This window comes from Streptomyces sp. NPDC051322, assembly GCF_040689485.1.
Classification (GTDB): domain Bacteria; phylum Actinomycetota; class Actinomycetes; order Streptomycetales; family Streptomycetaceae; genus Streptomyces.
In genome coordinates this window covers 358,520-415,186 of the sequence record NZ_JBFBAK010000001.1, presented here as the reverse complement: position 1 = coordinate 415,186, position 56,667 = coordinate 358,520, and the positions used below count along the sequence as shown (strand labels likewise).

51 protein-coding genes and 1 pseudogene (2 of these 52 only partly in view) are annotated in these 56,667 nt (G+C 70.4%); 18 read left to right on the top strand and 34 right to left on the bottom strand.

The window, feature by feature from the left end:
* Window positions 1-429 carry the 3' portion of a hypothetical protein gene (locus tag AB0436_RS01920; protein ID WP_366465674.1) on the top strand. 21 nt of this gene lie to the left of the window's left edge, so only the last 429 of its 450 coding nucleotides appear in the window; its start codon lies off the left edge, out of view; its stop codon occupies window positions 427-429.
* Between the two features lie 38 nt (window positions 430-467).
* Here the strand turns inward: AB0436_RS01920 and AB0436_RS01915 are convergent, their stop codons facing one another.
* On the bottom strand, window positions 468-1,958 hold the full coding sequence (locus AB0436_RS01915) for a DUF1996 domain-containing protein (RefSeq protein WP_366465672.1): 1,491 nt from the start codon (window positions 1,956-1,958) through the stop codon (window positions 468-470).
* Between the two features lie 90 nt (window positions 1,959-2,048).
* A complete protein-coding gene (locus tag AB0436_RS01910; protein WP_366465671.1) occupies window positions 2,049-2,873 on the bottom strand; it encodes a helix-turn-helix domain-containing protein in 825 nt (274 codons plus the stop codon).
* Between the two features lie 251 nt (window positions 2,874-3,124).
* Here AB0436_RS01910 and AB0436_RS01905 point away from each other — a divergent pair, with 251 nt between their 5' ends.
* Window positions 3,125-5,161 carry a putative Ig domain-containing protein gene (locus AB0436_RS01905; protein WP_366465670.1) on the top strand — a complete coding sequence of 679 codons (2,037 nt, stop codon included), beginning with the start codon at window positions 3,125-3,127 and terminating at the stop codon, window positions 5,159-5,161.
* Between the two features lie 90 nt (window positions 5,162-5,251).
* On the opposite strand, the gene AB0436_RS01900 is transcribed toward AB0436_RS01905, so the two are convergent.
* From AB0436_RS01900 to AB0436_RS01890, 3 genes are all read right to left on the bottom strand, one after another.
* Complete coding sequence (locus AB0436_RS01900; protein ID WP_366465669.1) at window positions 5,252-5,899, bottom strand: response regulator transcription factor; 648 nt, start codon at window positions 5,897-5,899, stop codon at window positions 5,252-5,254.
* Entirely contained in the window at window positions 5,863-7,155 is a 1,293-nt protein-coding gene (locus AB0436_RS01895; protein ID WP_366465668.1) for a histidine kinase, read from the bottom strand. The genes AB0436_RS01900 and AB0436_RS01895 overlap by 37 nt, the downstream gene beginning before the upstream one ends.
* 127 nt (window positions 7,156-7,282) lie before the next feature.
* Entirely contained in the window at window positions 7,283-7,813 is a 531-nt protein-coding gene (locus AB0436_RS01890) for a winged helix-turn-helix domain-containing protein (protein ID WP_366465667.1), read from the bottom strand.
* 303 nt (window positions 7,814-8,116) lie between these two features.
* Between AB0436_RS01890 and AB0436_RS01885 the strand changes: the two are divergent.
* A pseudogene (locus AB0436_RS01885) lies at window positions 8,117-9,041 on the top strand (Gfo/Idh/MocA family oxidoreductase).
* A gap of 42 nt (window positions 9,042-9,083) precedes the next feature.
* On the opposite strand, the gene AB0436_RS01880 reads toward AB0436_RS01885, so the two are convergent.
* Window positions 9,084-9,443: an arsenate reductase family protein gene (locus AB0436_RS01880; RefSeq protein ID WP_366465666.1), complete on the bottom strand. Its 360-nt coding sequence runs from the start codon at window positions 9,441-9,443 to the stop codon at window positions 9,084-9,086.
* A 120-nt stretch (window positions 9,444-9,563) separates the two neighbouring features.
* Here AB0436_RS01880 and AB0436_RS01875 point away from each other — a divergent pair, with 120 nt between their 5' ends.
* The gene (locus AB0436_RS01875) at window positions 9,564-9,821 is read left to right on the top strand and encodes a hypothetical protein (RefSeq protein ID WP_366465665.1); all 258 of its coding nucleotides are present in this window, start codon (window positions 9,564-9,566) and stop codon (window positions 9,819-9,821) included.
* 34 nt (window positions 9,822-9,855) lie between these two features.
* Here AB0436_RS01875 and AB0436_RS01870 read toward each other — a convergent pair whose 3' ends face one another.
* The 6 genes from AB0436_RS01870 to glnA form a co-directional block, all read right to left on the bottom strand.
* Window positions 9,856-10,698, bottom strand: coding sequence for a YhjD/YihY/BrkB family envelope integrity protein (locus tag AB0436_RS01870; RefSeq protein ID WP_366465664.1), 843 nt, complete (start codon window positions 10,696-10,698; stop codon window positions 9,856-9,858).
* A 70-nt stretch (window positions 10,699-10,768) separates the two neighbouring features.
* Window positions 10,769-11,584: a putative protein N(5)-glutamine methyltransferase gene (locus AB0436_RS01865; protein WP_366465663.1), complete on the bottom strand. Its 816-nt coding sequence runs from the start codon at window positions 11,582-11,584 to the stop codon at window positions 10,769-10,771.
* A gap of 190 nt (window positions 11,585-11,774) precedes the next feature.
* Entirely contained in the window at window positions 11,775-12,641 is an 867-nt protein-coding gene (locus AB0436_RS01860; protein WP_366465662.1) for a DNA-formamidopyrimidine glycosylase family protein, read from the bottom strand.
* A gap of 28 nt (window positions 12,642-12,669) precedes the next feature.
* Window positions 12,670-13,038 (bottom strand): nuclear transport factor 2 family protein, encoded by a 369-nt coding sequence (locus tag AB0436_RS01855; RefSeq protein ID WP_366465660.1) that lies wholly within the window; start codon window positions 13,036-13,038, stop codon window positions 12,670-12,672.
* A gap of 177 nt (window positions 13,039-13,215) precedes the next feature.
* On the bottom strand, window positions 13,216-14,136 hold the full coding sequence (locus tag AB0436_RS01850; RefSeq protein WP_366465659.1) for a glycosyl hydrolase family 18 protein: 921 nt from the start codon (window positions 14,134-14,136) through the stop codon (window positions 13,216-13,218).
* A gap of 194 nt (window positions 14,137-14,330) precedes the next feature.
* Window positions 14,331-15,740, bottom strand: coding sequence for a type I glutamate--ammonia ligase (glnA, locus tag AB0436_RS01845; protein WP_366465658.1), 1,410 nt, complete (start codon window positions 15,738-15,740; stop codon window positions 14,331-14,333).
* Between the two features lie 217 nt (window positions 15,741-15,957).
* Between glnA and AB0436_RS01840 the strand changes: the two genes are divergently transcribed.
* Entirely contained in the window at window positions 15,958-16,425 is a 468-nt protein-coding gene (locus AB0436_RS01840) for an RDD family protein (protein ID WP_365857719.1), read from the top strand.
* A gap of 76 nt (window positions 16,426-16,501) precedes the next feature.
* Here AB0436_RS01840 and AB0436_RS01835 read toward each other — a convergent pair whose 3' ends face one another.
* From AB0436_RS01835 to lipB, 4 genes are all read right to left on the bottom strand, one after another.
* Entirely contained in the window at window positions 16,502-17,191 is a 690-nt protein-coding gene (locus tag AB0436_RS01835; protein ID WP_366465657.1) for a DUF4191 domain-containing protein, read from the bottom strand.
* Between the two features lie 19 nt (window positions 17,192-17,210).
* Window positions 17,211-17,417, bottom strand: a complete 207-nt coding sequence (locus AB0436_RS01830; protein WP_365857715.1) for a hypothetical protein — start codon at window positions 17,415-17,417, stop codon at window positions 17,211-17,213.
* Window positions 17,418-17,694: 277 nt separating this feature from the next.
* Window positions 17,695-18,648 (bottom strand): lipoyl synthase, encoded by a 954-nt coding sequence (gene lipA, locus AB0436_RS01825; RefSeq protein WP_365857713.1) that lies wholly within the window; start codon window positions 18,646-18,648, stop codon window positions 17,695-17,697.
* A gap of 120 nt (window positions 18,649-18,768) precedes the next feature.
* Complete coding sequence (gene lipB, locus AB0436_RS01820; RefSeq protein WP_366465656.1) at window positions 18,769-19,602, bottom strand: lipoyl(octanoyl) transferase LipB; 834 nt, start codon at window positions 19,600-19,602, stop codon at window positions 18,769-18,771.
* Window positions 19,603-19,824: 222 nt separating this feature from the next.
* Here lipB and AB0436_RS01815 point away from each other — a divergent pair, with 222 nt between their 5' ends.
* Complete coding sequence (locus AB0436_RS01815; protein ID WP_366465655.1) at window positions 19,825-21,297, top strand: regulator; 1,473 nt, start codon at window positions 19,825-19,827, stop codon at window positions 21,295-21,297.
* Between the two features lie 54 nt (window positions 21,298-21,351).
* Here the strand turns inward: AB0436_RS01815 and AB0436_RS01810 are convergent, their stop codons facing one another.
* The gene (locus AB0436_RS01810; protein ID WP_366465654.1) at window positions 21,352-22,680 is read right to left on the bottom strand and encodes an NAD(P)/FAD-dependent oxidoreductase; all 1,329 of its coding nucleotides are present in this window, start codon (window positions 22,678-22,680) and stop codon (window positions 21,352-21,354) included.
* A gap of 245 nt (window positions 22,681-22,925) precedes the next feature.
* Window positions 22,926-23,825 carry a TIGR01777 family oxidoreductase gene (locus AB0436_RS01805; RefSeq protein WP_366465653.1) on the bottom strand — a complete coding sequence of 300 codons (900 nt, stop codon included), beginning with the start codon at window positions 23,823-23,825 and terminating at the stop codon, window positions 22,926-22,928.
* 57 nt (window positions 23,826-23,882) lie between these two features.
* Here AB0436_RS01805 and AB0436_RS01800 point away from each other — a divergent pair, with 57 nt between their 5' ends.
* The gene (locus AB0436_RS01800; RefSeq protein ID WP_366465652.1) at window positions 23,883-24,380 is read left to right on the top strand and encodes a GNAT family N-acetyltransferase; all 498 of its coding nucleotides are present in this window, start codon (window positions 23,883-23,885) and stop codon (window positions 24,378-24,380) included.
* A 21-nt stretch (window positions 24,381-24,401) separates the two neighbouring features.
* On the opposite strand, the gene AB0436_RS01795 is transcribed toward AB0436_RS01800, so the two are convergent.
* Complete coding sequence (locus AB0436_RS01795) at window positions 24,402-24,920, bottom strand: DUF4240 domain-containing protein (protein ID WP_366465651.1); 519 nt, start codon at window positions 24,918-24,920, stop codon at window positions 24,402-24,404.
* Between the two features lie 167 nt (window positions 24,921-25,087).
* Here AB0436_RS01795 and AB0436_RS01790 point away from each other — a divergent pair, with 167 nt between their 5' ends.
* Window positions 25,088-26,011 (top strand): SDR family oxidoreductase, encoded by a 924-nt coding sequence (locus tag AB0436_RS01790; protein ID WP_366465650.1) that lies wholly within the window; start codon window positions 25,088-25,090, stop codon window positions 26,009-26,011.
* Between the two features lie 88 nt (window positions 26,012-26,099).
* On the opposite strand, the gene AB0436_RS01785 is transcribed toward AB0436_RS01790, so the two are convergent.
* The 9 genes from AB0436_RS01785 to AB0436_RS01745 form a co-directional block, all read right to left on the bottom strand.
* Complete coding sequence (locus AB0436_RS01785) at window positions 26,100-27,101, bottom strand: WYL domain-containing protein (RefSeq protein WP_366465649.1); 1,002 nt, start codon at window positions 27,099-27,101, stop codon at window positions 26,100-26,102.
* 84 nt (window positions 27,102-27,185) lie between these two features.
* Entirely contained in the window at window positions 27,186-29,852 is a 2,667-nt protein-coding gene (gene aceE / locus AB0436_RS01780) for a pyruvate dehydrogenase (acetyl-transferring), homodimeric type (protein WP_366465648.1), read from the bottom strand.
* Between the two features lie 206 nt (window positions 29,853-30,058).
* Entirely contained in the window at window positions 30,059-30,682 is a 624-nt protein-coding gene (locus AB0436_RS01775; RefSeq protein WP_366465647.1) for a GntR family transcriptional regulator, read from the bottom strand.
* A gap of 123 nt (window positions 30,683-30,805) precedes the next feature.
* Complete coding sequence (gene sucB, locus AB0436_RS01770) at window positions 30,806-32,611, bottom strand: 2-oxoglutarate dehydrogenase, E2 component, dihydrolipoamide succinyltransferase (RefSeq protein WP_366465646.1); 1,806 nt, start codon at window positions 32,609-32,611, stop codon at window positions 30,806-30,808.
* A gap of 54 nt (window positions 32,612-32,665) precedes the next feature.
* Entirely contained in the window at window positions 32,666-34,054 is a 1,389-nt protein-coding gene (lpdA, locus tag AB0436_RS01765; RefSeq protein WP_366465645.1) for a dihydrolipoyl dehydrogenase, read from the bottom strand.
* 345 nt (window positions 34,055-34,399) lie between these two features.
* Window positions 34,400-35,911 (bottom strand): leucyl aminopeptidase, encoded by a 1,512-nt coding sequence (locus AB0436_RS01760; RefSeq protein ID WP_366465644.1) that lies wholly within the window; start codon window positions 35,909-35,911, stop codon window positions 34,400-34,402.
* A gap of 138 nt (window positions 35,912-36,049) precedes the next feature.
* A complete protein-coding gene (locus AB0436_RS01755; protein WP_366465643.1) occupies window positions 36,050-36,814 on the bottom strand; it encodes an adenosylcobinamide-GDP ribazoletransferase in 765 nt (254 codons plus the stop codon).
* Between the two features lie 60 nt (window positions 36,815-36,874).
* Entirely contained in the window at window positions 36,875-37,987 is a 1,113-nt protein-coding gene (cobT, locus tag AB0436_RS01750) for a nicotinate-nucleotide--dimethylbenzimidazole phosphoribosyltransferase (RefSeq protein WP_366466118.1), read from the bottom strand.
* A gap of 80 nt (window positions 37,988-38,067) precedes the next feature.
* On the bottom strand, window positions 38,068-39,270 hold the full coding sequence (locus AB0436_RS01745) for a bifunctional adenosylcobinamide kinase/adenosylcobinamide-phosphate guanylyltransferase (protein ID WP_366465642.1): 1,203 nt from the start codon (window positions 39,268-39,270) through the stop codon (window positions 38,068-38,070).
* Window positions 39,271-39,366: 96 nt separating this feature from the next.
* Between AB0436_RS01745 and AB0436_RS01740 the strand changes: the two genes are divergently transcribed.
* The gene (locus AB0436_RS01740) at window positions 39,367-39,585 is read left to right on the top strand and encodes a hypothetical protein (protein ID WP_366465641.1); all 219 of its coding nucleotides are present in this window, start codon (window positions 39,367-39,369) and stop codon (window positions 39,583-39,585) included.
* A gap of 73 nt (window positions 39,586-39,658) precedes the next feature.
* On the opposite strand, the gene AB0436_RS01735 is transcribed toward AB0436_RS01740, so the two are convergent.
* Both AB0436_RS01735 and AB0436_RS01730 read right to left on the bottom strand, forming a co-directional pair.
* Window positions 39,659-40,411 carry a methyltransferase domain-containing protein gene (locus tag AB0436_RS01735; protein ID WP_366466117.1) on the bottom strand — a complete coding sequence of 251 codons (753 nt, stop codon included), beginning with the start codon at window positions 40,409-40,411 and terminating at the stop codon, window positions 39,659-39,661.
* A gap of 59 nt (window positions 40,412-40,470) precedes the next feature.
* The gene (locus AB0436_RS01730) at window positions 40,471-41,067 is read right to left on the bottom strand and encodes a DUF3043 domain-containing protein (RefSeq protein WP_366465640.1); all 597 of its coding nucleotides are present in this window, start codon (window positions 41,065-41,067) and stop codon (window positions 40,471-40,473) included.
* A gap of 243 nt (window positions 41,068-41,310) precedes the next feature.
* On the opposite strand from AB0436_RS01730, the gene AB0436_RS01725 reads away from it, so the two are divergent.
* The 5 genes from AB0436_RS01725 (at window position 41,311) to AB0436_RS01705 (ending at window position 47,858) form a co-directional block, all read left to right on the top strand.
* A complete protein-coding gene (locus AB0436_RS01725) occupies window positions 41,311-42,105 on the top strand; it encodes a PspA/IM30 family protein (protein ID WP_366465639.1) in 795 nt (264 codons plus the stop codon).
* Between the two features lie 10 nt (window positions 42,106-42,115).
* A complete protein-coding gene (locus AB0436_RS01720; RefSeq protein WP_366465638.1) occupies window positions 42,116-42,394 on the top strand; it encodes a hypothetical protein in 279 nt (92 codons plus the stop codon).
* A 114-nt stretch (window positions 42,395-42,508) separates the two neighbouring features.
* Window positions 42,509-43,852 (top strand): histidine kinase, encoded by a 1,344-nt coding sequence (locus tag AB0436_RS01715; RefSeq protein ID WP_366465637.1) that lies wholly within the window; start codon window positions 42,509-42,511, stop codon window positions 43,850-43,852.
* Window positions 43,849-44,532 carry a response regulator transcription factor gene (locus AB0436_RS01710; RefSeq protein WP_366465636.1) on the top strand — a complete coding sequence of 228 codons (684 nt, stop codon included), beginning with the start codon at window positions 43,849-43,851 and terminating at the stop codon, window positions 44,530-44,532. The genes AB0436_RS01715 and AB0436_RS01710 overlap by 4 nt, the downstream gene beginning before the upstream one ends.
* Before the next feature lie 155 nt (window positions 44,533-44,687).
* Window positions 44,688-47,858: an efflux RND transporter permease subunit gene (locus AB0436_RS01705; protein WP_366465635.1), complete on the top strand. Its 3,171-nt coding sequence runs from the start codon at window positions 44,688-44,690 to the stop codon at window positions 47,856-47,858.
* An 85-nt stretch (window positions 47,859-47,943) separates the two neighbouring features.
* On the opposite strand, the gene nadA is transcribed toward AB0436_RS01705, so the two are convergent.
* On the bottom strand, window positions 47,944-49,125 hold the full coding sequence (gene nadA / locus AB0436_RS01700; protein ID WP_366465634.1) for a quinolinate synthase NadA: 1,182 nt from the start codon (window positions 49,123-49,125) through the stop codon (window positions 47,944-47,946).
* Between the two features lie 277 nt (window positions 49,126-49,402).
* Between nadA and AB0436_RS01695 the strand changes: the two genes are divergently transcribed.
* A complete protein-coding gene (locus AB0436_RS01695) occupies window positions 49,403-49,759 on the top strand; it encodes an iron-sulfur cluster assembly accessory protein (RefSeq protein WP_328539202.1) in 357 nt (118 codons plus the stop codon).
* A gap of 78 nt (window positions 49,760-49,837) precedes the next feature.
* On the opposite strand, the gene AB0436_RS01690 is transcribed toward AB0436_RS01695, so the two are convergent.
* Together AB0436_RS01690 and AB0436_RS01685 are read right to left on the bottom strand one after the other, a co-directional pair.
* Complete coding sequence (locus AB0436_RS01690) at window positions 49,838-51,292, bottom strand: hypothetical protein (protein WP_366465633.1); 1,455 nt, start codon at window positions 51,290-51,292, stop codon at window positions 49,838-49,840.
* 104 nt (window positions 51,293-51,396) lie between these two features.
* Window positions 51,397-51,594, bottom strand: coding sequence for a hypothetical protein (locus AB0436_RS01685; protein WP_366465632.1), 198 nt, complete (start codon window positions 51,592-51,594; stop codon window positions 51,397-51,399).
* 131 nt (window positions 51,595-51,725) lie between these two features.
* Here AB0436_RS01685 and AB0436_RS01680 point away from each other — a divergent pair, with 131 nt between their 5' ends.
* A complete protein-coding gene (locus tag AB0436_RS01680; RefSeq protein WP_365857659.1) occupies window positions 51,726-52,700 on the top strand; it encodes a carbohydrate kinase family protein in 975 nt (324 codons plus the stop codon).
* A 15-nt stretch (window positions 52,701-52,715) separates the two neighbouring features.
* On the opposite strand, the gene AB0436_RS01675 is transcribed toward AB0436_RS01680, so the two are convergent.
* Window positions 52,716-54,119 (bottom strand): aminotransferase class V-fold PLP-dependent enzyme, encoded by a 1,404-nt coding sequence (locus AB0436_RS01675; RefSeq protein ID WP_366465631.1) that lies wholly within the window; start codon window positions 54,117-54,119, stop codon window positions 52,716-52,718.
* 351 nt (window positions 54,120-54,470) lie between these two features.
* Here AB0436_RS01675 and coxB point away from each other — a divergent pair, with 351 nt between their 5' ends.
* Together coxB and ctaD are read left to right on the top strand one after the other, a co-directional pair.
* The gene (gene coxB, locus AB0436_RS01670) at window positions 54,471-55,412 is read left to right on the top strand and encodes a cytochrome c oxidase subunit II (RefSeq protein ID WP_366466116.1); all 942 of its coding nucleotides are present in this window, start codon (window positions 54,471-54,473) and stop codon (window positions 55,410-55,412) included.
* A protein-coding gene (gene ctaD / locus AB0436_RS01665) for a cytochrome c oxidase subunit I (protein WP_366465630.1) crosses the window boundary here: on the top strand, window positions 55,409-56,667 show its 5' portion. 481 nt of this gene lie beyond the right edge of the window; the window shows 1,259 of its 1,740 coding nt (coding positions 1-1,259); the start codon lies at window positions 55,409-55,411; its stop codon lies off the right edge, out of view. Before coxB ends, ctaD begins: the two co-directional genes overlap by 4 nt.

The window sequence follows — 56,667 nt, the reverse complement described above, 5'->3', positions numbered from 1 at the left end:
GCGGTCGCCGCCCTGAGCCTGGTGGCCGGCTGCTCGACCGCCCACCCCGCCGCACCCTCCCACGGAGCGCCCGCGGCGCCGAAGACGGCGACCGGCAGCCTGGAACAGCTGGCGGCGAAGGCGCGGTGCACACCGGACATCCAGACGGAAGCCCGCGAGCTGCGCCAGGCCAACTGCGCCACCGGACAGGGACGCTACGTCCTGCTGACCTTCGCCACCGACCGTGGCCAGCGCGAATGGCTCAACTCGGCCGAGGACTACGGCGGTACCTATCTGCTCGGCCGCAGGTGGGTCGCGGTCGGCGACACCGGGGTGGTCGCAGCGCTGCGCGGCCGGCTCGGTGGGACGGTGGAAGCCGGCTCGCAGCACCACCAGGGGAGTAGTGGCAGCGGGGGGAGCGAGGGGCATTCCGGTCATCACACGAGCTGACCGCGCAGGTCCGGGGGCCGTTCTTCAGTCGGCCTTTCTCAGGTGCAGGTGCGCCCGTTGTTGATGCAGGACACCACCCGTCGCATCAGCCGGTCGCTGAAGACGTTGATGAAGTCGCCGTGGTCGGTGATCGGCTTGTGCAGTTGCTCGGGGAACGAGTCGACGGCGAAGCCGGGGCCGGGCGGAACGTCGTACACGAGGCGCTCGACGAGTTGCGGGATGGCCTCGAAGCCGTTCGGACAGGCTCCGTTCTCGTCCGCGAGCGCCGTATGGGTGCGGTGATTGGCGCTGTCGATGTCGCGGCCGTCCCAGCAGTTCGGGAAGTGGAAACTCCGTACCACCTTGCTGCCGGCCGGGCAGATGGGGTACTTGTCGCTGAGCTGGCGGTTCTCGAATCCGGTGCAGGACCAGGAAGCGCCGGCATTGGCGTCGCCATTGGTGAACGCCTTGGCGTCGCCGGTGATGATCCGCAGGAAGCGCGGCATCGCGGTGACCTTGCTGACCGGACTTCCCTGCCAGGTGATGTCGACCTCGGCCGGTGTCTGAATCTTCCCGATATTCTGGTCCTTTCCGCCGCCGTCCTCGTTCACGTCCTTCTCGTCCTGACCGTTCTGCAGCCGGAGGACGGGCCAGTAGTAGGTGGATTTGTCGCCCTGGTTCTTGCAGCTGGTCCGGCCATCGGCCAGTATTTCATCGGTCGAAAAGGCATCGGTGGCCTGATTCCCGACATAATCGTGCGTGTGGTGCGCACCATTGCTCACCCCGGGCGCGACAATGACATTGGCCGGATTGAATTTCCCGTTCTGGTTGCGTCCGCAGTCGGAGGTGAAGACTCCGGTGGAGCCGGAGCTGAGCCGGCGTGGCGTGCGGGTGTTGGGCTGTACGGAGGTGATGTCGACGAAGTCCGACGCCTCGGGACCGTTGCCCTGCTGGGCCTGGCCACCGCCTTGATCGCCGCCCTGGCCGTCACCCTGGTCGCCCTGTCCCTGTCCCTGATAGCCGCCCTGGCCGCCGGCCTGGTCACCGCTCGGCGTCCCGTCGCTGCGCATCGTGCACGGGGCCAGCGATTCGAGGCCCTGCGGTTTCGCGGCGTGGCGGCCGATCGCGATGGCTATCCGGTCGATGGCTGCGAAGCGCTTGTCCTTGAGCGGATTCAGAATGGCGTTCTGTGCGAAGTTCGGATCGCGGGCGATCCGGTCCTTCGAGTCCGCAAGTCTTTTGTACGCCTCGGTGATCCGGCTGTCGATCCCGGCCAGTTCGCGGTCCACCTCCTGCCGTGCCGCATTCGGCACGTCCGGCAGCTGGTTCGACACGTCCGGGCAGACGATGGTGGACATCTGCTGAGCGGCGTTCCGGCTCTGCTGCCCCTGCTGCCCGTATGTCTGTTGCGCGTCGGGGCCCCGGTGGCTCTCTCCGGCCGATGCGTAGACGTTGACCGCGAGGAGACCGCCACCGCCCAGTATCAGCGCGGCCGATGCGACCAGCATACGGTTCGTCAGCGTGGAGCGTTTTCTTGATATGCGTCCCATGGAACTCCTCAGGCTTCGTATCCGGGTATGGGGGTTCCCGGCCGGGGAATTGAAGCGCGACGTTCCATACGGGCGCGGCGGGCGGTCCGTTCAGCTCTCCCGCGCATTCGCGTGCGGCAGTGCGGCGGCCCGATCCCACACCGTCAGGAAAGCGAGGCGCAGACAGGCGGCGAGCGCCGGATGCTCGATGAAGAGCGACGTCGTGGCGCCGGTGCCCGCGACCGGGTCCGGCATGTCGCACAGCACCAGCGAAGCGTCGGCTATCACGAGTTTGATCGGCAGCTCATCGGTGAATCGGGCCACCTCGCCGGCCTCGCCGAAGCGTTTGACGTTCTCCAACATCTCCTCGTCGGCCAGTGCGTCATAGGTGTACACGGCCTGGACGGTGCCCCGGGCGCGGCTGATCCGCCGGGCCGCCTTGAGGCCGGAGACGTTGGCTGCCGGTGTGACGAAGGGCGGCGTGCAGAAGCTGAGCAGTTCGCCGGTCGCCTGGTCCTGGATGTCGGCATAGCGCTCGGCGGTCTGCCGGGGGTCGCGCAACACCTCGATGTAGTCGAGCGGGTCGGTGTGTGCGCGGCCGTCGGACCAGAGCGGCAGCAGAGTCGCGGCCAGTCCGGCGGAGACCCGCTCCAACTGCTCGAGAGACTCCCGCCGACGGTTCATCAGCCTGGCCAGCGCGAGCTCGGGCGCCACGGCGGTGAAGGTGGCCACCCGGCCGCGGTGGGCGACGGCCAGTTGGGCGCGGACCAGGGCATCCAGCACGTCGTAGATCCGCTGCCTGGGTACCTCTGCCTCCCGCGCCACCTGCGCCGCGGTGTACGAATCGCGCCGGACCAGGGCGAGGTAGACGCGCGACTCGTAGCGCGACAGGCCGAGTTCGACGAGGGCGCTGACCGACTCTTCCTCCGACTCCATGGCGGCCACCGTATACGCGCTGCCGGAGCGGGGAGCCGGTCGTGATCCAGCCCATTTCCGGGGCAAGCCTTTACCTCCGGTATGCCGCAAGGCAGTTGTCGGTGTGTGAGCGCGTCGCTACCTTCATCTCTGCCACCACTCAACGGGGTGGCATCCTACGAGGCATCTTGTCATGCACTCACCACACCCCTTGGCAAGGCGCCTCCGATCGCCCCGTCCGGGCGAATCGACCCCCCATGGAGGGCAGTTCCTTGTACTCGAAGAGACCCTTCGGCCTGACAAGGCTGACCGGCAGCGCCGGAACCGTGCTGCTGTCGGCCGCGGCGCTGATAACCGGCGGCCTGATAGCCGTCGCTCCGACCGCAGCCGCCCAGTCCGTCGGTGCCACCACCGCGCACGTCGCCACCACGCAGTCCGGCTCCGCGCAGTCCGGCACCGCCGCCGTCAAACGGCTCTGCGCCGAGCCCAGCAAGCCCGGCCGGATGGCCTGCCTCGCGCTGGCGCGTACGGACGTGAAGCAGCACCTCGGAATCACCGCCAACGTCGCTCCTTCCGGCTACGGGCCCACGGATCTGCACAGCGCCTATGCCCTGCCCTCGAACGCCGGTTCCGGTGCGACTGTGGCGATCGTCGACGCCCAGGACGACCCCAACGCCGAATCCGACCTGGCCACCTACCGCTCCCAGTACGGGCTTACCGCCTGCACCACGGCCAACGGCTGTTTCAAGAAGGTCGACCAGAACGGCGGGACCAACTACCCGACCGCCGACTCCGGTTGGGCCGGTGAGATCTCGCTCGACGTCGACATGGTCAGCGCTGTCTGCCCGCAGTGCCACATACTGCTGGTGGAGGCCGACACCGCCAGCATGGACGACCTCGGCACGGCGGTGAACCGCGCCGTCAGCATGGGTGCCAAGTACGTCTCCAACAGCTACGGCGGCAGCGAGGACTCCACCGACACCAGCTCGGACTCCACCTACTTCAACCACCCCGGCGTGGCCATCACCGTCAGCTCCGGTGACAGCGGCTACGGCGTCGAGTACCCCGCAGCCTCCCAGTACGTGACCTCCGTCGGCGGCACCTCGCTCAGCAGCTCGAGCAACGCCCGCGGCTGGACCGAGTCGGTCTGGGGCTCCAGCTCCGGCGGCGACGGCGCGGGCTCCGGCTGCTCCGCCTACGACCCCAAGCCGTCCTGGCAGCACGACACCGGCTGCTCGAAGCGGACCGTCGCCGACGTGTCCGCGGTGGCCGACCCGGCCACCGGGCTTGCCGTGTACGACAGTTACCAGGCCAGCGGCTGGAACGTGTACGGCGGCACCAGCGCCTCGTCACCGATCATCGCCGGCGTGTACGCCCTCGCGGGCACCCCGTCGGCGAACACCGTGCCCGCCTCCTACCCGTACGCCCACACCTCCGCGCTCAACGACGTCACCTCCGGCGCCAACGGCAGCTGCGGCAGCTACCTCTGCAAGGCAGCATCGGGCTACGACGGCCCGACCGGCCTCGGCACCCCGAACGGCACCGCGGCTTTCACCGGCGGCACCAGCACCGGTAACACCGTGTCCGTCACCAACCCCGGCAACCAGAGCACCAAGGTGAACACCTCGGTCTCCCTGCAGATCAAGGCCACCGACTCGGACACCTCCAAGTCGCTGACCTACAGCGCCACCGGTCTCCCGGCCGGCCTGTCGATCAACGCGTCGACCGGCCTCATCACCGGCACCCCGACGGCGACCGGCACCTCCTCGGTCACCGTCACCGCCAAGGACTCCACCAACGCGTCCGGCAGCACGTCCTTCAGCTGGACCGTCTCCACGTCGGGCGGCGGTGGCTGCACCGCGGCCCAACTGCTCGGCAACGCCGGCTTCGAGACCGGCAGCGCCGCTCCCTGGTCCGCCAGCTCCGGCGTGATCGACAACAGCTCCGGTGAGCCCGCGCACTCCGGCAGCTGGAAGGCCTGGCTGGACGGCTACGGCAGCACCCACACCGACACGGTCTCCCAGTCGGTGAGCGTACCGGCCGGCTGCCACGCCACCCTGAGCTACTACCTGCACATCGACACCGACGAGACAACCGGCTCCACCGCCTACGACACGCTGAAGGTGACGGCCGGTTCGACGACCGTGGCCAGCTACTCCAACCTCAACAAGAACAGCGGCTACGCCCTGAAGTCCATCGACCTCTCCTCGTTCGCCGGGCAGACGGTCACCATCAAGTTCACCGGCGCCGAGGACGTGTCCCTCGGGACGTCTTTCGTCATCGACGACACCGCCCTGAACATCAGCTGAGCCGCACGTCAGCTGATCCGCGCCACCGTACGAACGGGGGGCCCGGAGTCCACGACTCCGGGCCCCCCGCGCCCGTTGCCGGCTGTGGTTTCAGCCCCGGTCCAGATAGGCGAGTACGGCGAGCACCCGACGGTTGTCGTCGTCCGAGACCGGCAGGCTCAGCTTGGCGAAGATGTTCGAGGTGTGCTTGGCCACCGCCCGTTCGGTGACGACGAGTTGGCCCGCGATCGCCGCGTTGGAACGGCCCTGCGCCATCAGCTCCATGACCTCCAGCTCACGCGGCGTCAGACTGGCCACCGGCTTGTCCTGCGCGCGCCGCGACAGCAACTGCTGGATCACCTGCGGGTCCATCGCGGTGCCGCCCGCGGCGACCCGGCGTACCGCGTCGATGAACTGGTCCGCGTCGAACACCCGGTCCTTCAGCAGATAGCCGATACCGCCGGTGCCGTCGGCCAGCAACTCGCGCGCGTACAGCTGCTCCACATGCTGGGAGAGCACCAGTACGGGCAGCCCCGGCCTCGCACGGCGGGCGGCCAGAGCGCACTGCAGACCCTCGTCGGTGTGCGACGGCGGAAGCCGGACGTCGACGACGGCGACGTCCGGTGCCGACTCGGCCAGGGCCCTGGTCAGTTCGGGTCCGGTCTCGACGGCGGCGGCGATCTCGAAGTCGTACGCCTCCAGCATCCGGACCAGGCCGTCCCTCAGGAGGAAGAGGTCTTCGGCGAGGACAACGCGCACGGAATCTCCATCGTCACCATGGTCGGACCGCCGACCGGGCTGCTGACGGCCAGTATGCCGTCGAATGTACCCAGCCGGCGTTCGATTCCGCTCAGGCCGGAGCCGGCACCGACCGCCGCACCGCCGCGCCCGTCGTCGGTGACCGACAACCGCAGGGTGGTGTCCGCGTGGTGGATGTCGACCCAGACGCGCCCCGCGCCGGCGTGCTTCACCGCATTGGTGAGGGACTCGCTGACCGCGAAGTACGCGGCCGACTCGACCGGGGCGTCGACCCGGCCGGCCATCTCCACCGACACCTCGCACGGCACCGGCAGCCGCAGCGCCAGCGCACGCACGGCGTCGCCGAGACCGCGTTCCGCCAGGACCGGCGGATGGATGCCGCGCACCAGGTCCCGCAGTTCGGCCAGTGCCTCCGCCGAGGACTCGCGCGCCATCGACAGCATCTTCCTGGCCTGGGCGGGGTCCTTCTCGATCAGCGCCTCGATGGTGGACAGGTTCATCCCCATCGCGACCAGCCTGGCCTGCGCACCGTCGTGCAGATCCCGCTCGATCCGGCGCAGTTCGGCGGCCGAGGTGTCGACGGCGTCGTGCCGGGTGACGGTGAGCCGGTCGATGCGCTCACCCAACTCGGCCTCCCGGGTGGGAGCCAGCGCAGTCGCGGTGAGCCTGAAATGCACCGAGACCAGGGGGCGGCCGAACCGCAGACCGAGCGCGATCAGGACACAACCGAGCAGCGCCGCGAGTCCTGCCGTGAACGAGCTGGTGACATGCACGAATCCGTACCAGAGGCCTCCCCCGCCGGCCTCGTCGATCGGCCGCCACAGGCCCGTCAGCAGCAGAATGCCGAAGAGCCCGTGCAGAAACAGCCCCGGTGGCACCAGGGCGGTGACGGCGCCGGCCGTCATGTCGACCAGCATCCACCGGATGTCCCGCCAGGTCGCCGGGTCCTTGACCATGATCGTGCAGCGCTCGACCTGACCGGTGACGCCTTTCCGCGCGTCCTTGGGGAAGGGCCGGTACGGCACCGGAACAGGCAGGCCGCCCCACCGTGCCGCGAGCGACCTGCGCTGATTGGCGTGCGCCCGCACCAGCGTCAGTACGGCAGGGGTGCTGAAGACACCGACGCCGATCGGGATCAGCGCGATCGAGACCGCGGTCAGTGTGAAGAGCGTGATCGATCCGATGAGGGAGATCAGCGCCAGCGTCAAGCCCTGCACGGCTGCCAGTGCGCCGTCGCGCGCCTTCGTCACATTCATGGTGGGGGTCCCTCTCGTCCTCGCCGGACGGCTGCCGGTCGCCATCAGTCTCGCCGGAGCCGCCCGCCGGGTCATGGGGGCCGGCACCCCAGTGGAGGGTGTAGCCGGCAACACCACGGGGCGCGTGTCAGGGGGCGTACTTGTACCCGACGCGGCGCACCGTCCGGATGGCGTGCCGGTGTTCGGCGCCCAGCTTGCGGCGCAGCCTGGCGACATGGACATCGACGGTCCTGCCGTCGCCCACATGCCCGTAACCCCACACCGTGGTCACCAACTGGTCGCGGCTGTGCACCCGGTGCGGGTGGGCGACCAGATGCGCGAGCAGCTCGAACTCGAGATACGTCAGGTCGAGCGGCCGCCCGTCCACGGTGGCGGTGCGCTGCGCACTGTCGATCCGCACCGGCTCGCCGGCCGGGGCCTCGGCGGCGGGCGGCGCCACCGGCCCGGCGTCGGCCGGTACCAGTACGAGGTAGCCGATCATCGGCGGCCGGCCGGGCAGGCTGGGCACGGTGTGCTGGGGTGCGGGCAGCCAGGTCGCACCGGGCCGCAGCAGATCGGCGACCTGGACCACCTCGTCGGGGTCCACGGCGCGGAGCCCGTGGCGGTGAAGGGGGAGGGGCGCGGTGGTAGCGGCGGAGAGGGAACGAATGTCAGCCATGAGAGGTCAGCTTTCGCGCGGAGGTCGTCGAGGGACGTACGTCGTGCGCGCCGGCCGAAGACCTGCGGAGAGGTGTTAGAGGGCCGGCGCCTGCGTCGCGCGGCAACACACCCGGTCGAAGTCATGGTGCTGACGGGACGGCCAGAACGGCTCGAGGTCGCAGCGACCCGCCGAGGTGTTCCGATAGCTGTCCACGCCCCCATTGAAGCAGATCCGGCCGGGCAGCAGGAGTGGCTTCTCAGCACGTGGGCAACTCATTCCGGGCGCGGTTTCCGCATGCCATGATGGCGGACACTGGCGACCATGACGAACCCACCCGCGAGTACGCCGTCCGCCGCGCCACTCCGTATCGGGCTGCTCGGCACCGGCCCGTGGGCGCGGGCCACGCACGCCCCTGCGCTCGCCGCCCACCCCGGGGTCGAACTCAGCGGAGTGTGGGGCAGACGCCCGGAGGCGGCGGCCGAATTGGCTGCCGCACACGCCACGACCGCGTACGAGGAGGTGGACGCCCTCTTCTCGGCGAGTGACGCGGTCGCGGTCGCCCTGCCACCGGACATTCAGGCCCCGCTCGCGGCCCGGGCGGCCGCCGCGGGATGCCACCTGCTGCTCGACAAGCCGGTCGCCACGACGGTCGACGGCGCTCGCGCGGTCGTCGAAGCGGCCGAGCGGTCCGGTGTCGCCTCGGTGATGTTCTGCACCCTGCGCTTCGCCCCCGACGTGGCCGACTGGATCAGCGAACAGGCCGCGGTGCGGGGCTGGTTCGTCGGGCGTGCGCAATGGCTCGGGGCGCTTTTCTCGACCGGCGCGGACAGCCCGTACGCCGCTTCCCCGTGGCGCAAGGACAAGGGCAGCCTCTGGGATGTCGGTCCGCACGCGCTCTCCGTACTGCTGCCGGTGCTCGGTGACGCCGCCGAAGTGACGGCAGCCGGTGGCCCCCGGCGACACCGTCCACCTCGTGCTGCGGCACGCATCCGGCGCCTCCAGCTCCGTCACGCTCAGTCTGAGCGCGCCGGTCGAGGCCGCAGGCGTCCAGCTGGAGTTGCGCGGCGACCAGGGCGTGGCGACTCTGCCGCCGGGCGGCGGTGGCTCCCTGGTTCCCTTCGCGGCGGCGGTGGATGCCCTGCTCGACGCGGTACGGACCGGGGTGCCGCACCCCTGCGACGCACGGTTCGGGCTGCGGCTCACCGAAATCCTGGCGGCGGCGGAGGGGCAGTTGCACCGCAACTGACGGGTACGGGTCGCGGCGGCCCGGCCATGGCCGCAGGGGGGATCAGCGCCCGATCGCCTCCCGTACGGCTTCCTCCGAGCGGCCCACCACGGCCGTGCCGTCGTCCGCCGTGATGATCGGCCGCTGGATCAACATCGGGTGGCCGGCCAGCGCCTCGATCCACCGGCCGCGCGCCGCGTCGTCGCGCGGCCAGTCCGTCAGCCCGAGTTCCTTCGCCTCCGCCTCCTGTGTCCGGGTGATGTCCCAGGGTTCGAGCCCGAGCCTGCCGAGCACCGCCCGGATCTCGTCCTCACTCGGGACGTCCTCCAGGTAGCGGCGGACGGTGTACGAGGCGCCTTCGGCGTCCAGCAGGTCCACCGCGCTGCGGCACTTGGAACACGCGGGATTGATCCAGATCTCCATGGGTACCAAGGTACGCCAGAGGTCTGCCGGATCCCCTCTGGCCAGGGGCTTTTGTCAGTGCCGGGCAGTAAAATAGGGGTAGTTCGTGAGGGTCCCACCACCAGCGCCTGGAGGTCGCCGATGGCCGTCGCCACGTTCCCGACGGAGCCCCTTCTCAAGAAGCCACTGCCCGCAGGAAAGCCACGCGACTGGTACGTCTCGCACAACCGCAGGCTGAAGGCGATGCGGCTGGCGATCGCCCTGCTCGACTCGGGTGTCTACCAGCCGACGCAGGCACCGAACCGGAAGATACGCACCACTGCGGCCCGTATCGGAATCCACCCGCCGTCCGACGCGACCTGCCGGATGGTCCGCTTCCTGATCCGCTACGGGCGCTGACCGCCGGACACCGGTGCAGCCCCGCCTCGTATCCCTACCGTTCTGCTCGCCCGGTGGTTGCCCGCATCCGCAGCCACCGGGCGACCGGTTCCTCCCGTGCCAGGACATAGCCCAGCGCGATGCCCACCGTGACGCAGGTGAACAGGGCGATCAGCCAGGAGAAGGTCGTGAACACCGCGCCCAGCGGGCCGAATCGATCGACACTCCGCTGCAGCGTGCGCGGTACATAGAGCCGCGAGCCCCAGGTCAGCCCCACCACCGCCACCGCGGTGAGCGCCGCACCCGGCAGCAGGGGCAGCCAGGGCACCCGGCCGCCCAGCAGCAGCCACTGGGTCCACCACCACAGCAACAGGCTGACCACCAGGGACAGCGGCACACCGACCCACGGTCCGGCGACCGGACCGGTATGCAGCGCACCCTGGGCGAGCAGCGCGACCAGCCACACCACCAGCCACACCACCCAGCGCCAGGCGATCAACCGCAGCCCGGCGGCCGGTACATGCCAGGAACGCTCGCAGACCCGCTGCAACGCCCGGCTGCACGCGGTCGCCGAGAGCACCGTCACCAGGGCCCCCACGATCCCCGAGGCGTCCTTCGTGTGCCCGTCATCGGCGCTCAGCACCCGCTGCACCTCGTCGAGCGAGTTGCCGCTGAGCCCCATCACCGCATGCAGCGAGCTGACGAGTTGGTCGCGGACGTACTGCGGTGCGAAGGCGCCGATGACGAAGAGCACCGGAACCGCGGAGAGAAATGCCTGGGCGGCCAGCCGGGTCGCCGAGTCGAAGATGTTGACCGCCGCGAGCTGGCCGACCACCCGGCCGACCAACGGAGTCCGGCGGTGGAAAGCCCGCACAGCGGAGGTGAATGGCTCAGGCATGCCGTCCACCCTGCTGTCCGCTCCGCGGATCGACCGCGCGGACGCGCGCGGCATTGGGCTGATCCGCCCCTCAACCGGCCGGAACCGCGGGCCTGGTGCCGATGACCACCGTGGCGTACCACTCCTCGGACCTGGCGACCCGGGGGACCAGGCCGGCGGCTGCCACGGTGGCGACGGCCGTCCCGGTCTGGCGCTCGCTCGTTTCGAACAGCAGGTGTCCGCCCGGTGCCAGCCATCGCGGCGCCGCCGTGGTCACCCGCCGCACGATGTCGAGGCCGTCCGCACCACCGTCGAGCGCCACCCGCGCCTCGTGCACTCGGGCCTCGGCGGGCAGCAGGCCGATCTCCTCGGTGGGTACGTAGGGCGCGTTGGCCAGCAGGATGTCGATACGGCCGCGCAGGGCGGCCGGCAGTGGGTCGTAGAGGTCGCCCTCGTACACCCGGCCGCCCACGGTGCCGACGTTGCGGCGGGCGCACCGCACGGCGGCCGGGTCGACATCGGCGGCGTGCAACTCCGCCGTCTCGCCCAGGGCGTGGACGAGGGCGGTGCCCAGCGCACCGGAGCCGCAGCACAGGTCGGCCACCACCGCCCGGGGCGGGGCGAGAGCGGCGGCCTGTTCGACGAGGTACTCGGTGCGGCGGCGCGGTACGAAGACCCCGGGGTCCACGGCGATCCGCAGCCCGCGGAACTCCGCCCAGCCCAGGACGTGTTCCAGCGGCAGGCCGAGCACCCGCCGGTCGACCATGGCGGCGAGCTCGGCCGTGTCGCCTGCCGCGGCGAGCAACAACTCGGCCTCGTCCTCGGCGTATACGCAGCCGGCGGCGCGCAGCCTGGTGATGACCGCGGAGCGGGAAAGGGAGGGTACGGGTGAAGGTGAGACCGACATGTGAGCCTTTCGGGATGCCTTGCGGGGCTCCCTCGCTCACCTGGGTCGGACGGACCGTACGGCAGTGAGGGGGAGCACCCGACCTGATGCAGCGGTGATGGGTCTCACCTCCTCGGTAGCGTCCACGGGAGTGGGGTCTGCTTTTCGGACGTCGCCACAGTACAGCAGCCGGCACCGCCCGTCCGGTCCGCTATTTCAGCAGGCGCGACATCCGCCGGTCCGCGAGGGGCTTCCCGCCGGTCTGGCAGGTGGGGCAGTACTGCAGCGCCGAATCGCTGAAGGACACCTCACGGATCGTGTCGCCGCAGACCGGACACGGCTCGCCCTTGCGCCCGTGCACCCGCAGCCCGCTCTTCTTCTCCGCCTTGAGGTTCCGCGCCGGCAGCCCGCGAGCGCGTTCCACGGCTTCGGTGAGCGTCGTACCGATCACCAGGTGGAGCCGGACGATCTCCTCCTCGGAGAGGTTGGCGGCCGGCTTGAACGGTGACATCCGGGCCGCGTGCAGGATCTCGTCCGAGTACGCGTTGCCGATGCCGGCGATCACCGACTGGTCGCGGAGGATGCCCTTGATCTGGCGGCGTTCACCGGCCAGCAGTTCGGTGAAGGCGGCCAGGGTGAAGGACTCGGAGAGCGGATCGGGCCCGAGCCGTGCCACACCGGGCACGTCCCGGGGGTCCCGCACGACGTACACCGCCAGGTGCTTCTGGGTGCCCGCCTCGGTCACGTCGAAGCCCGCGCCTGCCGGCCCGGAGAGCCGGACCCGCAGCGCGAGCGGCCCCTTGCCGGGCCGTGGCGGCACGTCAGGCAGCTTGTCGCTCCAGCGCACCCAGCCCGCCCGGGCGAGGTGCATGACCAGGTGCAGTTCGCCGGCCCGCAGATCGAGGAACTTGCCGTGCCGGGTCACCGCGTCGAACGTCCGGCCTTCCAGCGCGGTGACGGGCGGGTCGTACGTCTTCAGCGCGTGCACCGCGACCGGGTACACCCGGGCGACCTCCCGGCCGACCACCTGATCGGCCAGGAACCCGGTGAGCGACTCGACCTCCGGCAGTTCCGGCATACCGCCAGTGTGCCTCGGAGCGGTCGTCTCAGGCGGCAGGGACGCGGTCCAGGAAGCCGTGCACCGTACGGATGCGGCCGTCGTCGGCCAGGGCGATCACATCGAAGCCGGCGACCGGCGCGGAGCCGTCGGCCGCCGAGACCAGCTCCCAGCCGAAGCGTGCGACGCCGTGGTGGCCGTCGAGCGTACCGGTCTGCCGGAAGGCGAAGCCGGGGAACTGCTCCTTGGCCGCGGCGATCACGGCCGCGATCCCCTCGTGCCCGGAGACATCGGCCAGCGGGTCGGTGTAGCTCCCGTCCTCGCTCCAGGCGGCGGCCACCGCCTTGGCGATGTCCTCGGAGCCCTCGGCGTTCCAAGCGGTGAAGTAACGGGCGACAGCGGTCTCGTGCACGGACATGAGGAATCAGCCTCCTGCGAGGTCGTACGGGCCGGTGGGACCGGAACCCGGAGGAGGTAGGCCCCCGGGTTCCGGATGACTTCAGCCTGCCGTGCGCCCGCGAACGGGTCGATTACGCCGGAGGTAATGGCCCGCCTGCCCCGCCCCCCGATCCGGCGCCGGACCGCCTGGTCCGGTTCAGCCGGCCATCGCCGCCGACATGGTGGCGGCCCACTCCCAGGGCGCCGCCGTGCCGCCCGGGTCCGAATTGAAGTACTCCCACCCGGCGACCCCTCCGAAGTCCGGGTACTCGTCCGAGAGACCGGCGACGGTCGACTTCAGCGTGTCCATCGGGACGTAACCGCTGCCGCAGTTGGCCGCGTTGGTGAGGGTCCCGGCCACCACCTTCGACGGTGGGACGACGCCGTGGTCGATGATGCCCTCATAGCCGCCGGTGTCCTGCAGTGAGCCCCAGCCGCAGTAGAACTGGGCGTTGAACCAGCTGATGGCATCCGCCCGGTCGCGGTAGAGGGCGTCGTAGCCGAAGCCGGACAGATTGCCCCCGCCGTTCAGTGCGGTGGCGACCGGGGCCAGGGTCACCAGGAATCCGGCACCGAAGTCGCTGTGCAGCTGGTCGATGACCCTCTCCACACCGGGGAGCGACATCTGTTCCTCGACGTCGAGGTCGATGCCGTCGAGGTGGTGGGTGGAGATCACGTTCTTCAGCTTCGGGTAGTAGGTGCCGAAGTCGGTGTCGAGCCGCTGGAAGCTGCCGACCGCGGCTCCGCCGACCATGCCCAGGACCCGTACGCCCTGGTCCTGCATGGCGCTCAGGTCGCTCCACATCTGATCGAACTCCGGGTCGTCCGGGGAGGTGTCGTTGAGCGTCACGCTGCCGTCGTCGTTGAGATGGAGGGCACCGGCGATCACATCGGTGACCCCGGTGGCGTGGTCCGTCAGGGCGCGCGGTGAGACATAGCGGCCGTTGTCGAACTGGGTCTGGTAGTAGACGACGACTCGTTTGCCCGTCGCGGCACTGGCCGGTGCGGCGGCAGCCAGCGGCATGGCGAGTCCGACGGCCGAGAGGGTCAGGGCGGTGAGCAGCTTTCGCAGGCGCACGGTGAGCTCCATGTCTGTGGGGGGGACATGGACATGAAAGCGCTCTCGAGCGGGGTCCCACAAGGCGTCCCCACCGACGCCGAACGGAAAAGCGGCGGGCCGCCGGCCGGGCTCCCCGGCGGGGGAGCACACGACCGACGGCCCGTGAGGCGGCCCGGGGGAGCGGATGACCGCTCCCCCGGGCCGGGGATCGCTTACAGGTCGAAGTACAGCTCGAACTCGTGCGGGTGCGGCCGCAGCTGGATCGGGGCGATCTCCTGGGTGCGCTTGAAGTCGACCCAGGTCTCGATCAGGTCGGCGGTGAAGACCCCGCCGGCCTGCAGGTACTCGTTGTCCGACTCGAGCGCGTCGAGCACGGCCGGAAGCGAGGTCGGCACCTGCTGGACGTTGGCGTGCTCCTCGGGAGCCAGCTCGTAGAGGTCCTTGTCGATCGGCTCCGGCGGCTCGATCTTGTTCTTGACGCCGTCCAGGCCCGCCATCAGCAGCGCCGAGAAGGCGAGGTACGGGTTGGAGGACGGGTCGGGGGCGCGGAACTCGACGCGCTTGGCCTTCGGGTTGGAGCCGGTGATCGGGATGCGCATCGCGGCGGAGCGGTTGCGCTGCGAGTACACCATGTTGACCGGCGCCTCGAAGCCCGGGACCAGGCGGTGGTACGAGTTCACCGTCGGGTTGGTGAAGGCGAGCAGCGACGGGGCGTGCTTCAGGATGCCGCCGATGTAGTAGCGGGCCATGTCCGAGAGGCCCGCGTAGCCCTGCTCGTCGTAGAACAGCGGGTCGCCGTCGGCCCACAGGGACTGGTGGACGTGCATGCCGGAGCCGTTGTCACCGAAGATCGGCTTCGGCATGAAGGTCGCGGTCTTGTTGTTGCGCCACGCGACGTTCTTCACGATGTACTTGAAGAGCATCAGGTCGTCGGCCGCGGCGAGCAGCGTGTTGAACTTGTAGTTGATCTCGGCCTGGCCGGCCGTGCCGACCTCGTGGTGCTGGCGCTCGACCTGCAGGCCGTTCTTGTCCAGCTCCATGGAGATCTCGGCACGCAGGTCGGCGAAGTGGTCCACCGGCGGGGTCGGGAAGTAGCCGCCCTTGTAGCGGACCTTGTAGCCGCGGTTGTCCTCGAGCGCACCGGTGTTCCAGGCGCCGGCCTCGGAGTCGATGTGGTAGAAGCTCTCGTTCGCCGACGTCTGGAAGCGGACGTTGTCGAAGACGTAGAACTCGGCCTCGGGGCCGAAGTACGCGGTGTCCGCGAACCCGGTGGAGGAGAGGTAGGCCTCGGCCTTCTTCGCCACGTTGCGCGGGTCACGGCTGTACTGCTCGCCGGTGATCGGGTCGTGGATGAAGAAGTTGATGTTGACGGTCTTGTCGCGGCGGAAGGGATCGACACGGGCGGTCGACAGGTCCGCGCGGAGCGCCATGTCGGACTCGTGGATGGCCTGGAAGCCGCGGATCGACGAGCCGTCGAACGCGAGCTCCTCGGCCGGGTCGAAGACCGCCGCCGGGATGGTGAAGTGCTGCATCACACCGGGCAGGTCACAGAACCGGACATCGATGAACTTGACGTCTTCGTCGGCGATGAACTTCTTCACGTCGTCGGCGTTCTGGAACATCCAACTCCTCCTACTCCCGACCCGGGAGGGGCGGGGTTGCAGCTCATGGTGAGGCCAGTGCGGTGGCGGCGGTGGCACTCGCTGGACCCGACCATAGGGACACCGGATTTCTCAAGCATGACCCATTTGTTTCGTAGAAGTTAACCGGGCCGGGTGTCCGCAGGTCATCGAGACCCCGACCGCAGGGGTAGGAATCCGCTCGCAGTACCGTGGACGGGTGGACAACAGGCAAGCAGTCGGATCGTGGCTTTCCGGGCCGGGCGAGGCCGCCAAGGAGATGGGTGCCGACTTCGGTCACCGGGGCAAGCGGCTCGGTCTGCCGGAGACAGGACCCGGTGCGATCGCACCGCTGGGCCGCCGTTTCGGGGCCGTTTTCATCGACTGGGCACTCTGCATGCTTATCGCATACGGACTCATCGCGCACGGCGACCAGCAGTCCGCCGGGAACTGGGCGCTGCTGGTCTTCTTCGTGCTGAGCGTGCTCACCGTCTCCACCATCGGCTGCACACCGGGCAAGCGGCTGCTGCGCCTGCGGGTCGTCGCCGAGGACGGCGGGCGCCTCGGAGCGGCCCGCGTCGTTGTACGCAGTCTGCTGCTCTGCGTGGCCATCCCGGCGCTCATCTGGGACCGCGACGGACGCGGTCTGCACGACCGTCTCGCCCGCGCCGTGCAGGTGCGGATCTGAGACCGCGGCAAGAACGCGGAAGGCGGCCGGAACCTCTCCGAGGTTCCGGCCGCCTTCCGCGTTACGCGTGTTATCGCTATCGCTGCTTCTGGCCCCTGGTGCCACGCCCGGGCATGGGACCCTTCGGCAGGGGCATGTTCGACATCAGATCGCCCATCGCGCGCAGCCGGTCGTTGGCCGCTGTGACCTGGGCGCCGGTCAGTACGCGCGGCAGCTTCAGCAGCGTGGTGCGCACCTTCTTCAGCGGCACCTGGCCCTCGCCGTCGCCCACGATGATGTCGTGCACCGGTGCGTCCACCACGATGCGCGCCATCTTCTTCTTCTCGGCGGCCAGCAGGGACTTCACCCGGTTCGGGTTGCCCTCCGCGACCAGCACCACACCGGCCTTGCCGACCGCGCGGTGCACGACGTCCTGGCTGCGGTTCATCGCGACCGCCGGGGTCGTGGTCCAGCCGCGGCCCACGTTGTCCAGCACGGCGGCCGCCGCACCCGGCTTTCCTTCCATCTGCCCGAAGGCCGCGCGCTCGGCGCGGCGGCCGAAGACGATCGCCATCGCGAGGAAGGCCAGCAGGAAACCCAGGATGCCCAGGTAGATGGGATGGCCGATCACAAAGCCGACGCCGAGAATGACGCCGAAGACGACGATTCCCAGACCGCCGACGACAAGACCCACCTTGGGATCGGCCTTGCGGGTCATCTTGTAGGTCAGAGCGATCTGCTTCAGCCGCCCGGAATTCTCAGTGTCTGCGTTTGCCTGCCTCGCCATGGACAGAAGTTTACGCGGACTAGGAGGTGCGGGTGGCCACGGCCTCCAGTACGTGCTGTGCCTCGACCCGGTCCTTGGCCCGGCGGCGGTCCTCGAGCACCGACGTCCAGGCGTTGCGGCGAGCGGTGCGCTGGCCGTTGCTCAGCAGCAGCGATTCGACGGCACGCAGCGCACCGGCGACGGACGGAAGGGCATTGGCTCGTACGGTCTGGGGCGCGGCCTGCATGATGGGCTTCCCTCGGGACAGCGGCGATGACGCCGGCGGACAGTGCGGCGGACGGAACAAACGGGAGCGCGCGGGAGTGACGCACCCAGCGGAGCGGTGCGTAACCCCAGGGTCACTGATTGGTGTTACCAAGGCATGTCGAGCCGGTCAAACGGACATGAAGCTTCGGCGTGGCCCCGGAAACGCCTGACGCGGCCCGTACCCACCCCTGACCTGCAGGGATCGTACGAGCCGCGTGATTAGGCCATTACTCCACAGTAGCTGCTTGTGCGCAGATTCACACGGCGGCAGCGCCGCGCCGGTCCATCGCCTGCTGGAAGAGACGGCCCGCACGGTACGAGGACCGGACGAGCGGCCCCGACATGACGCCGGAGTAGCCGATCTCCTCGGCCTCCTCCTTCAGCTCCACGAACTCGGCGGGCTTCACCCAGCGCTCGACGGGGTGATGGCGCGGCGAGGGGCGCAGATACTGCGTGATGGTGATCAGCTCGCAGCCCGCGTCATACAGGTCCTGCAGCGCCTGGCTGATCTCCTCGCGCTCCTCGCCCATGCCCAGGATGAGGTTCGACTTGGTGACCAGACCGGCCTCGCGGGCCTGCGTGATGACGTCCAGCGAGCGCTCGTAGCGGAAGCCGGGACGGATCCGCTTGAAGATCCGCGGCACCGTCTCGACGTTGTGCGCGAGGACCTCGGGGCGGGACGAGAAGACCTCGGCCAGCTGCTCGGGGACCGCGTTGAAGTCGGGGATGAGCAGCTCGACCTTGGTGCGGCCGGCGGCCCGCTCGGCCGTCATCGCGTGGATCCGGCGCACCGTCTCCGCGTACAGCCAGGCGCCGCCGTCCTCCAGGTCGTCGCGTGCGACGCCGGTGATGGTGGCGTAGTTCAGGTCCATCGTGACGACGGACTCGCCGACCCGGCGGGGTTCGTCACGGTCCAGCTCGGCCGGCTTGCCGGTGTCGATCTGGCAGAAGTCGCAGCGCCGGGTGCACTGGTCGCCACCGATGAGGAAGGTCGCCTCGCGGTCCTCCCAGCATTCGTAGATGTTGGGACAGCCCGCCTCCTGGCAGACCGTGTGCAGACCCTCGGACTTCACCAGGGCCTGCATCTTGGTGTACTCGGGGCCCATCTTCGCCCGGGTCTTGATCCACTCGGGCTTGCGCTCGATGGGGGTCTGGCTGTTCCGGACCTCCAGACGCAACATCTTGCGCCCGTCGGGTGCGACAGCGGACACGTCCGGCTCCCTACAGCTTCGATTCTTCGGCGAACACCAGGGTACGCCCGTTGTTTGTATGGCCTACCTCCGGCCAACCTGCGACCGCGGAGGTGCATTCCCGGCCGGTACGGCGGCGGCTCAGGCCGAGGCCTGCTCGACGGCCTGACCGACCGGACGGTCGCCACCGGCCGTGACCGTGCGCGGGGCGAGCGCCGCGTTCTCCAGCACGTCCCGCAGATGCTTCTCCACGACCGGCAGTGCCTCGGCGACCGTGACCTCACGGCCCAGTTCGTACGAGAGCGAAGTCACCCCCGCGTCCCGGATACCGCAGGGCACGATCCGGTCGAACCAGGTGGTGTCCGGGTTGCAGTTGAGGGCGAAGCCGTGCATGGTCACACCCTTCGCGACCCGGATGCCCATGGCGGCGATCTTCCGGTCCTCGCGGCGCTGTCCGGCATTGGACGGCGCGTACTCGGGCCCGTTCATCCGCGGGTCGAACTCCTCGTCCTGCAGCCGGGGGTCGAGATCGAGCGAGAGCCCGCCGATCGACGGACGCTGCTCCACCGGGTCGCCGAGCACCCAGACGCCCGCCCGGCCCTCGACCCTGCTGGTCGCGACACCGAACTCGGCGCAGACCCGGATCAGGGCCTCCTCGAGACGGCGCAGGTGGGCGATGACGTCCACCGGACGCGGCAGCTTCTGGATCGGGTAGCCGATCAGCTGGCCGTACCCGTGCCAGGTGATCTTGCCGCCCCGGTCCACGTCGACCACCGGGGTGCCGTCCAGCGGGCGCTCGTTGTCGGCGGTGCGCCTGCCCGCCGTGTAGACGGGCGGGTGCTCGAGCAGCAGCACGGTGTCCGGCGTCTCGTCGGCGAAGCGTGCGGCGTGCACCTCGCGCTGCTTCTGCCAGGCCTCCCGGTACTCGACGGCTTCCTCGCCGAAGCCCAGTCGGACAAACCGCAGCTCACTCACGGCAGCTCCTCATCGCGTACGGACACCCCACCCTTCGGGTGACACCCCTCAGCCACTGTACGACCGCGTCGAACGGCAGCCTCGCGCGGGCAGAAACGGAACCTCCTCACCCGAACGGATGAATCCGGGGCGTAGCAGGCGGTAACGGCGGCGCAGCCCGCTAAATTCACGCCGTTCCAAGAGGGCTGCTCCCGGCCCGGAAGGCAGGAGACCGCACAGCTGATGACGGAACGATCCCCGCAGCGCACACCCAACCGCCGGCTCGCCGCGCTCATCGCAGAAGCCGGTTTCTCCCATGCGGGCCTGGCCAGAAGGGTGGACCAGCTCGGCCTCGAGCACGGGCTCGATCTGCGCTACGACAAGACCTCGGTGACCCGCTGGCTACGCGGCCAGCAGCCGCGCGGCACTACCCCCGCCCTGATCGCCGAGGTGTTCACTCGGCGACTCGGCCGCCGGCTCGCGGCACAGGACCTCGGCCTCGACGCCTGCGCGCCGGTGTACGCCGGGCTCGAGTTCGCCGGCACCCGGGACGAAGCGGTCGACATCGTCAGCGGCCTCTGGCGCAAGGACTCCGGCAGCCAGGCCGAACTGCGCAAGATCGCATTCACCCCGGCCGGGCTCGTCGTGCCGAGCCGGGACTGGCTGATCGGCCGGGCCGACGACTGGGGCGCCGCCGCGGCCGGAGCGGGGGCATCCGTGGACCGGGGCGCACCGCAGGCGAGAGCCGTACGGATCGCCGCGACGATCCGCCCGACCGTGCCGCGCCAGCGGCAGACCGACCGGGCGCCGGGGCAGCGGGTCGGGGCCGGCGACATCGCGGCGCTGCGGGCGGTGGGCGAGCTCTTCCGCACCCTCGACCACGCCTACGGCGGCGGGCATGCCAGACAGGCACTGGTGCGCTATCTGGAGCACGAGGCGGAGCCGATGCTGCGCGGCTCCTACGGCGAGGCGACCGGTCGGCGGCTCTTCGCGGCCGCCGCCGACCTCACCAGGCTGGCCGGCTGGACGTCGTACGACATCGCGGCGCACGGCCTCGCCCAGCGTTACTTCGTGCAGGCGCTGCGGCTGTCGCAGGCGGCCGGCGACCGGGCGTACGGCTCGTACGTCCTGGTCACCATGAGCCGTCAGGCGGTCTATCTCGGCCACGGCAGGGAGGCCGTGCAGCTGGCGCGGGTCGCTCAGCAGGGGGTCGGCAGCTCAGCGCCCCACGTCGTCCAGGCCCTGCTGCACGCGGTCGAGGCGCGGGGGCACGGGGTGCTCGGCGAAGCACGGGCCTGCACGGCCTCCATGCTGCGGGCGGAGAAGGCGATGGAGGCCGCCCGGCCCGGTGACGAAGTGCCGCACTGGGCGCGCTTCTTCGACGAGGCGCAGCTGGCGGACGAATTCGCCCACAGTCACTGTGACCTCCAGCAGTACCGGCCCGCCGCCCAGTACGCCGAGCGTGCGCTCCAGCTGCGCGCCCCCGGATTCGCCCGCTCCCGGTTGTTCTGCCGGGTGGTGCTCGCCACCGCGCGGCTCGGCCTCGGCGAGCTGGACCAGGCGTGTGCGCTGGGTGCGGAGGCGGCGCAGCAGGCGGGGGAGATGCGGTCGGCGCGGGCCGTGGAGTACGTACGGGACTTCGAGCGGCGGCTCGAGCCCTACCGGGACGCGGCCGCCGTCCGGGGATACCGGGACCGGGTCGCGGCGATCGGCTGACACCCGGTGCGTTCTCGTACGTTCGGTCCCGTGCGTTCGGTCTCGTGCGTTCGCTCACGCCGCCAGGGGGACCGGATCGGCAGGGACGTCCGGTTTGATGCCGAAGTCGCGCATCACCTGATCTGCGGCGCGGCGGCCGGAGTGCAGTGCGCCCTGGACGGTGCTGGTGTCCCGGTGGTCGCCGCAGACGTAGAGACCCGCCAGCAGCCGGACGGCGCGGCGCGCATCGTGCGGGGCGGGCATGGCGGGGACCGCCCGGGGATCGTGGTGGACGGCGAGCAGTTCCCAGTCGTCGGTCGATGAGCCGTAGACGCCGGCCAGTTGGGCGCGGACCGTCGCGTCGAGTCCGGGTGGGGGAGTACGGAGTCCGAGCACGGTGGAGGAGATCAGGGTTCGGCCGCGCGGGGCCCGGGTGGCATCGACCTCGCTGATGACGGCGGTGTGCGAGACGGGGCCGGCGCGGTCGGCGTCCAGCAGCAGGGCGGGTTCGGCGAGCGGGCTGCGGGGGGCGGCGTGGTGCACGACCGTCACCGGGTGGAAGTCCGGCACCCGCAGCCCGGGCAGCAGCCGGGCCGCCTCCCGGGCGTCGGTGGCGATCAGCAGGGCACTGCAGTCCAGTCGGCCCAGCTCCTCCGTGGTGACCGAGGAGATGGAGGCCGAGGTGACGTGTATCCCGGTACGGACCGTGCCCGCCGGCAGGGTCGCGGCCAGCCGCTCGGGAAGCGTGCCGACACCGCCCGCGGGCAGACAGAGCCTGCCCCGGGCGAAGCCGCGCAGCGCGAGGTCCGCGCAGCGGCTGGATGTGCCGAGGTCTGGATCACACAGCAGCGCGGACAGCAGCGGCCGCAGAAAGCCGCTGACGGTGCGGGCCGGGAATCCGTACGAACGGAGCGCGTCCCATGCGGTCTGCTCGGGCCGGGCCAGCAGGCGGTCGACCGGGGTGGCGGCGAGGCGGCTCAGCGCGGTGGAGACACGGGCCTGGCCGAGCGGCCCGCCCATGGGCGAGCGGGGGGAACGCCCGGCGCGCGGGGCGCTCTTGAGGGCGCGCGCCGCGGTCAGTGCGCCCCATGCGCTCCCCGACCCGCCCATCCGATGCAGGCGGCCCTCGCTGCGCACCAGGATTCCCGGCGAGAACAGCCTCAGATCGACCCCGCTGAGGTAGGGGGTGCTGAGCAGCTCCGGATACGAGGTGTTGAGCAGTTGCCCGTTGCGGTCGAGACGGAAGCCGTCGATCTCCTCGGTGGACATCCGGCCGCCCGGTTGCGGGGCGGCCTCCAGAACACTGACGCTGACGCCCGCGCCGGCCAGCCGATGAGCCGCCGTCAAGCCGGCTATCCCGGCACCGACGATCACGACGTCGGCATGAAGTGCGCTGCTGAGCACGGGCCCCTCCCCGGGGTCGGCGCGGCCGGTGCGGTGTCTTGCGGTGTGGGGGTACTTTCCCTCAACTGGCCGCGGGAATGCGGTGGTTCTTTGCGAGGGTAGGGAGGGGGACGGCGGCGGACAGGTGCGCGGGGCGGGGGCACGGTGGCGCGGGGTCGCACGGCGGGGTCCGGGGCGGAGCCCCGGTTCGGGAAGGGGCGGAGCCCCGGTCCGGGAAGGGGCGCGGCGGGGGAAAGCCCCCAGCGTCAGGAGCTCGCGGCGCCGATCGCCCCATCGACCCCCGGAAAGGCGAACGTGAACCCCGACTCCAGCAACCGCGACGGCACCACCCGCTGACTCATCAGCACATCCCCCGCGAACTCCCCCAGCACCACCCGCAACACCGGCGCCGGCACCGCGAACGGGGTCGGGCGGTGCAGGGCGCGGCCCATCGCGGCGGTGACCTCGCGGTTGGTGACGGGCTCGGGGGCGGTGAGGTTCACCGGGCCGGACAGAGACTCGGTGTCCAGGATGTGGCGCAGGGCGGCGACCTGGTCGTGCAGGGCGATGAAACTCCAGTACTGGTGACCGTTACCGAGCCGGCCGCCCAGCCCTGCCCGGAAGAGCGGGAAGAGCTTGCCCCAGGCGCCGCCCTCCCGGGCGACCACCAGGCCGGTGCGGGCGAACGCGGTGCGGATGCCGGCTTCTTCGGCGGGGCGCGCGGCCTCTTCCCACTCGACGCAGAGCGCGGCAAGGAATCCTTCACCGGGCGGCGCGCTCTCGTCGGTCACCCGGTCGCCCGTGTCACCGTAGAACCCCAGCGCGCTGCCGCACAGCAGCACCCGAGGCGGCACGTCGAGCGAGGCCACCGCCTCGGCCAGGGTGGCGGTGCCGAGGACCCTGCTGTCCCTGAGCTCCTTCTTGTAGGCGGCGGTCCAGCGGTGGTCGCCCACCCCGGCTCCGGCCAGGTTGACCACCGCGTCGCTGCCGGCCAGGCCCGCGGTGTTCACGTACTCACGTTTCGGGTCCCACTCGACCTCGTCCGCGGCCCGGGCGGTGCGGCGGACCAGCCGTACCACCTCGTGGCCGTCGGCCCGCAGGGACGTGCCCAGGGCCGAACCGATGAGTCCTGACGCTCCGGCGATCGCGATACGCATGGACCCCATCCTCACCCATCGGGGCCCGGCCCGGAGGAGCACCGCCCGCGTGGCAGAGTGACGGGCATGTCAGAGCCGAACATACGGGTCGCGGTACGCGCCGACGGTGAAGCGCTCGCCGCACTCGACCGTGCGACCTGGTCCACGCTGCACGCCGTCCAGCCCCGGCCGCAGCCGCCGTACGCCCCGTTCTTCGACGGCAACCACCTGCCCGGCGACTACCTGGTGGCCGAGGTGGCCGGTGAGATCGCGGGATACATACGGCTGGTTCCGGCCACTCCGCTGGTCTGCAACGCCCATGTGCGGCAGATCCAGGGACTCGCGGTCTCGGCATCGGCCCGGGGGAAAGGGGTCGGCCGGGCCTTGCTCAGGAGCGCGTGCGCCGAATCCCGACGCCAGGGCGCGACCCGGATCACCCTGCGGGTGCTGGGGCACAACGCCCCGGCGCGCAAGCTGTACGCCTCCGAGGGGTTCGCGGTGGAGGGTGTGCTGCCCGGCGAGTTCTATCTGGCGGGCCGTTACGTCGACGACGTACTGATGGGCCGAAGCCTCACCGACTGGTGAGGCCGTCGCCGGGGGCCTGCCTCACGACCCGAAGCGTTCCCAGAGCCGCGGGTACCGCTCGGCGAGTGCCTCGTCGTCGAAGTCCACCGGCGTGCCCTCCGGCTCGGCGGGCTGCGGTGGGATCCCCAGGTCCGGCGTCTCGGACCCGGTGAGCTGTTCGTACGCCTCGTCGGCCGCGAAGCCGAGATCCTCGCCGTCGCCGTCGACCTCCTCGTCGAAGTCGTCGAGCAGGTCGGTCAGGGCGTCCGGGTCGTGCAGCGCGCCCTCGAAGATCTCCCGGCCCTGGCCGATCAGCCAGCAGCGGAAGTAGTCGAAGGCATCGCTGTCCGCCTCACCGAGCAGCACGGCGGCGGCGCCCCACAGGTCCCAGCGGTAGGCGCGGTTGTAGCGGCTCTCGAAGTACCTGGCGAACTCCAGCACGGCGTCGGGATCGAACTGCAGCAGCCGCTCGGTGAGCAGGTCGGCATGATCCTCGGGGTCGCCGTCGGCGGCCGCACGGGTGCTGTCGATGGTCTCCCAGAACTCCGTCTCGTCCCTCACGCGTCCAGCATCGTGCTTGGCGGGGCCCGGCGCACGCGGAGCGCGCAGGTAGCAGCTCTCTCGTTATCAGGGGGTTGCCGGCCGGCGGTGGGACAGTCCGATGATGCGCAGGGAAGCACCGGAAATCCGGACGGTACCTGTCGGATATCGATGCGACGGTGGACCGCATGACGACAGCGAAGCCATTGACCGGACGCATCGCCCTGGTCGCGGGTGCCACCCGTGGTGCGGGCCGGGCCATCGCCGTGCAGCTGGGAGCGGCCGGCGCCACGGTCTACGGGACGGGGCGCACCACCCGCGGGAAACGCAGCGAGCTGGGGCGTGCGGAGACCATCGAGGAGACCGCCGAACTGGTCACGGCAGCCGGTGGGCAGGGGATCGCTGTGCCCACCGACCATCTGGAGCAGGACCAGGTGACGGAGCTGGTCGAACGCATCGACCGGGAGCAGGGACGGCTCGACATCCTGGTCAACGACATCTGGGGCGGTGACCATCTGGCCGAGATCGGCAACAGCGTGAAGATGTGGGAGATGGAACTGGCACAGGGATTGCGGATGCTGGACCTCGGCGTCAGGAGTCACATCATCACCAGCAGTTGTGCGCTGCCGCTGCTGGTGCGGCGACCCGGCGGTCTGGTCGTCGAGGTGACGGACGGTACGGCGGAGTTCAACCGCGCCTACCGGGAGAACTTCTACTTCGACCTCGCCAAGAACGCGCCGATCAGAATGGCCTTCAACCTGTCCCACGACCTCGGGGCCTCGGGCAGCACGGCGGTCTGCGTCACCCCGGGCTTTCTGCGCTCCGAAGCGATGCTCGACCACTTCGGTGTGACGGAGCAGAACTGGCGCGACGCGATCGCGAAGGTCCCGGAATTCGTCATCGCGGAATCCCCCGTGTTCGTGGGCCGGGCCGTGGCGGCGATCGCGGCGGACGAGGGGCGGGCGCGCTGGAACGGGCAGTCGCTGTCGAGCGGACAGCTGGCGAAGGAATACGGCTTCACCGATGCGGACGGGAGCCGGCCTGACGGGTGGGGGTACATCACGGATGTCGTGCTCGGCGGGAAGGACGCGCCGGCCGCCGACTACCGCTGACCGCCGGATGACAGCGGTACGGGGGTGGCAGCGGTACGGGGGTGGCAGCGGTACGGGCAGCCCGGGCGGGGCAGTCGGCCCGGGTCGCTCAGCGGTACAGCCCGGCGGCTCTCGCCGTCGCATCGGCGAAGCGGTCCCGCAGTGCCGGCGGCCCCAGCACCTCCACCTCCGGCCCCAGCGCGAGCAGCTGCCCGTACGCCACGTCCAGCGACTCGACGGGCAGCGTGACCGTCACCCGGCCCCGCGCGTCCGCCGGGGCGGCCGCCGCCAGGGCGGCGGAGGCGGCCGCGCGGTCCACCGCGTGCGGGAGGGCGGCGGCGCCGGCCGATGAAAGCCGGACCTCGACCTCCGTACGCAGGATCGAGCGGGCGAACGCGGCGGCCTGATGCTCCCAGAAGGCGGCGAGGTCGAAGCCCGGGTCACGGACGAACCGCCCGCCGTCGCGCCCGTCACCGTGCGGCACGGCATCATCGGGCCGTGCCACCGCGGTGAAGCGGTCGATGCGGTACACCCGGAAGTCGCCGTCCGTGCGCGCGCAGAGGTACCAGACGCCTGCCTTGAGGACCAGGCCGTACGGCTCCAGCTCGCGCGTGACCTCGGAGCCGTCCGGGCGCCGGTAGCGGACGCGGGCCCGCCGGTCCGACCGGACGGCATCGGCGAGCGGGGGCAGCAGTTCGGGGGTGACCGGCTCCTGGTACCAGCCGGGGGCGTCCAGGTGGAAGCGCTGGGCCGCGCACGTCGATGCGTCACGCAGTGCGGGGAGCAGAGCCGCCGAGACCTTGAGCCGGGCCGCGGACGCGGCATCGGCGAGGCCCATCTGCCGCAGCGCACCCGGGACTCCGGAGAGGAACAGCGCTTCGGCCTCGGTGCGGGCGAGGCCGGTGAGCCTGGTGTGATACCCGCCTATCAGCCGATAACCGCCGGTCCGGCCGCGCTCCGCATACACCGGAACGCCCGCCTCCGAAAGGGCGAGCGCATCGCGGGCGATGGTGCGCTCGGACACCTCGAGCCGCCGCGCCAGCTCGGCGGCCGTCATCATCGGCCGGGACTGGAGCAGCAGCACCAACTTGATCAGGCGGGCAGCGCGCATGGGAACAGCATGCACGCCGCCACTGACAACGACGGTCCGGCGCCGGAGGCCCGCATCAGAGGCCTCCGGCGCCGGACCCCGGGATCACAGACCGTAGCGCTCGCGGGCTTCCTTCACCGCCGAGACCGGGACCTCGCCGCGCTTGGCCAGCGAGGCCAGCGCCGCGACCACGATCGACTGCGCGTCGACACCGAAGTGCCTGCGGGCCGCCTCCCGGGTGTCCGAGATGCCGAAGCCGTCGGTGCCGAGCGAGGAGTAGTCCTGCTCGACCCACTGGCTGATCTGGTCCGGCACCTGACGCATCCAGTCGCTCACCGCGAGCACCGGGCCGGGGGCACCGGCCAGCGCCTGGGTGACGTACGGGGTGCGCTGTTCGCCGTTGAGCAGGGCCTCGTCGGCCGCCATGGCGTCGCGGCGCAGCTCGCCCCACGAGGTCGCGGACCATACGTCACCGGTGACGCCCCAGTCGGCGGCGAGCAGGTCCTGGGCCTCGAGGGCCCAGTGGATCGCCGTACCGGAGGCGAGCAGCTGGATACGCGGGGAACCGGCGGCGGCCGCGCCCTCTTTGAAGCGGTACAGACCGCGGACGATGCCCTGCTCGACGCCCTCGGGCATCGCGGGCTGCGGCTTCGGCTCGTTGTAGACCGTCAGGTAGTAGAAGACGTTCTCCGCGTCCGGGCCGTACATCCGGCGCAGACCGTCCTTGACGATCACCGCGATCTCGAAGGCGAACGCCGGGTCGTAGTTGAGCGACGCCGGGTTGGTGGAGGCGATCAGCTGCGAGTGGCCGTCCGCGTGCTGCAGTCCCTCACCGGTGAGCGTGGTGCGTCCGGCGGTCGCCCCGACGATGAAGCCGCGGCCGAGCTGGTCGCCGAGCTGCCACATCTGGTCGGCGGTCCGCTGCCAGCCGAACATCGAGTAGAAGATGTAGAAGGGGATCATCGGCTCGCCGTGCGTCGCGTACGACGATGCGGCGGCGATGAAGTCGGCCATCGCGCCGGCCTCGGTGATGCCCTCGTTGAGGACCTGGCCGTTCGTGGCTTCCTTGTAGTACATCAACTGGTCGCGGTCGACCGGGTCGTACGTCTGGCCGAGCGGCGAGTAGATGCCGGCCGAAGGGAACAACGACTCCATGCCGAAGGTGCGGGCCTCGTCGGGGACGATCGGCACCCAGCGTTTGCCGGTCTCCTTGTCCCGCATCAGGTCCTTCATCAGCCGGACGAAGGCCATCGTGGTGGCCATCTCCTGCTTGCCGGAACCCTTGATGAGCGCCTTGAACGCGCGCTCCTCGGGCTCCGGCAGCACCACCTGGTGCACCCGGCGGGCCGGCGCGGGGCCACCGAGCTCGGCGCGGCGCTCCTGGAGGTAGCGGATCTCGGGGGAGTCGGCACCGGGGTGGCCATAGGGCACCAGGGCCTCGTCCAGCTTGGCGTCCGGGATCGGCAGGTCCAGCAGGTCGCGCATGGCGCGGAACTGCTTGCCGTCCAGCTTCTTCATCTGGTGGTTGGCGTTCCGCGACTCGAAGCCCTCACCGAGGGTGTAGCCCTTCACGGTCTGCGCCAGGATCACCGTCGGCGCGCCCTTGAACTCCAGGGCCGCCCGGTAGGCCGCATACACCTTGCGGGCCTCGTGGCCGCCGCGCGAGGAGTGGAAACACTCGGCGATCTTCGCGTCGGTGAGCAGCTTCGCCAGCTCGGTGAGGGCGGGTTCGGCGCCGAAGAAGTGCTGGCGGATGTAGGCCACGTCGCGGGTGGCGTACGTCTGGAACTGCGCGTCCGGCACCTCGCGGAGACGGCGGACGAGCGCGCCGGTGGTGTCGAGCTGGAACAGCTCGTCCCAGGCGGTGCCCCAGAGCGTCTTGATGACGTTCCACCCGGCCCCGCGGAACTGTGCCTCCAGCTCCTGCACCACGCGGAAGTTGGCACGGACCGGTCCGTCGAGGCGCTGCAGGTTGCAGTTGATGACGAAGGTCAGATTGTCCAGCTGCTCGCGGGCGGCGAGGGTGAGCGCGGTGGTCGACTCCGGCTCGTCCATCTCGCCGTCGCCCAGGAACGCCCAGACGTGCGACTTCGAGGTGTCCTTGATGCCACGGCCGGCCAGATAGCGGTTGAAGCGGGCCTGATAGATCGAGGAGATGGGGCCGAGACCCATCGAGACGGTGGGGAACTCCCACAGCCAGGGCAGCCGGCGCGGGTGCGGGTACGACGGCAGGCCGTCACCGCCGGCCTCCTGGCGGAAGTTGTCGAGCTGCTGCTCGCTCAGGCGTCCGTCGAGGAAGGCGCGGGCATAGATGCCGGGCGACGCGTGGCCCTGGATGTAGAGCTGATCGCCCGAGCCGTCGCCCTCCTTGCCGTGGAAGAAGTGGTTGAAGCCGGTCTCGTACAGCCAGGCGGCCGAGGCGAAGGTGGCGATGTGGCCACCGACCCCGTACCGGGAGCCGCGGGTGACCATCGCGGCCGCGTTCCAGCGGTTCCAGGCGGTGATCCGGCTCTCCATCGCCTCGTCGCCGTCGAAGGCGGGCTCGGCGGAGGTGGGAATGGTGTTGACGTAGTCGGTCTCCAGCAGCTTGGGCAGCGCGAGACCCGCGCCGTCGGCCCGCTCCAGCGTGCGGCGCATCAGGTACGCGGCACGGTGGGGGCCTGCGGCCTTGGTGACGGCGTCCAGGGAGGCCGCCCATTCGGCGGTCTCCTCCGGGTCGCGATCCGGGAGCTGGTCGAGCTCGCTCGGGTGCTTGCCTACGGGGTCGGTCATGATCGCCGCCTTCCGGACAGAACAGGGTGTTGAAAAGGGCCCGGTCTGGCAGGACAGGGCGAGGGGCTGGGTGAAGCCCGTCGTCGACTGTATGTCGCTGATCGATGATCGATCAAAGGGTTCGGGGGAAAATCTTTCCGCAAAGTAAAAAGTCGGCATGGCGTGCCACGAAAAGGGGCACGCGGTGCCTATGCTGCGCGCGCAAACTAGGCGCGGGGTGCACATCCGAGCACGTGTTCCTTCACCAGCGGCCCGATCTGCGGGTCCTTCCGGCGGAACGCCTCGACCAGCGCCTGGTGTTCCTCCGCATAGGACTGCTGCACGGTACCCAGCCAGCGGATCGACAGCGCGGTGAACACCTCGATGCCCAGCGACTCCCAGGTGTGCAGCAGTACGCCGTTGCCGGCCGCCCGCACCAGCTCGCGGTGGAAGGCCACGGTGTACCTGACCTGCGCGGCACTGTCGGCTGTCCGGTCCGCCGCGTAGAGGGCCGCGACCGAGGGCTCGAGCACCGAGACGTCGGCGGCCAGCCGGTCGGCGGCCAGTTCGGCCGCGATCTGCTCGAGACCGGCCCGCACCGGATAGCTCTCCTCCAGGTCGGCCGCGGTCAGATTCCGTACGCGTACGCCCTTGTTGGGGGCCGACTCGATGAGCCGCAGGGTCTCCAGCTCCCGCAGCGCTTCGCGTACCGGTGTCTGGCTGACCTCCAGTTCCACCGCGATCCGGCGTTCCACGATCCGCTCACCCGGCTGCCAGCGCCCACTGACTATGCCCTCCACGATGTGCTCGCGAATCTGCTCGCGCAGGGAGTGGATGACGGGCGGCGTCATGATGTGCTCCTTAGGACCGTGTCGGCCTCGGCTGACCGGCGAGTCTGGCCAGTTCCCCCATGACAATACGGCGACGCCCCCGCCCGGAGGGGTTCCGGAAGGGGGCGCCGCAGGTGAGGCTGGTTACAGGCCGAGCTCGACCTCGAACTCGCCGGCCTCCAGGATCGCCTTGACCGTCGACAGGTAACGGGCGGCGTCGGCGCCGTCCACCAGGCGGTGGTCGTAGGAGAGAGCCAGGTACGTCATGTCGCGGACGCCGATGACGGTGCCCTCGGCGGTCTCGATGACGGCCGGACGCTTGACGGTCGCACCGATACCCAGAATGGCTGCCTGGTTCGGCGGCACGATGACCGTGTCGAACAGCGCACCGCGGGAACCGGTGTTGCTGATCGTGAAGCTCGCACCGGACAGCTCGTCCGGGCTGATCTTGCTGGACCGGACCTTGCCGGCCAGCTCCGCGGTCTTCTTCGAGATGCCGGCGAGGTTGAGGTCGCCCGCATCCTTGATGACCGGGGTCATCAGACCCTTCTCGGAGTCCACCGCGATACCGATGTTCTCGGTGTCGAAGTAGGTGATCGTGCCCTCGTCGTCGTTGATCCGGGCGTTGACGACCGGGTGGGCCTTCAGCGCCTGGGCGGCGGCCTTGACGAAGAACGGCATCGGGGACAGCTTGACGCCCTCGCGGGCGGCGAAGCTTTCCTTGGCCTGGTTGCGCAGCTTCATCAGCTTGGTGATGTCCACCTCGACCACGGTGGTCAGCTGAGCCTGGCTGTGCAGGGCCTTCATCATGTTGTCGCCGATGACCTTGCGCATCCGGGTCATCTTGACGGTCTGACCGCGCAGCGGCGAGGCCTCCAGCTTCGGCGCCCTGGCGGCGGGGGCCGGAGCAGCGGCAGCCGGGGCCGGGGCCGCCTTGGCGGCCTCGGCGGCGGCGATGACGTCCTGCTTGCGGATCCGGCCACCGACGCCGGTGCCCTTGACGGAGCCCAGGTCGACGCTGTTCTCGGCGGCGAGCTTACGGACCAGCGGGGTCACGTAGGCACCGTCGTCACCGGCGGTCGCAGCCGGAGCCGCAGCGGGCGCCGGGGTAGCGGGGGTGGTGACGGCGGCCTGCGCCGGGGCCGGCGCGGGGACCGCGGCCTGGGCGGGGGCCGGCGCGGGCGCCTGCTGGGGAGCCGGCGCCTCCTGCTTGGGTGCCTCCTGCTGCGGGGCCTCCTGCTTGGGGGCTTCCTGCTTCGGGGCCTCCGGGGCGGGCGCAGGCGCGGCCGGCGCCGGAGCGGCGGCCGGAGCCGCGCCCTTCGCACCGATCACGGCGAGCTTGGCGCCGACCTCGGCGGTCTCGTCCTCGCCGACCAGGATCTCCAGCAGGGTGCCCGCGGTGGGGGAGGGGATCTCGGTGTCGACCTTGTCGGTCGAGACCTCGAGCAGCGGCTCGTCCTCCGCCACCTCGTCCCCGACCTCCTTGAGCCAGCGGGTGACGGTGCCCTCGGTGACGCTCTCGCCGAGCGCGGGAAGGACCACGTCGGTGCCCTCGGCGGAGCCGGCGCCCGACGCGGCGTCGGCCGTGGGGGCCGGGGCCGGGGCGGAGGCCTCGGCGGACGGGGCGGCAGGGGCCTCGGCAGCGGGGGCCGGGGCCTCGGCGGCGGGGGCCTCGGCGGCGGCCGGAGCGGACTCGGCGGCCGGCGCACCGGTGCCGTCGTCGATGACGGCCAGCTCGGCGCCGACCTCGACGGTCTCGTCCTCGGCGACCTTGATGGACGACAGAACGCCGGCGGCGGGAGCCGGGATCTCGGTGTCGACCTTGTCGGTCGAGACCTCGAGCAGCGGCTCGTCGGCCTCGACGCGCTCGCCCTCGGCCTTCAGCCAGCGGGTGACGGTGCCCTCGGTGACGCTCTCGCCGAGCGCCGGCAGGGTTACGGAAACCGACATGGTTCCAGTTGCTCCTATCGAAAGTGCGGAAGTGGTCGTCGTGCCCGTAACTGATCAGTCGTGGGAGTGCAGCGGCTTGCCGGCCAGGGCCAGGTGGGCCTCGCCGAGCGCCTCGCTCTGCGTCGGGTGCGCGTGGATGAGCTGCGCGACCTCGGCCGGCAGAGCCTCCCAGTTGTAGATCAGCTGGGCTTCGCCGACCTGCTCGCCCATCCGGTCGCCCACCATGTGGACGCCGACGACAGCGCCGTCCTTGACCTGGACGAGCTTGACCTCACCCGAGGTCTTGAGGATCTTGCTGCGGCCGTTGCCCGCCAGGCTGTACTTCAGCGCGACGACCTTGTCCGCACCGTAGATCTCCTTGGCCTTCGCCTCGGAGAGGCCCACGGAGGCGACCTCGGGGTGGCAGTACGTCACCTTCGGCACACCGTCGTAGTCGATCGGCACGGTCTTGAGGCCCGCGAGACGCTCCGCCACCAGAATGCCCTCGGCGAAGCCGACGTGCGCGAGCTGGAGGGTCGGGGCCAGGTCGCCGACGGCCGAGATGGTCTCGACGTTCGTCCGCATGTACTCGTCGACCAGGACGTAACCGCGGTCCAGCGCGACGCCCGCCTCCTCGTAGCCGAGGCCCTGCGAGACCGGTCCGCGGCCGATGGCCACCAGCAGCACCTCGGCCTCGAACTCCTTGCCGTCGGCCAGGGTGACCTTGACGCCGTTCTGGGTGTACTCGGCCTTCTGGAAGAAGGTGCCCAGGTTGAACTTGATGCCGCGCTTGCGGAATGCGCGCTCAAGAAGCTTCGAGCTGTTCTCGTCCTCGACCGGCACCAGGTGCTTCAGGCCCTCGACGATGGTCACGTCGGTGCCGAAGGACTTCCACGCCGAGGCGAACTCGACGCCGATGACGCCGCCGCCCAGGATGATCGCCGACTCCGGGACCCGGTCCAGGGTCAGCGCGTGGTCCGAGGAGATGATGCGGTTGCCGTCGATCTCCAGACCCGGCAGGGACTTCGGCACGGAGCCGGTCGCGAGCAGGACGTGATGGCCCTCGACGCGCTGGCCGTTCACGTCCACCGAGGTCGGGGAGGAGAGCCGGCCCGCACCCTCGATGTAGGTCACCTTGCGGGAGGCGACCAGACCCTGCAGGCCCTTGTACAGGCCCGAGATCACGTCGTCCTTGTACTTGTGAACGCCTGCGATGTCGATGCCCTCGAAGGAGGTCTTGACACCGAACTGCTCGCTCTCGCGCGCCTGGTCGGCGATCTCGCCGGCGTGCAGCAGGGCCTTCGTGGGGATGCAGCCGTTGTGCAGGCAGGTGCCGCCGAGCTTGTTCTTCTCGATCAGGGCGACGTCAAGACCGAGCTGGGCCCCGCGCAGCGCCGCGGCGTAACCGCCGCTACCGCCGCCGAGAATCACTAGGTCGAAAACGGTGCTGGCGTCGTTCGCCACGTCACGTCCTCCATGCATGTGCGCCGGTGCCGGTCTTCCGTGACCGGTCGGCGGCGGGTGTACGGCCGTTTTTTTCGGCCCTGTGGTGGGGGCCCTGTCCTGCCGAGAACCCATCTTTGCACTTGTCGGGCGCGGACGAGACGCCGGGCCAGCGTGCGGTACGTCCCATTCATCGTCCCGTTCGGCATGCGTCCGCAGTCCCGGCCACCGTGGCGGAGGGTTACTCGTGCGTACGGATGTACGGATTTCGTCCAGGGCGAACGGGAGCAAAGCACCGGCAAAGACGTACGGCCCCGGAAGCCCGGGGCCGTACGGATCACACAGGATCGAGCAACCGCCCGGCTGTCAGCCGAGGTCGCCGTCGGCGGTGCGCTCGGCGAGGCGCACCAGGGTGCGGATCGCCGAGCCGGTGCCGCCCTTGGGGGTGTAGCCGAAGGGGCCGGCCTCGTTGAAGGCCGGCCCGGCGATGTCCAGGTGGGCCCAGGTGATGCCCTCGCCCACGAACTCCTTCAGGAAGAGCCCGGCAACCAGTCCGCCGCCCATCCGCTCGCCCATGTTGGCGATGTCGGCGGTCGGGGAGTCCATACCCTTGCGCAGGTCCGAGGGGAGCGGCATCGGCCAGGACGGCTCGCCGACCTCCTCCGCGATCTCGTGCAGCGACGTACGGAAGGCATCGTCGTTGGCCATGATGCCGAACGTCCGGTGGCCCAGCGCCAGCACCATCGCACCGGTCAGCGTCGCCACGTCGACGATCGCGTCCGGGGTCTCCTCGGAGGCCTTGGCCAGCGCGTCGGCGAGCACCAGGCGGCCCTCGGCGTCGGTGTTGAGCACCTCGACGGTCTTGCCGCTGTACATCCGCAGCACATCGCCCGGACGGGTGGCGGAGCCGGACGGCATGTTCTCCGCGAGCGCCAGCCAGCCGGTGACGTTCACCCGCAGGCCGAGCCGGGCGGCGGAGACGACGGCTGCGAACACCGCGGCAGCGCCGGCCATGTCGCACTTCATCGTCTCGTTGTGTCCGGCCGGCTTGAGCGAGATGCCGCCCGAGTCGTAGGTGATGCCCTTGCCGACGAAGGCCAGCGACTTCTCCGCATCGGCGTGCGTGTAGCTGAGCTTCACCAGCCGGGGCGGGGCGTCCGAGCCGACACCGACACCGATGATGCCGCCGTAACCGCCCTTGGTGAGCGCTTTCTCGTCGAGCACCTGCACCTTGATGCCGTGCTCCTTGCCCGCCGCCGTCGCGACCGCGGCGAAGGCCGCCGGGTTCAGCTCGTTCGGCGGGGTGTTGACCAGGTCGCGGGCCCGGTTGATCTCCTCGGCCACGGCGACGGCGCGCTCGGCGGCGGCCTTGTGGGCCTTGTCGCGCGGCTTGGCACCGAGCACGGCCACCTCGCCCAGCGGGCCCTTGGCGTCCTTGCCCCGCTCCTGGAACGCGGTGAAGGCGTAAGAACCGAGCAGCGCGCCCTCGCCGACGGCCTGGACGTCTTCGGCGGCCTCGACGGGCAGCGCGAACGCGGCCTTCTTCGCGCCGGCCAGCGTGCGGGCCGCGACACCGGCGGCCCGGCGCAGCGCCTCTTCGGCGTAGGCATCGCCCTCGTCCGGGACGGCGCCCAGACCGACGGCGAGTACCAGCGGGGCCTTGAGACCGGCGGGGGAGGGAATCTTGGTCGCCTCGCCCTCACCGCCGGTGGCGCCCAGAGTGGCCAGGACGTCGGCGAGCTTTCCGTCGAAGGCCTTCTCCACGGCCTCGGCGCCGGGTGCGACCACGGGACCCTTGGCGCCCTTCGCCACGCCTACGACGACGGCGTCGGCGCGCAGCGTCGCGGCGCCCGCCGTACTGAGAGTGAGAGCAGTCACGGTGGTGAATTCTCGCTTTCGTTGAGTTTGTCGGTGGCCGGTGGATGGGGCCGCCCCGCGGAGAGCCTACGCTCGGTGACGGAAGACCGGCAGGCGGGCCGTCTCTCTCCCGCTGCGGCACCTCGTCCCGGCGCCCTGTTAACTGAACGCCAGCACCACCAGCGCGGCCGTCGCCGCCGTTTCGGCGAGGCAGCCGAACACGTCGCCGGTGACGCCGCCGAAACGGCGCACGCAGTGCCGCAGCAGGAAGTGGGCCGCCAGCAGTGCGACCACCACCGCGAGGCCGTGCTGCCAGGCGCCGTACCGGCCGAAGGCCGCACCGGCTCCCGCACAGGCGGCGATCACCAGCACGGCCGCGGCCAGCGCCGCGGGCAGCGGTACGACGCCGGCCACCGCCGCACCCAGGCCGTCGGGGCGGGCCGCCGGAACTCCCGTACGGCAGGCCAGCGTCAGCGCGGCTCTGGCCGCCAGCGCACCGACCACGGCGGCGACCGCGCCGTGCGCCCAGCCCGCTGCGTACAGCCGGTCGAGGACCGCGACCTGAGCGAGCAGCACGAAGAGCAGAGTGACGACGCCGAACGGGCCGATGTCCGACTGCTTCATGACGCGCAGCGCGTCCTCGGCCGGCTTCCCGCTGCCCAGACCGTCGGCGACGTCCGCCAGTCCGTCCAGATGCAGTCCACGGGTCAGCACAGCCGGTACGGCGGTGCTCGCCACCGCCGCGAGCAGCGGACCCGCGCCGGCCAGCAGCAGAACGGCGCCGAGCGCGGCGGCGCTCACCCCGACGACCAGGCCGGCCAGCGGGGCGCAGAGCAGACCGGCGCGCGCCGCCGTACGGTCCCAGCGGGTCACCCGGACCGGCAGGACCGTGAGCGTGCCGAAGGCGAAACGTATGCCGTGCATGCCGCGCAGGCTATCGGGCCGCGTGCACCGCGCCGTACGGGCGTGACCTGGGGCGGGTCACTACCGTCCGGCTTCGGTGGTCTCCGCAGCTTCCGCGGAATCCGCGTCCGCCGTATCCCCGTCCGCCGGAGCCTCCTCCGCACGCTCCGGCAGCTCCGCTGCCAGCGCGGCCGCGGCCTGGACGAGCGGAAGTGCGAGCAGCGCTCCGCTTCCCTCGCCGACCGTCACGCCGAGTTCGAGCAGCGGGGTGAGCGCCATCCGGTCCAGCGCCTTCGCCTGGGCCGGCTCGCCACTGAGCTGGCCGGCCAGCCAGGAGTCGGGGGCGCGGAAGGCGGCCCGCTGGCCCACCAGCGCACAGGCCGAAGCGACCACACCGTCGAGGATCACCGGCATCCGGCGCACCGCGGCCTGCAGCAGGAAGCCGGTCATCGCCGCCAGATCCGCGCCGCCGACCGTGGCGAGCAGCTCCAACTGGTCACCGAGGACCGGGCGGGCCCGGCGCAGCGCGTCCCGGACGGCCGTGCACTTGCGCATCCAGGTGAGGTCGTCGATGAGCGCGCCGCCGCGGCCGGTGACCACCGAGGCGTCGGTGCCGCAGAGCGCGGCGATCAGCGTGGCGGCGGCCGTGGTGCCGCCGACGCTCAGATCGCCCAGCACCACCACGTCGGTACCGGAGTCGGCCTCCTCGTCCGCGATCCGCACCCCCAGGCGTACGGCCTGCTCGGCCTCCTCCGCCGTCAGGGCGTCCTCGATGTCGATCCGCCCGGTGGAGCGGCGCACCCGATGGCGTACCACCTCCTCGGGCAGCAGCGCGGGATCGCAGTCGAGTCCGGCGTCGATGATCCGCACCGGCACCCCCAGCCTGCGCGCCAGTACGGCGGAGGCGCTGCCACCGTCGAGCACGGCGCGCACGAGCTGATGCGCGCTGCCGGCCGACCGGGCCGAGACGCCCAGTTCGGCCACTCCGTGATCGCCGGCGAACAGCACCATGCGGACGTTGTCGACCGGCTTGACCGGCACCGCGGACTGCGCCGCGGAGAGCCACTCGCCCAGTTCGTCGAGTCGGCCGAGAGAGCCGGGCGGCACGGTCAGCCGCTCCCGGCGTTCCTCGGCGTCGCGCCGCACGCCGCTGTCGGGGCGTTCGATCAGGTCGGAGAAGTCGTCGAGATTCAGCGAGCTCATTCGCCGAACAGTACCGGCAGAACTCCGCGAAGCGTGCGCCGCATTGGCGTCCGGTTCAGCGGCTCGCCGCGTCAGCCGCGCAGCACGACCGCCTGCCCGGCCACGACCAGCAGCACCTGCTCGCACTCGGCGCCGAACGCCGCGTTGAGGCGCCCCAGTTCATCCCGGAAGCGCCGCCCCGACGGGGTCGCGGGCACCACACCGGACCCGACCTCGTTGCTCACGGCGACGACGGTGCGCGCAGTGGCCCGTACGGCGGCGACGAGCTCTGTCACTCGGGCGCGCAGCGCGCGCTCCGCGTCGGCCGCCCACCGGGCGTCGTCCCAGGCGCCCACCCGGTCCATCGCATCGGTCAGCCACAGCGACAGACAGTCGATCAGCAACGGGGGTCCGTCCGCCGCGAGCAGGGGCAACAGCTCGCAGGTCTCCTCGGTGCGCCAGGAGCCGGGCCGGCGCTCCCGGTGCAGCCCCACCCGGGCCGCCCACTCGGGGTCCCCGTCGCGGACACCGCCGGTCGCCACGTACAGCACCCCGGGGAAGGCCTCCAGACGCCGCTCCGCCTCCACCGACTTCCCGGAACGCGCGCCGCCGAGCACCAGAGTGCGGCGCGGCAGGTCGGGGACCGCGTGGTACTCGCCGACGATCAGCGTCGTCCCGTCCGGTACGGCCCGCGCACCCGCAGCCGCAAGCCGCCGGTCGAGTTCGCCGCCCGGCGGCGCGTCGTGGCCGAGGTGGGCGGCGATCACGTCCGTGGTGGGGCCGACGGCGCCCACCGCCCGCAGCGCGGCCAGCGCGTCGGGCCGTCCGCTGACATCGGCCACCACCATCTCGTACGGCGGTGAGCCGTTCGCCGAGAGTCCGGCGGGGGACCCGCCCGGGGGCAGGTAGAGCAGCCGCTCGCCCTCCGGCGAGGTCACCTCGTACCCGGTGCCGGGGGAGTCCATCGGCACCGCCCTCACCCGGTGCCCGCTCATCAGCGTCAGCACCCGCCCGTCGGGCACCCGCCCCGCCGACGGCAGCCCGGCCGGCAGCTCCACGGCGGGCCCGTCGTGCGGATGGGTGAGCAGGACCTGCCGCACGCCGACCAGCGAGTGCCCGGCGCGGGCGGCGGCCAGCGCCGCCCCCGGGGTCAGGTCGAGCAGCAGTGCGCCGTCGATGAGCAGGGCGGTCGCCGCACGCGCCCGGTCGCCACGGGCCGAGGCACAGGCGGCGCAGGGGCACTCGGGACGGGGCAGCCCGTCAGGAGCGCCGGTGCCGAGAAGAGTGAGTTCCACGGGAAGATCCTCCCGCGCCGGTGCGCTCGGTGCTCACCCGGCTACGCTGCCAGGCAGCAGTAACGGCAGGATCGGCTTGGCATCCAGGAGGCGGACATGGCGTGGACGTGGCGGTTCGAGAAGTCGGACGGTACGGAGACACAGCCGGCGGTGACGCCCGAGGAGTTCACCACGCAGGGGGACGCGGAGTCCTGGGTCGGCGAGGTGTGGAAAGAGCTGCTCGAAGGGGGTGCCGATCAGGTGACGCTCTTCGAGGACACCACGAAGATCTACGGACCGATGAGTCTGCACGCGGAGCAGGCGGACCAGGCCTGACCCGCTGTCGATCCGGGGGCGCCGCCCCCGGATCCTCCCGGCGCCGGCGGATGCCCGTCGGCGCCGCTGCGCGTCAGCCTCGTACCCCGCACAGATGCAGCAGCGCGGCGACCGACTTGTACGGCTCGGTGCGGCCTGCCCGGTCCTCCGCCGCCAGCAGCAGATCCAGCTCCTGCGCGGAGGGCAGCTCCTCGTCATTGCCCACGTTGTCGGTGAAGACCCGGACGCCGTACCAGGCGTGCAAGGGGGCCGCGATCCCGGCCAGCGTGTCGGTGACCGCGCCGAGGCGGTCGGCGCGCACCGACAGGCCGAGGCGGTTGGTGTACGTGTCGGTCTCGAAGGCGGCCAGCGTCGACGGCCAGTCACCCACCAGGCCGGGCCGCATCGCGAGCGCGTCCGCGTTCCGTACCAGCAGCGAGAGCAGCCCGCCGGGCGCGAGCATGCGCGCCAGGCCCGCAAGCATCGCGTCCGGCTCCTCCACGTACATCAGCACCCCGTGGCAGAGCACCACGTCGAAGCTGCCGGGCAGGAAGTGCGCGCCGGTCTCCCGGCCGTCGCCGTCCAGCAGCCGCACCCGCTCCCGAATGCCCTCCGGTTCGGTGGCCAGCGCGTCCCGGGCCACCTTGAGCATCTCCGGGTCCGATTCGAGACCGGTCACCGTGTGTCCGGCCCGGGCCAGGCGTAGCGCCTGGGTGCCCTGGCCGGTGCCGACGTCGAGTATCCGCAGCCGCTGCCCGACCGGGAACCGGGCGGCCAGCTGTTCGTCGAGCTGACGGGCGACGAGCTCCTGGCGGACGGTGTTGCGCAGCCCGCCCAACCCCTTCAGCCAGGCGGACGACGCGCCCGCGAACCCGGAAGCGCCGTGGAACCCCGAGACGCCCGTGCTCAGGGCCGTTCTCCCCGCTTGACCTGCGGCTTCGGCAGCCGCATCCGGCGCATCTGGAGCGTCCGCATCAGGCCGTACGCGACGACGCCGCGCTTCGGCTCGTTCGGGAAGCGCTCGTTCAGCTGCTTCTTCAGCCGGAACCAGATCCCCGCCGAGTCGATGACGATCAGCACGATCACGATGAGCCAGAGCAGCAGTGCGATGCTCTGGACGCCCGGAATCCGGACGATGCTGAGCACCAGGATGATCACCGCGAGCGGCAGGAAGAACTCGGCCAGACACCAGCGGGAGTCGACGAAGTCCCGGGCGAAGCGGCGTGCCTTCCCCTTGTCCCGGGCCGGCAGGTACCGCTCGTCGCCACTGGCGAGAGCCTCCCGCTGCTTCGCCATGTCCACACGGCGAACCTCGCGCTGACGCTTGGCGGCCTCCTTGCGGTCGGTGGTCGGAGTGACCGCGCGGCGTCGCTGGGACTGCGCCTCACTCCGCTTGGGGGTGGGGCGACCTTTGGGAGCCTGCGGGTCGCGGGTCTGCTGGGAGGGGCCCGACGTCACCTTGGAGGTGGTGGCCTTCTCTTCATTGGCGCGGCTACGGAACACAAAACCCAAGGGTAAGGGGTCCCGCGCAGGGGTCCAGGCCCGAGGGGGAACGATCCCGCAACGACCGCCCGACCCCGGCGCCCCTGAGAGGGATCTACACCCTGCGCCGGAGTGGATTCCGCCGCAGGTCGTCCTGGAGGAGGAGCACATCCGGCCCGGAACAGTGCGGTAATGGATGCAGGGCCCGTAGTGTGGGTTCAAGTGCTGGAGCTGAAGTCCGTCAGAAGGGGGCGCGCGAAGCCCATGAGCGGTGTCATGAAGCGTATGGGAATGATCTTCCGCGCGAAGGCCAACAAGGCCCTGGACCGGGCCGAGGATCCGCGCGAGACCCTCGATTACTCGTACCAGAAGCAGCTCGAGCTGCTTCAGAAGGTGCGCCGCGGGGTCGCCGACGTCGCGACCTCGCGCAAGCGTCTCGAACTGCAGCTCAACCAGCTGCAGGGGCAGACCTCCAAGCTGGAGGACCAGGGCCGCAAGGCCCTCGCGCTGGGCCGCGAGGACCTGGCGCGCGAGGCGCTGTCCCGGCGCGCCGCGCTGCAGCAGCAGGTCACGGACCTGGAGACGCAGCACCAGACGCTGCAGGGCGAGGAGGAGAAACTCACCCTCGCCGCCCAGCGCCTGCAGGCCAAGGTCGACGCCTTCCGTACGAAGAAGGAGACCATCAAGGCCACCTACACGGCAGCCCAGGCGCAGACCCGGATTGCCGAATCCTTCTCCGGCATCTCCGAGGAGATGGGCGACGTCGGGCAGGCGATCGCGCGGGCCGAGGACAAGACCGCCCAGCTGCAGGCCAGGGCCGGAGCGATCGACGAACTGCTCGCTTCGGGCGCCCTGGACGACCAGTCCGGGATGGGCAAGGACGACATCTCCGCCGAGCTGGACCGCATCTCCGGTGGTACGGATGTGGAGCTGGAACTGCAGCGGATGAAGGCCGAGCTGGCCGGCGGATCGTCGTCGCAGCAGGCCATCGAAGGCGGTCAGACCCAGGACCAGGCGCAGCCACAGGACCGGACCCACCCGAAGTTCGACAAGCAGTAGGGGAAGCGTCATGATCGTACGGATCATGGGTGAAGGCCAGGTGGAGCTGGCCGACAGCCACCTCACGGAGCTGAACAAGCTCGACGACGAGCTTCTCGCCGTGGTGCAGAGCGGTGACGAGGACGGCTTCCGCCGCACTCTGCGCGCGCTGCTCGACAAGGTGCGGGAGCTCGGCGGACCCGTGCCGGACGACTCCCTGGAGCCCTCGGAGCTGATCCTGCCTCCGGCGGACGCCACCCTGGAAGAAGTCAGGGCGATGCTCAACGACGACGGTCTCATCCCGGGCTGAGCCGGCTTCCCGGCCTGCTCGGGCGGACCCTCCAGCCGCTCCGGCGCCCCGTATCCGTAAGGATGCGGGGCGCCGTGCCGTCCCGGTAGGACCAGTGCGCGACACGCCGTACCGTTGCTTGACGTGACCACCCCGTCGAAGGCCGGAACCGGCTATGTCCGTGCCGCCGCCTGGCCGCGCGCCCATCCGCTGGCGTTCGACGCCTGCCTGGCCGTGGGCGTGCTGATCTGTATGGTCGCCGGTTCGTTCGCCGACACCAGTGGCCACCACGCGCCGACCTTCGGCACCAGGACCCCCGAGTTCCGCAGCTTCGTCCTGATGCTGATCGGCGCGGCCGCGTTGGTCCTCCGGCGCCGCAGGCCCCGCCAGGTGCTGGCCGTCACCGGCGTGGTCACCGTCATCGAGCTGGTGTTCGGCGCACCCCCGGCGCCGGTGGCGATGAGCGCGGTCATCGCGCTCTTCACGATCGCGGCCAGCACCGACCGCCCCACCACCTGGCGGGTCGGCCTGCTGACCATGGGCGTGCTGACAGCCTCCGCGATGTGCTTCAGCGAAACCCCCTGGTACTCCCAGGAGAACCTGGGCATCTTCGCCTGGACCGGCATGGCCGCGGCCGCGGGAGACGCGGTACGCAGTCGCCGGGCCTTCGTCGACGCCATCCGGGAGCGGGCCGAGCGCGCGGAGCGCAGCCGCGACGAGGAGGCCAGGCGCCGGGTCGCCGAGGAACGGCTGCGGATCGCCCGCGACCTGCACGACGTGGTCGCCCATCACATCGCCCTGGTCAACGTCCAGGCCGGGGTGGCGGCGCACGTCATGGACAAGCGCCCCGACCAGGCCAAGGAGGCGCTCGGGCACGTACGCGAGGCCAGTCGCTCGGCGCTGAACGAACTGCGCGCCACCGTGGGCCTGCTGCGGCAGTCGGGCGACCCGGAGGCACCCACCGAACCGGCCCCCGGCCTGGCGGTGCTCAACGATCTGGTCGAGACGTTCCGCAACGCGGGGCTCCCGGTGCGGGTCGCCTGCAACAACGAGGGCGCCGGCCTGCCGGCCGCCGTCGACCTGGCCGCCTACCGGATCATCCAGGAGGCGCTGACCAACGTCCGTAAACACGCCGGGCCCGGCGCGAAGGCCGAGGTCAGCGTGGTCCGCGTCGGCCCGGCCGTCGAGGTCACCGTCCTCGACGACGGTGCCGGTCAAGCCGGCGGCGGCGAGGCGTCGCCGCCGCACGACAGCCCGGCCGGCGCCGGCGGCCCACCCGGTGGCGGTACACCCCCGTACGGCGGTAAGCCCGCGGACGGCAGCGAACCGCCGGACCGCGGCAACGGCCACGGGCTGATCGGCATGCGCGAGCGTGCCGCCGCGCTGCGCGGCTCGTGCTCCGCGGGCCCCCGCTACGGCGGCGGCTTCCGCGTACAGGCGATACTGCCGGTCAAGGCCGGCGCCGGGGAGGACGCATGACGATCAGGGTGTTGCTCGCCGACGACCAGACGCTGCTGCGCAGCGCGTTCCGGGTCCTGGTGGATTCCGAGGCGGACATGGAGGTCGTGGGGGAGGCCGCGGACGGCGCCCAGGCCGTGGCCCTCGCCAGGTCCGAGGCCGCCGACGTGGTTTTGATGGACATCAGAATGCCCGGCACAGACGGTCTGGCAGCTACCCGGATGATCAGCGCCGACCCGGAACTCGCGGGCGTGCGGGTGGTGATGCTCACCACGTTCGAGGTGGACGAGTACGTGGTGCAGTCGCTGCGTGCCGGTGCCTCCGGCTTCCTGGGCAAAGGCGCGGAACCGGACGAACTACTCAACGCGATCCGTATTGCGGCGGCCGGCGAGGCCCTGCTCTCCCCGGTGGCCACCAAGGGGCTCATCGCGAGGTTCCTGGCCCAGGGCGGCAGTTCGGACCTGGCGGCCGATCCCCAGCTGTACGCGGAGCGGCTCGCCGCGCTGACCGTACGGGAGCGCGAAGTGCTGGTGCAGGTCGGCGGGGGACATTCCAACGACGAGATCGCCGAGCGGCTGACGGTCAGCCCACTGACCGTCAAGACCCACGTGAACCGGGCGATGGCCAAGCTCGGGGCCCGCGACCGGGCTCAATTGGTGGTAATCGCCTACGAATCGGGTCTGGTCCACCCAAGGGCTTAGGGACGGCGTACTCCTCCTGCGGTATGCGGCGCATAAGGAAGGCACCTGGGAGCGAGGAATGAGGCCTCGTGCATGGCTGAAGGTATAGGTGGGCCACTACTGCCCACCTTTCTCGTCCCGCACACCTGCCTCGCACGCCACAGAAGAGAGACCCCATGTCCTGGCTGTCCAGATTCAGCCTCGCGCAACGGGCCCTGATCGGGCTGATATCGATCGTCGCCGTCGTCTTCGGTGCGATTGCCATCCCGCAGCTCAAGCAGCAGCTGCTGCCCACCATCGAACTGCCGATGGTGTCGGTGCTCGCCCCGTACCAGGGCGCGTCCCCCGATGTGGTGGAGAAGCAGGTCGTCGAACCGCTCGAAGACACCATCAAGGCTGTCGACGGCATCAAGGGCGTGACCTCTACGGCGAGTGAGGGCAACGCCGTGATCATGGCCCAGTTCGACTACGGCAACGGCACCAAGCAGTTGGTCGCCGACGTGCAGCAGGCCGTGAACCGGGCCCGGGCCAAGCTCCCGAGCGACGTGGATCCGCAGGTCGTGGCCGGTTCGACGGACGACATCCCGACCGTCGTCCTCGCCGTCACGTCCGACAAGGACCAGCAGGCGCTGGCCGACCAGCTCGACCGCTCGGTCGTGCCGGTCCTCCAGGACATCGACGGCGTCGGCCAGGTCAGCGTCGACGGTGTGCAGGACCTCCAGGTCACCGTCACCCCCGACGACGGCAAGCTGGCGGCGGCCGGACTGAACGCCGCCTCCCTCAGCCAGGCCCTGCAGGCGGGCGGCGCCACCCTGCCGGCCGGTTCGTTCTCCGAGGACGGCAAGAGCCGTACGGTGCAGGTCGGCGGCGGCTACACCTCGCTCCAGCAGATCGAGGACCTGCGCGTCACCGGCCAGGCGATGCCCGGCAAGCCGGCCCCGAAGCCGGTCCGCCTGGGCGACATCGCCAAGGTCGCCGAGCAGCCCTCCAGCGCCGTCTCCATCACCCGTACCGACGGCAGGCCCAGCCTCTCCGTCGCGCTCACCATGGACCAGGACGGCAGCGCCGTCGCCGTCTCGAACGCGGTCAAGGACAAGCTCCCCGACCTGCGCAAGACGCTCGGCTCGGGCAGTGACCTCAAGGTCATCTTCGACCAGGGCCCCTCGGTCTCGAAGTCGATTTCCGGCCTCACCACCGAAGGCGCACTCGGCCTGCTCTTCGCCGTCATCGTCATCCTGGTCTTCCTGGCCTCACTGCGCTCCACCCTGGTCACCGCGCTCTCCATCCCGCTGTCGGTGCTGCTCGCGCTGATCGTGCTCTGGACCCGTGACCTGTCGCTCAACGTCCTGACGCTCGGCGCGCTGACCATCGCGATCGGCCGGGTCGTCGACGACTCGATCGTGGTGCTGGAGAACATCAAGCGACACATCGGCTACGGCGAGGAACGCCGGGCGGCGATCCTCACCGCGGTGAAGGAGGTCGCCGGAGCAGTCACCTCGTCGACCCTCACCACCGTCGCCGTCTTCCTGCCGATCGGACTGGTCGGCGGCATGGTGGGCCAGCTCTTCGGCTCGTTCTCCATCACGGTCACCGCGGCCCTGCTCGCCTCGCTGCTGGTGTCGCTCACCGTGGTGCCGGTCTTCTCGTACTGGTTCCTGCGGGCCCCCAAGGGCTCGGCGGGCATCGATCCGGCGGACCTGCGCCGCAGGGCCGAGGAGAAGGAGGAGCGCAGCCGCCTCCAGCGTTTCTACGTGCCGGTGCTCCGCTTCGCGACCCGCCGTCGTATCACCAGCCTGGTCATCGCGGCCGCGGTCCTCATCGGCACCTTCGCCATGGCGCCGCTGCTCAAGACCAACTTCTTCGACCAGGGCGAGCAGGACACCCTGTCGCTGACCCAGAAGCTGACCCCGGGCACCAGCCTGCAGGCAGCGGACGCCGCGGCCAAGAAGGTCGAGACGCTGCTCGACGGCATCGACACGATCAAGGACTACCAGGTCACGGTCGGCTCCTCCGGCTTCGCCGCTGCCTTCGGTGGCGGCACCGGCGCCAACCAGGCCTCGTACCAGGTGACTCTGAAGGACGCGTCGGACTACGACGCGACCCAGGACCGTATCGAGAAGGGGCTGGCCCGGCTCGACGGCATCGGCGAGGCCTCCATCGGCAGCGGTGGCGGCTTCGGCAGCCAGGACCTGAGCGTGGTGGTGAAGGCCGGCGACGGCGACACCCTGAAGAAGGCCGCCGAGCAGGTACGGACCGCGGTGGCCGGTCTCGACCACGTCAAGGACGTGCAGAGCGACCTGTCGCAGAGCGTTCCACGGATCTCGGTGAAGGCCACCGCCAAGGCGGCCGGCGCGGGCTTCAACGAGACCACGCTGGGCGCCGCCGTGGGCCAGGCGGTACGCGGCAGCACCTCGGGCAAGGCCATCCTCGACGACACCGAGCGCGATGTCGTGGTCAAGTCGGCACACCCCGCCGTCACGCTGGCCGAGCTGAAGAACCTGAACCTGGGTGCGGCCAAGCTCGGTGACATCGCCACGGTGAAGCTGGTCCCCGGGCCGGTCTCGATGACCCGGATCGACGGCGCCCGCGCCGCGACCATCACGGCCACCCCGACCGGCGACAACACGGGTGCGGTCAGCACCGCCCTGCAGACCAGGATCAATGAGGTGAAGAAGACGCTTCCGCAGGGTGCCACCGTCGAGATCGGCGGTGTCTCGTCGGACCAGAGCTCGGCGTTCAAGAACCTGGCCCTCGCCATGCTGGCGGCCGTCGCGATCGTCTTCATGCTGCTGGTCGGCACCTTCCGCTCGCTCGTCCAGCCGCTGATTCTGCTGGTCTCGATCCCGTTCGCGGCCACCGGGGCGATCGGCCTGCTGCTCGTCACCGGGACGCCGATGGGCGTTCCCGCGATGATCGGCATGCTGATGCTCATCGGCATCGTGGTCACCAACGCGATCGTGCTGATCGACCTGATCAACCAGTACCGGGCCCAGGGCCTGGGCGTCGTCGAAGCGGTCGTCGAGGGCGGCAGGCACCGTCTCCGTCCCATCCTGATGACCGCCCTGGCGACGATCTTCGCGCTGCTGCCGATGGCACTCGGCGTCACCGGCGAGGGCGGCTTCATCTCGCAGCCGCTCGCGGTGGTGGTGATCGGCGGCCTGATCACCTCGACCCTGCTGACGCTGCTGCTGGTGCCGACCCTCTACGCCCTGGTCGAGCTGCGCAAGGAGCGCCGGGCGAAGAAGAAGGCAACCAAGCACGCCGAAAAGTCCGGCGCCCCGGCCCCGGCCGGTTCGGACTCCTCGGACGCGGGCGAGACCCGCGCTCCGGAGCCGTCCGGGGTGTAGTCGCACTGATGAACGGCCTCGGGCCTGTCCACCGCGTGAGCGGGGGACAGGCCCGAGGCCGTTCCAGGTGCAGGAAAGCGTGCTCTTACGGCAGCGCGAGCATCTGCTCGAGGGCCATCCTGGCGTACTTCTCCGTCTCCGGGTCGACCTGGATGCGGTTGACCAGGTTTCCCTCGGCCAGCGACTCCAGGGTCCAGACCAGGTGCGGCAGATCGATCCGGTTCATCGTCGAGCAGAAGCACACCGTCTTGTCGAGGAAGACGATCTCCTTGTCCGGGTGCGCGTCGGCCAGCCGGCGCACCAGGTTCAGCTCGGTGCCGATCGCCCACTTCGAGCCGGCCGGAGCGGCGTCGAGCGCCTTGATGATGTACTCCGTGGAGCCGACCTCATCGGCCGCCGTCACGACCTCGTGCTTGCACTCGGGGTGGACCAGCACGCGCACCCCCGGTATCCGCTCCCGTACGTCATTGACGGAGTCCAGCGAGAAGCGGCCGTGCACCGAGCAGTGGCCGCGCCAAAGGATCATCTTCGCTTCGCGCAGCTGCTCGACGGTCAGCCCGCCGTTCGGCTTGTGCGGGTTGTAGAGGACGCAGTCGTCGAGCGACAGCCCCAGATCGCGGACGGCGGTGTTGCGGCCCAGGTGCTGATCGGGCAGGAAGAGGACCTTCTCGCCCTGCTCGAAGGCCCAGTTCAGGGCACGCTCGGCGTTGGACGAGGTGCAGATCGTGCCGCCGTGGCGACCGGTGAAGGCCTTGATGTCGGCAGAGGAGTTCATGTACGAGACGGGGACGACCTGCTGGGCGACGCCCGCGTCGGTCAGCACGTCCCAGCACTCGGCGACCTGCTCGGCCGTCGCCATGTCGGCCATCGAGCAGCCGGCCGCCAGGTCGGGCAGCACGACCTTCTGGTCGTCGGAGGTCAGGATGTCCGCGGACTCGGCCATGAAGTGCACGCCGCAGAAGACGATGTACTCGGCCTCCGGCCTGGCGGCCGCGTCCTTGGCCAGCTTGAAGGAGTCGCCGGTGACATCGGCGAACCGGATGACCTCGTCGCGCTGGTAGTGGTGACCGAGCACGAAGACCTTGTCGCCGAGCTTCTCCTTTGCGACGCGGGCGCGCTCCACCAGGCCGGGGTCCGAGGGGGACGGCAGATCACCGGGGCACTCGACGCCACGCTCGCTCTTCGGATCGGCCTCGCGGCCGAGCAGCAGCAGGGCCAGGGGGGACGGCTGGACATCAAGAGGCTGGGCGGTGGTCACGACACGCACCCTTTCTTTTCGGCTTCTTCGGCAGAACGACTTCTCGTCGAAATGACGCTATCTATCATAGCTGCTTCGCGTCACCTTGACGATGCCCGGCCGTGTTGATGTGACATATCCCCCGACCCCGGCTCCGGGCCGCCGCGAATCGGGTGTGCGAGCATGAAGGGAAGAAGAAAAGGCCAGGCCCGGAATGAATCCGGGGCCCCGCCGGTTGCACACGTCGGCAAGCAGTCCGTACATCCCCTGTCCATGGCAGGGAAACCCCATCCCGGGAGTGAAGCAGATGTCCGTATCGGACGAGAAGACCACTGTGAGCGACGGCATCCTCCTGTCCGAGGCCGCCGCGTCCAAGGTCAAGGCCCTGCTCGACCAGGAAGGCCGGGACGACCTCGCGCTGCGCGTTGCCGTCCAGCCCGGTGGCTGCTCCGGCCTCCGGTATCAGCTTTTCTTCGATGAGCGCTCGCTCGACGGCGATGTGGTCAAGGACTTCGGTGGTGTCAAGGTCGTCACCGACCGGATGAGTGCCCCGTACCTGGGCGGCGCCTCCGTCGACTTCGTCGACACCATCGAGAAGCAGGGCTTCACCATCGACAACCCGAACGCCACCGGCTCCTGCGCCTGCGGCGACTCGTTCAGCTGAGCGGTACAGCGGTACGCAAGAAGGCGGCGGCCCCCGGATCACCGGGGGCCGCCGCCTTCGTCGTGCATACCGCCGCTGCTACTTCTGCGGGACGGTCTCACCGCTCGCCGCGTCCACGACCTTGCGGTCCCCCAGCGGCTTGTCCAGCGTCACGGTCTTCGTGAGGTCCTTGGCCAGGGCGATGCAGATCTTCTTCCCGGGCTTCTTGACCGGCCCGTCGATGGTCACCCGTACGGTGCCTGCGTCCTCACTCGCCTTCGCCGTGTAGGTGCCGCACGCTCCGCCGTAGAAATGCACCGTCAGATTGCGGCCCGCCGTGCTGTACGACTGCACCTTCCGGTCGTCCGGCTTGCCGGGGTGGTTGCGGTCCGCCGGCGGGGCCGGCCGGACCAGGTACTCCGGCTCCACCGCGGTCGCGGTGACCGTGGCGGGCTGGATGACATGACCGGTGGTCTTCACGTGGAAGATCCAGGACGGCACGAGCGTCTGCCGCCCGCCGACGAGCTGCATCGCCAGACCCAGCGCGGCGTGATCGACGATCACCGTCCGGGGCTTCGGGGTCTTGGCCGAGGGGACGCAGGCGTCGGACGGCTTCTTCGCGCTCGTGCCGTCCGGGGTGAGCGGCTCGGTGGTTGCGCAGCCACCGGTGCCGCCGCGGCGCGGTGCACCCTCCGCCGGTGCGTTCAGCCCCTTCAGCGCCTGAGCCGCGCTGACCAGCGGATATACGGCGCCTTTGACCGGAGCCTTCAGCTCTCCGCTGCCACCGGCGAGTTTCCCGTCCGGACCGACCCGCAGTCCGGTCGTCCAGCCCTCGGTCGGCAGACCACCGATCTTCGGGTCGGCATTGACCAACCGCGCCGACCCCACCACCCGGTGCGCGTCGATCTTGGCGTCATCCTGCCCCAGCGCCTTCAGTACCGGGGCTGCGGCCGCCTTCGCGGCTTTCTCGCTCACCACGGGGCCAGCACCCCCCGGCGTGGTCCCGGGCGAACACGGCTTGTTCCGAGGGCAGTTGTCCGTGCCGCCGGCGCCGAACCGGGTGAGGGTCCAGGTGCCGGGCGCCTGCTCGGTGACCTGCAGCAGCGGCCCGGAACCGTCGTGGTCGGCGCCGACCTTCCAGGACGTGCCGTCCAGCCGCGGGGTCCCGGCCACGCCCACCGCCGCGGCCAGCTTCGCCACTTCGGCCGCGGTGACCGAACCTTCGGCGCGGTACACCGGCGCCTGGTCAGGACCTTCGGGAAGCGGGCCTTCGGCGCGGTAGATCATGCCGCTCGGGTCCGGCTCGCCCGGGGCGATGCCCTGGGAGCCGCCGCCACCCGACGCGGCGCTGTCCAGCGCCAGCGGGGGAGGGGTGTGGCCTTTTCCGTCCGCAGCGCCGGTACCGGTCCCCCCGTCCCGGTCGGCGGCCGTCGCGGCCCAGTACGCACCGCCGCCCCCGGCCAGCAGCACCGCTGCCGCCACCGAGGCGACGACGACGGGGGACCGCCGTCGAGGGGGAATCGCCGTGTCGTGCTCGGGTCGCTCGCCGCTCACCGGATGCTCCTTCGACTCCGTTGTCGTATGACACCGGTGTGACGGAGCGGGACAGCGAGCGGTTCCCTACCGGTCGTGCGCGCTGCTCGACCGCCGTGCCCGGATCAGTCGCCGTACTCGGACATCTGGTCGATGAGCCGGGCGGAGGCAGGCGGGACCGTGACCCCGTGGATCAGCGACGGAGGGACGGGCGCGGGCGCCGGACCGGCGGGCACCACCCAGTGGGGTGCCATACGGGCGCAGTCGCCCCGGAGGTCGGTGAGGCCGGCTTCGGACTCGGGCTGGGGGACGGAGTTCGGCATGTCCGAACCGTACGCACGAGTGACACCGCGAAGAAAGATCTACTATTGGGTAGTTTCGTCGCTTAGGGACCGGGGCCGCGACCCGATAGCGTGAGGTGTCAGCCTTCCTCCTCCGCAGGAGCGTCCTCGCCGTGCGCATCGCAGTCACCGGCTCCATCGCCACTGACCACCTCATGACCTTCCCCGGCCGCTTCGCCGACCAACTGGTCGCCGATCAGCTCCACACGGTCTCCCTCTCCTTCCTCGTCGACAACCTCGACGTGCGGCGTGGCGGGGTCGGCCCCAACATCTGCTTCGGCATGGGGCAACTCGGTATCCGCCCCATCCTGGTCGGCGCGGCCGGCGCGGACTTCGACGAATACCGAGCCTGGCTGGACCGCCACGGGGTGGACACCGGCTCGGTCCGGATCTCGGAAGTCCTGCACACCGCACGATTCGTCTGCACCACGGACGCCGACCACAACCAGATCGGCTCCTTCTACACCGGCGCGATGAGCGAAGCACGGCTGATCGAACTGCAGCGGGTCGCCGAACGGGTGGGTGGCCTGGACCTGGTGCTGATCGGTGCGGACGACCCCGAGGCGATGCTCCGCCATACGGAGGAATGCCGTACCCGGTCGATTCCGTTCGCCGCGGACTTCTCCCAGCAGATCGCCCGGATGAGCGGCGACGACATCCGCACCCTGCTCGACGGTGCGACGTACCTCTTCTCGAACGAGTACGAGAAGGGGCTCATCGAGTCCAAGACCGGCTGGAGCGAAGAGGAGATCCTGGGCAGGGTCGGGCACCGGATCACCACGCTGGGTGCACGAGGCGTCCGTATCGAGCGCGCCGGTGACGACCCGATCGAGGTCGGCTGCGCCGAGGAGGAGGCCAAGGTCGACCCCACGGGCGTCGGCGACGCGTTCCGCGCGGGGTTCCTGTCGGGGCTGACCTGGGGTGTGGGCCTCGAGCGGGCGGCGCAGGTCGGCTGCATGCTGGCGACGCTGGTGATCGAGACGCTGGGGACACAGGAGTACACGTTGCGGCGGGCCAACTTCATGGCGCGCTTCACCAAGGCGTACGGCGATGAGGCGGCGTCGGAGGTACAGGGCCACCTGCGGTAGGGCTCTCGCCCGGGATCAGGACACCCGGCGCACCCGGTAGGCGGTGCCCCGGGGCGCCGGGTCGGCGCCCAGGTACTCCTGCGCGCGCATCTGGCACCAGGCGGGAATGTCCAGCCGGGCTGCCTCGTCGTCCGAGAGCACCGTCACCACGGCGCCGACCGGCACGTCCCCGATCACCTTGGCGAGCTCGATGACAGGGATCGGACACCGCTTGCCGAGCGAGTCCACCACGAGCTCCGGTGCTTCGCCGGCCACCGCGGGGACGTCGGGCGAAGCGGTCGGCGACTCCGGCGCCGCCCCGAGCCGTTGCCGTACGCCCGCCACCACCTCGGGCAGCACCGCGAGGAACCGGCGGACGTCCGCCTCGTCCACCCCCACCGGCAGCGACACCCGGACGTTGCCCTCCGACAGCACGCCCATCGCCCGCAGTACGTGACTGGGCGTCAGCGTGCTGCTGGTGCAGGAGGAACCGGACGACACGGAGAAACCGGCCGTGTCCAGCTCGTGCAGCAGCACCTCTCCGTCGACATAGAGGCAGGAGAAGGTCACCAGGTGCGGCAGCCGCCGCACCGGATCGCCGACCACTTCGACATCCGGCACCAGTTCGGGCACCGCGTTGCGGATTTGGTCGACCAGCGCACGCAGCCGTACCGCTTCGCTGTCCGCCTCGGCCCGCACCGCCCGGAGCGAGGCTGCCGCGGCGACGATCGCCGGGATGTTCTCGAAACCGGCCGCCCGCCCGGACTCCCGTTCGCCGACGGGGCCTTGGGGGGCATACCGGACCCCTTTGCGCACCGCGAGCAGCCCGACCCCCGCCGGCCCGCCCCACTTGTGCGCGCTCGCGGTGAGCAACGACCAGGCGCCGGTGACCGGGGCCCACCCCAGTGACTGGGCCGCGTCCACCAGCAGGGGCACCCCTGCTGCCCGGCAGATCTCTGCGACCTCGTCCACCGGCTGTTCGGTGCCCACTTCGTGGTTGGCGGACTGCAGACAGGCCAACGCGGTGTCCGGGCGCAGCGCGTCGGCGTACCCGGAAGCGGACACCGCGCCGGTCCTGCCGACCGGCACCTCGGTGACCGATCCGCCGTCCGCCTGGTGGGACGCGGCGGAGTGGAGTACGGAGGAGTGTTCGACCGCGGACACCATCAGATGACCGCCGACACGCCGACGACCGGAAAGCGCTCCGGCGATTCCGGCGTGCACCGCGTGGGTCCCCGAAGAGGTGAACGCCAGTTCGTCGGGGCGGCATCCGACGGCCTCCGCCGCAGCCTCGCGTGCCGCGTCGAGGAGCAGCCTGGCCCGCCGGCCCTCCCGGTAGAGGCGCGCCGGATCGGCCCAGCCCTCGTCCAGCGAGGCTTGCAGGGCCTGCCGTGCGACGGGGTGCAGGGGGGCGGACGAAGCGGTATCGAAGTAGGCCACCCGGCCACGCTAGCCGGAGCCGGGGCGCGGAGGCGGCCCGGCACTGGGGGAGGGGGCGTCAGATGACCCCCGGAAGCCCTTGTTCCGCCGTCTGTTCCCCTTCCGACTCCCTTCGCGTCCACCCCTTCGGAGTGTCGGTCGGCGCGTTGGGCACCCTCCCCGCACGACGCCAAATGGCCTCCAGTAGGGTTTGGTCCGCATAAACATCCAAACCCCTGCCCGAGCAGGACCGGCGACCGACCTCGATGCGGCCGCAGCCGGGCCGCACGGGCGAGACTCTCGGGAAGGCGCTACGTGAGTCCCAACGGCTCCGACCTCCCCCATCGCCCGAAGGGCGTGGGCGGTACCCCCATGTCGCGGCGCCCGATGCGGCGGAAGCTGCCGCAGGTGCTGACGGCGGGCCTGGTCCTGGTAACCGCTACCGGTTGCTCGTACAAGGATTTCCCCCGCCTTGGTATGCCCACCCCGGTAACGGAAGAGGCCCCTCGGGTCCTCTCCCTCTGGCAGGGTTCGTGGGCGGCAGCGCTCGCCACGGGCGTGCTGGTGTGGGGGCTGATCATCTGGAGTGTGATCTTCCACCGGCGCAGCCGCACCAAGGTGGAGGTACCTCCGCAGACCCGGTACAACATGCCCATCGAGGCGTTGTACACCGTGGTCCCCCTCATCATCGTCTCGGTGCTCTTCTACTTCACCGCACGTGATGAATCGAAGTTGCTCAAACTCTCCGACAAGCCCGCGCACACGGTCAACGTGGTCGCGTTCCAGTGGAGCTGGGGCTTCAACTACGTCGAGGACGTGGACGGAAACCCCACCACCGGCAACGCCGCGAAGTCGTCGGAGCTGTCCGACATCCCGGACCGCTTCACCAAGCAGTTCCCCAAGGGAGCCGAAGGCGTCTACGACGTCGGCACCGCGGGAACCCGCAACCCGCAGACCGGTAACCCCGGACCGACCCTCTGGCTCCCCAAGGGGCAGAAGGTCCGCTTCGTCCTCACATCGCGCGACGTCATCCATGACTTCTGGGTGATTCCGTTCCTGATGAAGCAGGACGTCGTCCCGGGGCACACCAACTCCTTCGAGGTCACCCCGACCCAGGAGGGCACCTTCAGGGGTAAGTGCGCCGAGCTCTGCGGCGTCGACCACTCCCGGATGCTCTTCAACGTGAAGGTCGTTTCCCCGGAGCGCTATCAGCAGCACCTGAAGGATCTGGTGCACAAGGGCCAGAAGGGCTACATCCCTGCCGGGATCGCGCAGACTGGCCACGCCAAGAACGCGGAGACGAACAACCTGTGAGCATCCTCAATGAACCCAAGGGTGCCGCAACGGCAGCAGAAGGCTTTTACGCCAGCGAGCTGCCGGTACGGCGCAAAGAGCCGGGAAACGTCCTCGTCAAGTGGCTGACGACCACTGACCACAAGACGATCGGCACGATGTATCTGGTCACGTCGTTCGCCTTCTTCTGCATCGGCGGCGTGCTGGCGCTGGTGATGCGGGCCGAGCTGGCCCGTCCCGGCCTCCAGATCGTGTCGAACGAGCAGTTCAATCAGGCGTTCACCATGCATGGCACGATCATGCTGCTGATGTTCGCGACCCCGTTGTTCGCCGGATTCACGAACTGGATCATGCCGCTGCAGATCGGCGCGCCCGATGTGGCGTTCCCGCGGCTGAACATGTTCGCGTACTGGCTGTACCTCTTCGGCTCGATCATCGCGGTCGGTGGCTTCATCACCCCGCAGGGCGCTGCCGACTTCGGCTGGTTCGCCTACTCCCCGCTGTCGGACGCCGTCCGTTCGCCGGGTGTCGGCGCCGATATGTGGATCATGGGTCTGGCCTTCTCCGGCTTCGGCACGATCCTCGGCTCGGTCAACTTCATCACCACGATCATCTGCATGCGTGCCCCCGGCATGACGATGTTCCGGATGCCGATCTTCGTGTGGAACGTCCTGCTGACCGCCGTGCTGGTCCTGCTGGCCTTCCCGGTCCTCGCCGCGGCGCTCTTCGCGCTGGAGGCGGATCGAAAATTCGGGGCTCATGTATTCGATTCGGCAAATGGCGGCGCACTACTCTGGCAACACCTCTTCTGGTTCTTCGGCCATCCAGAGGTGTACATCATCGCTTTGCCATTCTTCGGAATTATTTCCGAAGTGATTCCAGTGTTCTCCCGAAAGCCGATGTTCGGCTACATCGGCCTGATCGCCGCGACGATCTCGATCGCCGGCCTGTCGGTGACCGTGTGGGCGCACCACATGTACGTCACCGGGGGAGTACTGCTGCCGTTCTTCTCCTTCATGACCTTCCTGATCGCGGTGCCGACCGGGGTGAAGTTCTTCAACTGGATCGGCACGATGTGGAAGGGGTCACTGAGTTTCGAGACCCCGATGCTCTGGGCCGTCGGCTTCCTGATCACCTTCACCTTCGGTGGTCTGACCGGCGTCATCCTGGCCTCGCCCCCGATGGACTTCCACGTCTCGGACTCGTACTTCGTGGTGGCGCACTTCCACTACGTCGTCTTCGGCACCGTGGTCTTCGCGATGTTCTCCGGCTTCCA

What these genes read in the sequence shown, in the direction of transcription:
- glnA (WP_366465658.1), bottom strand. Translation starts at nt 15,740, where the DNA reads ATGTTCCAGAACGCCGACGACGTGAAGAAGTTCATCGCCGACGAAGAC.
- AB0436_RS01870 (WP_366465664.1), bottom strand. Translation starts at nt 10,698, where the DNA reads ATGCCTGAGCCATTCACCTCCGCTGTGCGGGCTTTCCACCGCCGGACT.
- AB0436_RS01895 (WP_366465668.1), bottom strand. Translation starts at nt 7,155, where the DNA reads ATGAATGTGACGAAGGCGCGCGACGGCGCACTGGCAGCCGTGCAGGGC.
- AB0436_RS01815 (WP_366465655.1), top strand. Translation starts at nt 19,825, where the DNA reads ATGACGGAACGATCCCCGCAGCGCACACCCAACCGCCGGCTCGCCGCG.
- sucB (WP_366465646.1), bottom strand. Translation starts at nt 32,611, where the DNA reads ATGTCGGTTTCCGTAACCCTGCCGGCGCTCGGCGAGAGCGTCACCGAG.
- AB0436_RS01865 (WP_366465663.1), bottom strand. Translation starts at nt 11,584, where the DNA reads ATGTCGGTCTCACCTTCACCCGTACCCTCCCTTTCCCGCTCCGCGGTC.
- AB0436_RS01875 (WP_366465665.1), top strand. Translation starts at nt 9,564, where the DNA reads ATGGCCGTCGCCACGTTCCCGACGGAGCCCCTTCTCAAGAAGCCACTG.
- AB0436_RS01830 (WP_365857715.1), bottom strand. Translation starts at nt 17,417, where the DNA reads ATGCAGGCCGCGCCCCAGACCGTACGAGCCAATGCCCTTCCGTCCGTC.
- AB0436_RS01910 (WP_366465671.1), bottom strand. Translation starts at nt 2,873, where the DNA reads ATGGAGTCGGAGGAAGAGTCGGTCAGCGCCCTCGTCGAACTCGGCCTG.
- AB0436_RS01855 (WP_366465660.1), bottom strand. Translation starts at nt 13,038, where the DNA reads ATGTCCGTGCACGAGACCGCTGTCGCCCGTTACTTCACCGCTTGGAAC.
- aceE (WP_366465648.1), bottom strand. Translation starts at nt 29,852, where the DNA reads ATGACCGACCCCGTAGGCAAGCACCCGAGCGAGCTCGACCAGCTCCCG.
- AB0436_RS01860 (WP_366465662.1), bottom strand. Translation starts at nt 12,641, where the DNA reads ATGCCGGAACTGCCGGAGGTCGAGTCGCTCACCGGGTTCCTGGCCGAT.
- coxB (WP_366466116.1), top strand. Translation starts at nt 54,471, where the DNA reads ATGTCGCGGCGCCCGATGCGGCGGAAGCTGCCGCAGGTGCTGACGGCG.
- AB0436_RS01790 (WP_366465650.1), top strand. Translation starts at nt 25,088, where the DNA reads ATGACGACAGCGAAGCCATTGACCGGACGCATCGCCCTGGTCGCGGGT.
- AB0436_RS01880 (WP_366465666.1), bottom strand. Translation starts at nt 9,443, where the DNA reads ATGGAGATCTGGATCAATCCCGCGTGTTCCAAGTGCCGCAGCGCGGTG.
- AB0436_RS01740 (WP_366465641.1), top strand. Translation starts at nt 39,367, where the DNA reads ATGGCGTGGACGTGGCGGTTCGAGAAGTCGGACGGTACGGAGACACAG.
- AB0436_RS01835 (WP_366465657.1), bottom strand. Translation starts at nt 17,191, where the DNA reads ATGGCGAGGCAGGCAAACGCAGACACTGAGAATTCCGGGCGGCTGAAG.
- AB0436_RS01785 (WP_366465649.1), bottom strand. Translation starts at nt 27,101, where the DNA reads ATGCGCGCTGCCCGCCTGATCAAGTTGGTGCTGCTGCTCCAGTCCCGG.
- AB0436_RS01705 (WP_366465635.1), top strand. Translation starts at nt 44,688, where the DNA reads ATGTCCTGGCTGTCCAGATTCAGCCTCGCGCAACGGGCCCTGATCGGG.
- AB0436_RS01890 (WP_366465667.1), bottom strand. Translation starts at nt 7,813, where the DNA reads ATGGCTGACATTCGTTCCCTCTCCGCCGCTACCACCGCGCCCCTCCCC.
- AB0436_RS01805 (WP_366465653.1), bottom strand. Translation starts at nt 23,825, where the DNA reads ATGGGGTCCATGCGTATCGCGATCGCCGGAGCGTCAGGACTCATCGGT.
- AB0436_RS01915 (WP_366465672.1), bottom strand. Translation starts at nt 1,958, where the DNA reads ATGGGACGCATATCAAGAAAACGCTCCACGCTGACGAACCGTATGCTG.
- AB0436_RS01800 (WP_366465652.1), top strand. Translation starts at nt 23,883, where the DNA reads ATGTCAGAGCCGAACATACGGGTCGCGGTACGCGCCGACGGTGAAGCG.
- AB0436_RS01725 (WP_366465639.1), top strand. Translation starts at nt 41,311, where the DNA reads ATGAGCGGTGTCATGAAGCGTATGGGAATGATCTTCCGCGCGAAGGCC.
- AB0436_RS01720 (WP_366465638.1), top strand. Translation starts at nt 42,116, where the DNA reads ATGATCGTACGGATCATGGGTGAAGGCCAGGTGGAGCTGGCCGACAGC.
- AB0436_RS01685 (WP_366465632.1), bottom strand. Translation starts at nt 51,594, where the DNA reads ATGCCGAACTCCGTCCCCCAGCCCGAGTCCGAAGCCGGCCTCACCGAC.
- AB0436_RS01695 (WP_328539202.1), top strand. Translation starts at nt 49,403, where the DNA reads ATGTCCGTATCGGACGAGAAGACCACTGTGAGCGACGGCATCCTCCTG.
- AB0436_RS01775 (WP_366465647.1), bottom strand. Translation starts at nt 30,682, where the DNA reads ATGACGCCGCCCGTCATCCACTCCCTGCGCGAGCAGATTCGCGAGCAC.
- AB0436_RS01710 (WP_366465636.1), top strand. Translation starts at nt 43,849, where the DNA reads ATGACGATCAGGGTGTTGCTCGCCGACGACCAGACGCTGCTGCGCAGC.
- AB0436_RS01755 (WP_366465643.1), bottom strand. Translation starts at nt 36,814, where the DNA reads ATGCACGGCATACGTTTCGCCTTCGGCACGCTCACGGTCCTGCCGGTC.